The organism is Streptomyces sp. NPDC002779 (assembly GCF_042888685.1).
Lineage (GTDB): Bacteria > Actinomycetota > Actinomycetes > Streptomycetales > Streptomycetaceae > Streptomyces.
Genome location: NZ_JBIAQC010000007.1, coordinates 224726 through 280476 on the forward strand (window position 1 = coordinate 224726; position 55751 = coordinate 280476).

Annotated in this window: 54 protein-coding genes and 1 tRNA gene (2 of these 55 running past the window's edge); 28 read left to right on the plus strand and 27 right to left on the minus strand. The window is 71.5% G+C overall.

Translation table 11 applies throughout. The annotated features are described in order from the left end of the window. On the plus strand, positions 1 to 378 hold the 3' end of the coding sequence (locus tag ACFYW5_RS21460) for a pyridoxal phosphate-dependent decarboxylase family protein (RefSeq protein WP_389418630.1). It extends 993 nt beyond the left edge of the window; 378 of the gene's 1371 nt are visible here — the last part of the coding sequence; the start codon falls outside the window, past its left edge; its stop codon occupies positions 376 to 378. Beyond that, positions 375 to 1784, plus strand: a complete 1410-nt coding sequence (locus ACFYW5_RS21465) for a lysine N(6)-hydroxylase/L-ornithine N(5)-oxygenase family protein (RefSeq protein WP_389418631.1) — start codon at positions 375 to 377, stop codon at positions 1782 to 1784. The genes ACFYW5_RS21460 and ACFYW5_RS21465 overlap by 4 nt, the downstream gene beginning before the upstream one ends. Before the next feature lie 18 nt (positions 1785 to 1802). On the opposite strand, the gene ACFYW5_RS21470 is transcribed toward ACFYW5_RS21465, so the two are convergent. Beyond that, on the minus strand, positions 1803 to 3605 hold the full coding sequence (locus ACFYW5_RS21470; protein WP_389418632.1) for a bifunctional metallophosphatase/5'-nucleotidase: 1803 nt from the start codon (positions 3603 to 3605) through the stop codon (positions 1803 to 1805). Positions 3606 to 3786: 181 nt separating this feature from the next. Here ACFYW5_RS21470 and ACFYW5_RS21475 point away from each other — a divergent pair, with 181 nt between their 5' ends. Both ACFYW5_RS21475 and pyk read left to right on the plus strand, forming a co-directional pair. Beyond that, positions 3787 to 4485, plus strand: coding sequence for an SIMPL domain-containing protein (locus tag ACFYW5_RS21475; protein WP_389418633.1), 699 nt, complete (start codon positions 3787 to 3789; stop codon positions 4483 to 4485). A 135-nt stretch (positions 4486 to 4620) separates the two neighbouring features. Further along, positions 4621 to 6057, plus strand: coding sequence for a pyruvate kinase (gene pyk / locus ACFYW5_RS21480; RefSeq protein WP_389418634.1), 1437 nt, complete (start codon positions 4621 to 4623; stop codon positions 6055 to 6057). Between the two features lie 9 nt (positions 6058 to 6066). Here pyk and ACFYW5_RS21485 read toward each other — a convergent pair whose 3' ends face one another. Further along, positions 6067 to 6810, minus strand: a complete 744-nt coding sequence (locus tag ACFYW5_RS21485) for a helix-turn-helix domain-containing protein (protein ID WP_389418635.1) — start codon at positions 6808 to 6810, stop codon at positions 6067 to 6069. Between the two features lie 106 nt (positions 6811 to 6916). Beyond that, a tRNA-Leu gene (locus ACFYW5_RS21490) sits at positions 6917 to 6989 on the minus strand. A 101-nt stretch (positions 6990 to 7090) separates the two neighbouring features. Here ACFYW5_RS21490 and ACFYW5_RS21495 point away from each other — a divergent pair. After that, positions 7091 to 7747, plus strand: a complete 657-nt coding sequence (locus ACFYW5_RS21495; RefSeq protein ID WP_389418636.1) for an ANTAR domain-containing response regulator — start codon at positions 7091 to 7093, stop codon at positions 7745 to 7747. Positions 7748 to 7813: 66 nt separating this feature from the next. Here ACFYW5_RS21495 and ACFYW5_RS21500 read toward each other — a convergent pair whose 3' ends face one another. From ACFYW5_RS21500 to ACFYW5_RS21535, 8 genes are all read right to left on the minus strand, one after another. Beyond that, positions 7814 to 8530 (minus strand): ABC transporter ATP-binding protein, encoded by a 717-nt coding sequence (locus ACFYW5_RS21500; protein WP_389418637.1) that lies wholly within the window; start codon positions 8528 to 8530, stop codon positions 7814 to 7816. Further along, the gene (locus ACFYW5_RS21505; protein WP_389418638.1) at positions 8527 to 9435 is read right to left on the minus strand and encodes an ABC transporter ATP-binding protein; all 909 of its coding nucleotides are present in this window, start codon (positions 9433 to 9435) and stop codon (positions 8527 to 8529) included. The genes ACFYW5_RS21500 and ACFYW5_RS21505 overlap by 4 nt, the downstream gene beginning before the upstream one ends. A 5-nt stretch (positions 9436 to 9440) precedes the next feature. Beyond that, positions 9441 to 11270, minus strand: a complete 1830-nt coding sequence (locus tag ACFYW5_RS21510) for a branched-chain amino acid ABC transporter permease (RefSeq protein ID WP_389418639.1) — start codon at positions 11268 to 11270, stop codon at positions 9441 to 9443. Positions 11271 to 11275: 5 nt separating this feature from the next. After that, positions 11276 to 12208, minus strand: coding sequence for a branched-chain amino acid ABC transporter permease (locus tag ACFYW5_RS21515; RefSeq protein ID WP_389418640.1), 933 nt, complete (start codon positions 12206 to 12208; stop codon positions 11276 to 11278). 109 nt (positions 12209 to 12317) lie between these two features. Further along, positions 12318 to 13547, minus strand: a complete 1230-nt coding sequence (locus ACFYW5_RS21520; RefSeq protein ID WP_389418642.1) for a branched-chain amino acid ABC transporter substrate-binding protein — start codon at positions 13545 to 13547, stop codon at positions 12318 to 12320. A 900-nt stretch (positions 13548 to 14447) separates the two neighbouring features. Then, complete coding sequence (locus ACFYW5_RS21525; protein WP_389418643.1) at positions 14448 to 14873, minus strand: hypothetical protein; 426 nt, start codon at positions 14871 to 14873, stop codon at positions 14448 to 14450. Positions 14874 to 14946: 73 nt separating this feature from the next. Continuing rightward, positions 14947 to 15441, minus strand: coding sequence for a PaaI family thioesterase (locus ACFYW5_RS21530; RefSeq protein WP_389418644.1), 495 nt, complete (start codon positions 15439 to 15441; stop codon positions 14947 to 14949). Between the two features lie 38 nt (positions 15442 to 15479). Further along, complete coding sequence (locus ACFYW5_RS21535; protein WP_389418645.1) at positions 15480 to 17759, minus strand: FdhF/YdeP family oxidoreductase; 2280 nt, start codon at positions 17757 to 17759, stop codon at positions 15480 to 15482. Between the two features lie 178 nt (positions 17760 to 17937). Here ACFYW5_RS21535 and polA point away from each other — a divergent pair, with 178 nt between their 5' ends. Beyond that, on the plus strand, positions 17938 to 20664 hold the full coding sequence (gene polA, locus ACFYW5_RS21540) for a DNA polymerase I (protein ID WP_389418646.1): 2727 nt from the start codon (positions 17938 to 17940) through the stop codon (positions 20662 to 20664). A gap of 276 nt (positions 20665 to 20940) precedes the next feature. On the opposite strand, the gene ACFYW5_RS21545 is transcribed toward polA, so the two are convergent. Then, positions 20941 to 21783: a DUF4184 family protein gene (locus ACFYW5_RS21545; RefSeq protein ID WP_389418647.1), complete on the minus strand. Its 843-nt coding sequence runs from the start codon at positions 21781 to 21783 to the stop codon at positions 20941 to 20943. Positions 21784 to 22066: 283 nt separating this feature from the next. On the opposite strand from ACFYW5_RS21545, the gene ACFYW5_RS21550 reads away from it, so the two are divergent. The 3 genes from ACFYW5_RS21550 to ACFYW5_RS21560 all read left to right on the plus strand — a co-directional run bounded on the left by ACFYW5_RS21550 (position 22067) and on the right by ACFYW5_RS21560 (position 25114). Next, the gene (locus ACFYW5_RS21550) at positions 22067 to 23827 is read left to right on the plus strand and encodes a lytic transglycosylase domain-containing protein (protein WP_389418648.1); all 1761 of its coding nucleotides are present in this window, start codon (positions 22067 to 22069) and stop codon (positions 23825 to 23827) included. Between the two features lie 132 nt (positions 23828 to 23959). Further along, entirely contained in the window at positions 23960 to 24094 is a 135-nt protein-coding gene (locus tag ACFYW5_RS21555) for an SPW_0924 family protein (protein WP_389418649.1), read from the plus strand. Positions 24095 to 24115: 21 nt separating this feature from the next. Then, entirely contained in the window at positions 24116 to 25114 is a 999-nt protein-coding gene (locus ACFYW5_RS21560; RefSeq protein ID WP_389418650.1) for a DUF3068 domain-containing protein, read from the plus strand. On the opposite strand, the gene hrpB is transcribed toward ACFYW5_RS21560, so the two are convergent. Next, a complete protein-coding gene (gene hrpB, locus ACFYW5_RS21565; RefSeq protein ID WP_389418651.1) occupies positions 25096 to 27588 on the minus strand; it encodes an ATP-dependent helicase HrpB in 2493 nt (830 codons plus the stop codon). The two genes, ACFYW5_RS21560 and hrpB, sit on opposite strands and share 19 nt — an antisense overlap. 4 nt (positions 27589 to 27592) lie before the next feature. Then, on the minus strand, positions 27593 to 28468 hold the full coding sequence (locus ACFYW5_RS21570; RefSeq protein ID WP_389418870.1) for a class I SAM-dependent methyltransferase: 876 nt from the start codon (positions 28466 to 28468) through the stop codon (positions 27593 to 27595). A 368-nt stretch (positions 28469 to 28836) separates the two neighbouring features. On the opposite strand from ACFYW5_RS21570, the gene rpsA reads away from it, so the two are divergent. The 4 genes from rpsA (at position 28837) to ACFYW5_RS21590 (ending at position 32588) form a co-directional block, all read left to right on the plus strand. Then, positions 28837 to 30342, plus strand: a complete 1506-nt coding sequence (gene rpsA, locus ACFYW5_RS21575; protein WP_250070474.1) for a 30S ribosomal protein S1 — start codon at positions 28837 to 28839, stop codon at positions 30340 to 30342. 212 nt (positions 30343 to 30554) lie between these two features. Then, positions 30555 to 31493, plus strand: a complete 939-nt coding sequence (locus ACFYW5_RS21580) for a PAC2 family protein (protein WP_389418652.1) — start codon at positions 30555 to 30557, stop codon at positions 31491 to 31493. Positions 31494 to 31539: 46 nt separating this feature from the next. After that, positions 31540 to 32157, plus strand: coding sequence for a dephospho-CoA kinase (gene coaE, locus ACFYW5_RS21585; RefSeq protein WP_389418653.1), 618 nt, complete (start codon positions 31540 to 31542; stop codon positions 32155 to 32157). Between the two features lie 50 nt (positions 32158 to 32207). Further along, on the plus strand, positions 32208 to 32588 hold the full coding sequence (locus tag ACFYW5_RS21590; protein WP_389418654.1) for a tetratricopeptide repeat protein: 381 nt from the start codon (positions 32208 to 32210) through the stop codon (positions 32586 to 32588). A gap of 3 nt (positions 32589 to 32591) precedes the next feature. Here ACFYW5_RS21590 and ACFYW5_RS21595 read toward each other — a convergent pair whose 3' ends face one another. Next, positions 32592 to 32849 (minus strand): DUF6343 family protein, encoded by a 258-nt coding sequence (locus ACFYW5_RS21595; RefSeq protein ID WP_389418655.1) that lies wholly within the window; start codon positions 32847 to 32849, stop codon positions 32592 to 32594. Positions 32850 to 32916: 67 nt separating this feature from the next. Between ACFYW5_RS21595 and ACFYW5_RS21600 the strand changes: the two genes are divergently transcribed. After that, positions 32917 to 33825: an acyltransferase domain-containing protein gene (locus ACFYW5_RS21600; RefSeq protein WP_389418656.1), complete on the plus strand. Its 909-nt coding sequence runs from the start codon at positions 32917 to 32919 to the stop codon at positions 33823 to 33825. 65 nt (positions 33826 to 33890) lie between these two features. Next, positions 33891 to 34331, plus strand: coding sequence for a DoxX family protein (locus ACFYW5_RS21605; protein WP_389418657.1), 441 nt, complete (start codon positions 33891 to 33893; stop codon positions 34329 to 34331). A gap of 27 nt (positions 34332 to 34358) precedes the next feature. Here ACFYW5_RS21605 and ACFYW5_RS21610 read toward each other — a convergent pair whose 3' ends face one another. Further along, the gene (locus ACFYW5_RS21610; RefSeq protein ID WP_389418658.1) at positions 34359 to 34853 is read right to left on the minus strand and encodes an RNA-binding S4 domain-containing protein; all 495 of its coding nucleotides are present in this window, start codon (positions 34851 to 34853) and stop codon (positions 34359 to 34361) included. 66 nt (positions 34854 to 34919) lie between these two features. Between ACFYW5_RS21610 and ACFYW5_RS21615 the strand changes: the two genes are divergently transcribed. Next, complete coding sequence (locus ACFYW5_RS21615; protein WP_389418659.1) at positions 34920 to 35603, plus strand: uracil-DNA glycosylase; 684 nt, start codon at positions 34920 to 34922, stop codon at positions 35601 to 35603. Here the strand turns inward: ACFYW5_RS21615 and ACFYW5_RS21620 are convergent. Further along, the gene (locus ACFYW5_RS21620) at positions 35545 to 36063 is read right to left on the minus strand and encodes a GNAT family N-acetyltransferase (RefSeq protein WP_389418660.1); all 519 of its coding nucleotides are present in this window, start codon (positions 36061 to 36063) and stop codon (positions 35545 to 35547) included. The two genes, ACFYW5_RS21615 and ACFYW5_RS21620, sit on opposite strands and share 59 nt — an antisense overlap. Then, entirely contained in the window at positions 36060 to 36470 is a 411-nt protein-coding gene (locus tag ACFYW5_RS21625; protein ID WP_389418661.1) for a RidA family protein, read from the minus strand. The genes ACFYW5_RS21620 and ACFYW5_RS21625 overlap by 4 nt, the downstream gene beginning before the upstream one ends. 174 nt (positions 36471 to 36644) lie before the next feature. Between ACFYW5_RS21625 and ACFYW5_RS21630 the strand changes: the two genes are divergently transcribed. From ACFYW5_RS21630 to ACFYW5_RS21640, 3 genes are all read left to right on the plus strand, one after another. Further along, positions 36645 to 37028, plus strand: coding sequence for a hypothetical protein (locus ACFYW5_RS21630; RefSeq protein WP_389418662.1), 384 nt, complete (start codon positions 36645 to 36647; stop codon positions 37026 to 37028). 6 nt (positions 37029 to 37034) lie between these two features. Continuing rightward, positions 37035 to 37796 carry a nucleotidyltransferase domain-containing protein gene (locus tag ACFYW5_RS21635; RefSeq protein ID WP_389418663.1) on the plus strand — a complete coding sequence of 254 codons (762 nt, stop codon included), beginning with the start codon at positions 37035 to 37037 and terminating at the stop codon, positions 37794 to 37796. Positions 37797 to 37952: 156 nt separating this feature from the next. Beyond that, complete coding sequence (locus ACFYW5_RS21640; protein ID WP_389418664.1) at positions 37953 to 40055, plus strand: FUSC family protein; 2103 nt, start codon at positions 37953 to 37955, stop codon at positions 40053 to 40055. Between the two features lie 33 nt (positions 40056 to 40088). Here the strand turns inward: ACFYW5_RS21640 and ACFYW5_RS21645 are convergent, their stop codons facing one another. Beyond that, positions 40089 to 41027 (minus strand): endonuclease/exonuclease/phosphatase family protein, encoded by a 939-nt coding sequence (locus tag ACFYW5_RS21645; protein WP_389418665.1) that lies wholly within the window; start codon positions 41025 to 41027, stop codon positions 40089 to 40091. 138 nt (positions 41028 to 41165) lie between these two features. Between ACFYW5_RS21645 and ACFYW5_RS21650 the strand changes: the two genes are divergently transcribed. The 3 genes from ACFYW5_RS21650 to ACFYW5_RS21660 all read left to right on the plus strand — a co-directional run bounded on the left by ACFYW5_RS21650 (position 41166) and on the right by ACFYW5_RS21660 (position 43646). After that, positions 41166 to 42509, plus strand: coding sequence for an amidohydrolase (locus ACFYW5_RS21650; RefSeq protein WP_389418666.1), 1344 nt, complete (start codon positions 41166 to 41168; stop codon positions 42507 to 42509). A 109-nt stretch (positions 42510 to 42618) separates the two neighbouring features. Continuing rightward, positions 42619 to 43308 (plus strand): DUF899 domain-containing protein, encoded by a 690-nt coding sequence (locus ACFYW5_RS21655; protein WP_389418667.1) that lies wholly within the window; start codon positions 42619 to 42621, stop codon positions 43306 to 43308. 155 nt (positions 43309 to 43463) lie between these two features. Continuing rightward, a complete protein-coding gene (locus ACFYW5_RS21660) occupies positions 43464 to 43646 on the plus strand; it encodes a hypothetical protein (RefSeq protein ID WP_250070490.1) in 183 nt (60 codons plus the stop codon). 80 nt (positions 43647 to 43726) lie between these two features. Here the strand turns inward: ACFYW5_RS21660 and ACFYW5_RS21665 are convergent, their stop codons facing one another. Continuing rightward, complete coding sequence (locus ACFYW5_RS21665; protein ID WP_389418668.1) at positions 43727 to 44155, minus strand: hypothetical protein; 429 nt, start codon at positions 44153 to 44155, stop codon at positions 43727 to 43729. Further along, complete coding sequence (locus ACFYW5_RS21670; RefSeq protein ID WP_389418669.1) at positions 44152 to 44754, minus strand: ATP-binding protein; 603 nt, start codon at positions 44752 to 44754, stop codon at positions 44152 to 44154. The genes ACFYW5_RS21665 and ACFYW5_RS21670 overlap by 4 nt, the downstream gene beginning before the upstream one ends. Positions 44755 to 44956: 202 nt before the next feature. Here ACFYW5_RS21670 and ACFYW5_RS21675 point away from each other — a divergent pair, with 202 nt between their 5' ends. Together ACFYW5_RS21675 and ACFYW5_RS21680 are read left to right on the plus strand one after the other, a co-directional pair. Next, on the plus strand, positions 44957 to 45817 hold the full coding sequence (locus ACFYW5_RS21675; RefSeq protein WP_389418670.1) for a helix-turn-helix domain-containing protein: 861 nt from the start codon (positions 44957 to 44959) through the stop codon (positions 45815 to 45817). Beyond that, entirely contained in the window at positions 45818 to 46072 is a 255-nt protein-coding gene (locus ACFYW5_RS21680; RefSeq protein ID WP_389418671.1) for a DUF397 domain-containing protein, read from the plus strand. Positions 46073 to 46180: 108 nt separating this feature from the next. On the opposite strand, the gene ACFYW5_RS21685 is transcribed toward ACFYW5_RS21680, so the two are convergent. After that, positions 46181 to 47602 carry a PLP-dependent aminotransferase family protein gene (locus ACFYW5_RS21685; RefSeq protein WP_389418672.1) on the minus strand — a complete coding sequence of 474 codons (1422 nt, stop codon included), beginning with the start codon at positions 47600 to 47602 and terminating at the stop codon, positions 46181 to 46183. Between the two features lie 46 nt (positions 47603 to 47648). Here ACFYW5_RS21685 and ACFYW5_RS21690 point away from each other — a divergent pair, with 46 nt between their 5' ends. Continuing rightward, on the plus strand, positions 47649 to 48125 hold the full coding sequence (locus ACFYW5_RS21690; RefSeq protein ID WP_389418673.1) for a carboxymuconolactone decarboxylase family protein: 477 nt from the start codon (positions 47649 to 47651) through the stop codon (positions 48123 to 48125). Between the two features lie 181 nt (positions 48126 to 48306). On the opposite strand, the gene ACFYW5_RS21695 is transcribed toward ACFYW5_RS21690, so the two are convergent. From ACFYW5_RS21695 to ACFYW5_RS21705, 3 genes are all read right to left on the minus strand, one after another. Then, positions 48307 to 49794 carry a glutamate synthase subunit beta gene (locus ACFYW5_RS21695; RefSeq protein WP_389418674.1) on the minus strand — a complete coding sequence of 496 codons (1488 nt, stop codon included), beginning with the start codon at positions 49792 to 49794 and terminating at the stop codon, positions 48307 to 48309. Between the two features lie 111 nt (positions 49795 to 49905). Beyond that, entirely contained in the window at positions 49906 to 50385 is a 480-nt protein-coding gene (locus ACFYW5_RS21700; protein WP_389418675.1) for a DUF1772 domain-containing protein, read from the minus strand. A 227-nt stretch (positions 50386 to 50612) separates the two neighbouring features. Next, complete coding sequence (locus tag ACFYW5_RS21705; protein ID WP_389418676.1) at positions 50613 to 51308, minus strand: DUF2293 domain-containing protein; 696 nt, start codon at positions 51306 to 51308, stop codon at positions 50613 to 50615. Between the two features lie 60 nt (positions 51309 to 51368). Here ACFYW5_RS21705 and ACFYW5_RS21710 point away from each other — a divergent pair, with 60 nt between their 5' ends. Next, the gene (locus tag ACFYW5_RS21710) at positions 51369 to 52010 is read left to right on the plus strand and encodes a uridine kinase (protein ID WP_389418677.1); all 642 of its coding nucleotides are present in this window, start codon (positions 51369 to 51371) and stop codon (positions 52008 to 52010) included. Positions 52011 to 52258: 248 nt separating this feature from the next. Next, a complete protein-coding gene (locus tag ACFYW5_RS21715; protein ID WP_389418678.1) occupies positions 52259 to 52687 on the plus strand; it encodes a CBS domain-containing protein in 429 nt (142 codons plus the stop codon). A gap of 54 nt (positions 52688 to 52741) precedes the next feature. Here ACFYW5_RS21715 and ACFYW5_RS21720 read toward each other — a convergent pair whose 3' ends face one another. Then, positions 52742 to 53869 (minus strand): magnesium and cobalt transport protein CorA, encoded by a 1128-nt coding sequence (locus ACFYW5_RS21720; protein ID WP_389418679.1) that lies wholly within the window; start codon positions 53867 to 53869, stop codon positions 52742 to 52744. Between the two features lie 221 nt (positions 53870 to 54090). Here ACFYW5_RS21720 and ACFYW5_RS21725 point away from each other — a divergent pair, with 221 nt between their 5' ends. After that, a complete protein-coding gene (locus ACFYW5_RS21725) occupies positions 54091 to 54885 on the plus strand; it encodes a methyltransferase domain-containing protein (protein WP_389418680.1) in 795 nt (264 codons plus the stop codon). Positions 54886 to 54965: 80 nt separating this feature from the next. Here ACFYW5_RS21725 and ACFYW5_RS21730 read toward each other — a convergent pair whose 3' ends face one another. Continuing rightward, positions 54966 to 55751, minus strand: the 3' portion of a protein-coding gene (locus tag ACFYW5_RS21730) for a carbohydrate kinase family protein (protein ID WP_389418681.1). The gene runs 129 nt beyond the window's last position; the window shows 786 of its 915 coding nt (coding positions 130–915); its start codon lies beyond the right edge, outside the window; its stop codon occupies positions 54966 to 54968.

Genomic DNA, 55751 nt, shown 5'->3' on the forward strand with positions numbered 1-55751 from the left:
TCCCCGCGCACCACGCGCCGCCCCGACATCCTGAAGATCGCGGTCACCCTCAAGACCCTCGGCCGCACCGGACTGGGCCGACTGGTCGACCAAGTCTGCGACAGAGCAACCGAGTTCGCGGACCTCGTCGAACGGCACCCCGGCTTCCAGCTCTACGGACGCCCCACCCTCAGCACGGTCGCCTTCCGGCCCCGCACCGCCCCCGACGACACCGTCGCCGCCCTACGCCGCGACCTCCTCACCGACGGCCGCGCGGTCATCGGCCGGGCCCGCCTCGACGGCCGGCTGTGGCTGAAGGTCACCCTCCTCAACCCCCGCACCAGCCAAGGCGACCTGGCCGCCCTGCTGAACCTCGTGGAAGGAATCACCCCCCGATGAGCCCCACCTCCGACACACCCCGCGACCTGGTCGGCATCGGCATCGGCCCGTTCAACCTCTCCCTCGCCGCCCTCGCCCACCCGCTCGCCGAACTCGACGCCGTCTTCTACGAACAGCGCCCCGCCTTCACCTGGCACCCCGGCCTGCTCATCGAGGGCGCCACCATCCAGGTCCCCTTCCTCGCCGACCTGGTGACCCTCGTCGACCCCGCCAGTCCCTGGACCTTCCTCAACTACCTCAAGAGCCGCGACCGGCTCTTCCCCTTCTACTTCGCCGAGCGCTTCCACATCCAGCGCGCCGAGTACGACGCCTACTGCCGCTGGGTGTCGCAGAACCTGCCCGCCCTGCACTTCGGCCACCAGGTCGACGCCGTCCGCTTCAACCCCGAACGGGACGTGTTCGAGGTCGACTTCACCCAGCTCGACGCCGACGGCGAGGCCGAGGCACTGGGCCGCACGTACACCCGGAACATCGTCCTCGGCATCGGCACCGAACCGTACGTCCCCGACCCGCTCAAACCCCTCGTCGACGCCCCCGGCGTGCCCGTCCACCACGCCGCCGACTACCTCGACCACCGCGCCGAACTGCTCGCCGCCGAACACATCACCGTGGTCGGCTCCGGCCAGTCCGGCGCCGAGATCTTCCTCGACCTGCTGCGCGCCCGCCCCGCGGGCCGCGAGCGGCTGCACTGGATCGGCCGCAGCGCGGCCTTCGCCCCCATGGAGTACTCCAAGCTCGGCCTGGAGCACTTCACGCCCGACTACACCCGCTACTTCCACGCGCTCGGCGAACCCGCCCGCGACCGGCTCCTCACCTCGCAATGGCAGCTCCACCGGGGCATCGACGCCGGCACCCTCGCCGCCATCCACGACGAGCTCTACCGCCGCACGCTGGACGGCGGCTGGCCCGACACCGTGCTCACCCCGGGCGTGCGGGTGCGCACCGCGGGCCGGATCGCCACCACCAAGATCGAACTGCACCTGGAACACACCGAGCAGCACACCCGCGACCGCCTCACCACCGACGCCGTCGTCCTCGCCACCGGCTACCGTGAACGCCCCCTCGACCGCATCCTCGCCGGACTCGACCCCTACCTGCGCCGCGACAGTCGCGAACGCCCGCGCGCGGACCAGCAGTTCCGGCTCGTGCTCGACCCCTCCGTCACCGGCTCCGGCTGCAACATCTACGTCCAGAACGCCGAACGCCACACCCACGGCATCGGCACCCCCGACCTCGGCCTCGCCGCCTGGCGCAGCGCGACCGTCCTCAACTCCCTGACCGGCAAAGAGCCCTACCCCCTGCCCGGCCGCACCGCCTTCACCACCTTCGGCCTGGACACACAGCAGCCCCAGATCCCCTCCGCACGCCGACAGCAGGCACTGACGCCGCTGCGGGACGGGATCTGAGGCCGCATCACACCAGGATCAGAACACCGGCGTGCCGTCCCGCGTGAGCCTCCAGTCCACCGACGCGAAGTCCTTCGGGTCCAGCACCCCCTTCGCCGTCACCCACTCGGCGATCCGGGTGCGGATCTCCGTCGACTCCGACCACAGCTCCGGCGCCGAGGCCACATGCGGGAACGCGCCGCCGCCATTGGCCCGGTAGTTGTTCACCGCGAACACGAACCGCTGCGCGTCGTCCAGCGCCGCACCGCCGTAGGTCAGGTTCCTGATCCGCGACCCGGCCGGCTGGGCGATGTCGATGTCGTACGACAGCCCCGACACGTAGTCGTAGTTGTAGTCCGGGCGGTTGTTCGCGTTGGTCAGCTTGTCGACCTCCACGGCCGCACCCGCCGCCGTCCGCACGAAGTACTCCGCCGAGTACTCCAGGTACGCCTTGAGCTGCGCGCCCGTCATCACCTTGGCGACCAGCGTGTTGTCGTACACGTACAGGCTCGACAGGTCCCGGATGGTCACCTGGCCCGCCGGGATCGCCGAGGTGCGGGAGAACGGCGACGCCTGCGCGAGCACCGGCAGCGAGGCGTGCTCGGTGCCCGCCAGCGCGGCCCTGACCACGTCCTCCTGCACCTTGGTGATCAGGTCGATGATCGGGGCGTCCCGGTAGCGGGCGTCCACCGTGGTCAGCGTCTCGGTGGCGGTGCCGACGACCTGATTGACGTATGCCACCACCTTGTCGTGCTCGTCGTCGAGCAGCCGGGTGATCTCCGGGTCGTCGGCGACCGTCCGGGAGTCCCGCACGCTCGCCGCGACCGACTCGACCGTCCAGCGGCCCTTGTCGAGGACCAGCTCGATGTCGAACAGCGACAGCCGCTGCGCGTAGCACAGCGGCTCCGACAGGATCACCGTCCTGCCGGTCTGCTCGTTCGTCACCTTCAACTCGACGATCTCCGTGTGCGCGTGACCCACCAGGATCGCGTCGATGCCCGGCACCTTCTGGGCGACCAGCGCGGCCGAGTTCTCGATGTACGGCAGCTGGTCACCGTAGGACGAGGTGCCCGAGGAGCCGGAGTGCGCCGAGACGACCACCACGTCCGCGCCCATCGAGCGCAGCTTCGGCACCCACTTCGCCGCCTGCTCCTCCAGACCGGGGAAGGTCATCCGGCCCTGCACATAAGCCTTGTCCCAGATCGCGATGCCCGGGTTGGTCAGCCCCAGCACCGCCACCTTGACCGGCGGGGCGCCCTTCACCCGGAACGTCTTCATGAAGTACGGCGGGAAGGCGGGCTTGAGGGTCTTGGCGTCCAGCGCGTTGGCGCCGAGCAGCGGGAAGTCGCACTGCTCCTCGAACTTGCGCAGCGTCTCGATGCCGTAGTTGAACTCGTGGTTGCCCAGCGCCACCGCGTCGTACCCGATCGCGTTCATCGCCTGCGCCATCGGGTGCACCGGACCGCCCTCGGCGGTGATCGGCTCGACCTTGGCGTAGTAGTACGTCAGCGGGGTGCCCTGGATGGTGTCGCCGGCGTCCAGCAGCAGCGTGTTGCGGCGGCCCTTCTCCGCACGCACCTGCTCCACCAGGGTGGCGATCCGGGCCAGGCCCTTCGCGTTGCCCTTGGCGTCGGTGTACTCCGCGTCCTTGAAGTAGTCCCAGTTGAAGATGTTGCCGTGCAGATCGGTCGTGCCCATCACCGTCAGCGCGTACCGCTTGGCGGGCCGGGGCCCCTTCCTCTCCTCGGCGGCCCCGGCCGCGGGCGCCGCCGCACCGGCCAGCGCGACCCCCGCTCCGGTCACGGCCGACTTCTTCAGGAACTTCCGACGGTTCAGGGGCATGTCTCGGTTCTCCTCGGGATGGTCCATGACGCGCGTAGATCCCGGGCGTGAAAGCGGACCGACGCGCGTAGATTCTGTCCCGGACATGGCGACCCACAACAGGTCCGCGAGATTGCGATCTGATGACCCGGGCTGTGAGGCAGCTGTCCGCACCCGGCCAAGCGGTGACACAGTGGGGCGTATGACCACCCCCACCGCCCTGCCCTACGGCACCCCCGACGCCCCCCGCATCGCCGTACGCGGCGAAGCCCACCTCGAAGTCGACCCCGAGATCGGCCGGATCGGCATCACCGTCGCCTCCCGGGGCCGGGACCGCCGCACCGCCCTGGAGGACCTCACCCGCCGCAACGCCACCGCCCTGGACCTGGTCAAGTCCTACGGCGACGCGGTGGAACGGCTGGAGAGCGGCGCCTTCTCCGTCCGGCCCGAGCTGACCAAGCACGGCCGCGGCGAACGCGTCCGCACCTACCACGGCACCGTCCATCTCACCGCCGAACTTACCGACTTCACCGCGCTGGGAGAACTCGCCACCCGCCTCGCCGACCTCGAACTCACCCGCGTCGACGGCCCCTGGTGGGACCTGCGCCCCGACTCACCCGCCCACCGCCGGGCCCGCGAACAGGCCGTCCGCGAGGCGGTCCAACGGGCCCGCGAATACGCCGAGGCGCTCGGCACCTCACTCGCGGCACTGGTGGAACTCGCCGACATCGGCGCCGAGGACGGCGGACCCCGCCCGATGGCCGCCGCCGGACGAATGCGGTCCATGGCCTTCGCGGAGGCCGCCGAGGACACCGTGGCCGCCCTCGACCTGGAACCCCAGCGCCAGCACGTCCACGCCGAGGTCAACGCCCGGTTCACCATGCGACCGCCGGCGCTGTGAGCAATTCCCGGGAATTCGCTCATCAGAGCGCCCCGTCGCACAATTCAACACTTGTCAATAGCCCTTCACGAAAAGGTTGTTGAGTAGTCATGCGGGACCAATTCGCTACCCGTCGGTAAGCAATAGGCTCGAAACATGCGCCGAGCGAAGATCGTTTGTACTCTGGGGCCCGCCACCGACTCGTACGACCAGATCAAGGAACTGGTCGAGGCCGGAATGGACGTCGCCCGCTTCAACCTCAGCCACGGCGGATACGCCGAACACGAGGAGCGCTACCACCGCGTACGCAAGGCCTCCGACGAGACCGGCCGCAGCGTCGGCCTGCTCGCCGACCTTCAAGGCCCGAAGATCCGCCTCGGCCGCTTCACCGAAGGACCCGTACTCCTTGAACGCGGCGACACCTTCACCATCACCGTGGAAGCCGGCGCCCAGGGCGACCGCGAACACTGCGGCACCACCTACACCGGCCTGGCCGCCGACGTCACCCCCGGCGAACGCATCCTCGTCGACGACGGCAAGGTCTGCCTGGAGGTCACCGCCGTCGACGGCCCCCGCGTCCGCACCACGGTGATCGAAGGCGGCATGGTCTCCGACAACAAAGGCCTCAACCTGCCCGGCGTCGCCGTCTCCGTCCCCGCACTCTCCGAGAAGGACGAGGCCGACCTCCGCTGGGCGCTGCGCACCGGCTTCGACGTCATCGCCCTGTCCTTCGTCCGCTCCGGCCGCGACATCGAGGACGTCCACCGCATCATGGACGAGGAGGGCCGCCGCCTCCCCGTCATCGCCAAGGTCGAGAAGCCGCAGGCCGTCGAAGCCATCGACGACATCGTCGCCGCCTTCGACGGCATCATGGTCGCCCGCGGCGACCTCGGCGTCGAAATGCCCCTCGAACAGGTCCCGATCGTCCAGAAGCGCGCCATCAAACTGGCCAAGCGCAACGCCAAGCCGGTCATCGTTGCCACCCAGATGCTCGACTCGATGATCGACAACTCCCGCCCGACCCGCGCGGAAGCCTCCGACGTGGCCAACGCCGTCATCGACGGCACGGACGCCGTGATGCTCTCCGGCGAGACGAGCGTCGGCAAATACCCCATCGGAACCGTCCGCACCATGGCGAAGATCGTCGAAGCGGCCGAGGAAGACCTCCTCGCCAAGGGCCTGCCGCCACTGACGGACCGCAACAAGCCCCGCACCCAGGGCGGAGCGGTCGCCCGCGCGGCAGCCGAGATGGGCGACTTCCTCGGCGCCAAGTACCTCGTCGCCTTCACCCAGTCCGGCGACACCGCCCGCCGCCTCAGCCGCTACCGCTCCCCGATCCCGCTGCTCGCCTTCACCCCGGAACAGGCCACGCGCTCGCAGCTGAACCTGACGTGGGGCGTGGAGACCTTCCTCGGCCCCCACGTCGAATCCACCGACGCGATGGTCGAGCAGGTGGACGAGCTGCTCCTGAAGTACGGCCGCTGCCAGAAGGGCGACACGGTCGTCATCACGGCGGGCTCGCCCCCCGGGGTCTCAGGCTCCACGAACCTGGTCCGCGTCCACCACATCGGCGAGGACGACAGCCCCAAGTAGCGCCGCTGTTCAGTGCTTGGGCCCTACGTGGGTGTCCATGAGGGCTACGGAGGCTTTGCGGGCGACGGAGATGTTGCGGCTGTTCGCATAGCGCCATTCGACGCCGACACGATCCAGGGCCTCGGTGAAGAGGCGGATGATGTCGGTCGACAGGTTGGTGAAGAAGTACCGGGGGTATTCGTAGCGCTTCCGCTCACCTTGGACGAGGCGGGTCGTCCAGTTCGTGATGCGGCAGCCATCGGAGTGGATGAGGCCGCGGATGAACTCCCAGGGGTGGGCCTCCACAATCTCCTGCTGCCAGGGGGCGAGGGCGATGGTGCGCTCGTGCTTCTTTCCGGGGCCGTGCTGCGGGAAGAGGTGGGGCCAGTGCCGGTAGTAGCTGGTCACCATGGCGTAGCCCTGCTGCTGAAGGGTGTAGACGCCGATGCCGGGACGTACGTCGGAGATGGCCTCGCGGCACTGGTGCATGAGTCCTGGCCACGCGTCGGCGCACGCGATGCGGAGGTAGTACCCGCTGCGCGGGTGGGCGCTGATGCAGCCGTCGCCGAGATAGAGGCCCAGCAGGTAGGCGTACGCGCTCTCATCCGCGGGTGGTTCGGGCTCCGGAACCGTCATCCGGGGAAGGGGCTCAAGGCGGTGTTGCCAGGAGCGGATTGCGGCTCGGGAAATACCCGTCTCGTGGCTGACCGAATTCAGGCTGCGCCCCTGGGCGACCAGCGTGAGGGACCGCTTACGTGTGCTGATGTCGTACATACGAACAGCCTGTGAGGGGGAGCGCGGCGGCGTGCAGCAAAAAGCGGATGTTCACGAGAACGTGGACATCCGCTTTCTTTCGGCGACCTTGGAATCCAAGGAAAAGTGCCCCGAGTCGGATTCGAACCGACGCTGTATGGGTTTTGAATCCATGGCCTCTACCGCTGGGCTACCGGGGCCCCTTCAATGTGAAGGTCAGCAGTTACCCGCCGTGCCCCCACCATACCGTAGCTAGGTAGGCTCTTGTGAGCTGTACCCCTGCCCTGAACGAGGAGCCCCCGTGACCGCCCCCGAGTCGCCCCAGCCCGTAGACGCGCCCGACGACGACAAGTCGCACGTGCCTCCGCTGACGACCCGTGTCGTCATTGCCGAGGACGAGGCGCTGATTCGGCTCGATCTCAAAGAGATGCTCGAGGAAGAGGGGTATTCCGTCGTCGGTGAGGCGGGCGACGGGGAGCAGGCCGTCGAGCTGGCCCGGGAGCACAAGCCCGATCTCGTGATCCTCGACGTGAAGATGCCCAAGCTCGACGGGATCTCCGCCGCGGAGAAGATCGCCGAGGAGAGCATCGCCCCGGTGCTGATGCTCACCGCGTTCTCGCAGCGCGACCTCGTCGAGCGGGCGCGGGACGCCGGGGCGATGGCGTATCTGGTGAAGCCGTTCAGCAAGAGTGATGTCGTACCGGCGATCGAGATGGCCGTGTCGCGGTTCACCGAGTTGAAGGAGCTGGAGAAGGAGGTCGCGGACCTCACCCAGCGGCTGGAGACGCGCAAGCTGGTGGACCGGGCGAAGTCGGTGCTGCAGACGGAGTACGGGCTGAGCGAGCCCGCCGCGTTCCGGTGGATCCAGAAGACGTCGATGGACCGGCGGATGTCGATGCAGCAGGTCGCGGAGGCCGTCATCCAGGACGCCGAGGAGAAGAAGGCGGCCAAGGGCTAGTCCGGGAAGCGTGTACGACGAAGGCCCGCACCCTCCGCCGGGGGTGCGGGCCTCAGTCGTGGCGGATCAGTCCTCGCCGAGGTAGGCCTTGCGGACCGACTCGTCGTGGAGGAGGTCCTGGCCGGTGCCGGACAGGACGATGTTGCCGACCTCCATGACGTGACCCTGGTCGGCGAGCGAGAGCGCCGCCTGGGCGTTCTGCTCGACCAGCAGGATCGTGGTGCCCTGGGACTTCAGCTCGGCGATCGTCGCCATGATCTTCTGCATCATGATCGGCGACAGGCCCATGGAGGGCTCGTCGAGCATCAGCAGCTTCGGCTGGGACATCAGGGCGCGGCCCATCGCCAGCATCTGCTGCTCACCGCCGGAGAGGGTGCCCGCGGCCTGCTTGCGACGTTCGCCGAGGATCGGGAAGAGGTCGTAGGCGCGCTGGATGTCCTTCTCGATGCCTGGCTTGTCATTGCGCAGGAAGGCGCCGAGGCGGAGGTTGTCCTCGATGGTCATGCGGGGGAAGATGTGGCGCCCCTCGGGGGAGTGGGCGAGTCCCAGCGAGACGATCTGGTGGGCGGGGTACTTCTTCAGCGACTTGCCGTTGAACTTGATCTGGCCGCCGACCGGCTTGAGAAGGCCGGAGAGGGTGCGCAGGGTGGTGGTCTTGCCGGCGCCGTTGGTGCCGATGAGGGTGACGACCTGGCCTGCGTCGACGGTGAAGGAGATGCCCTTGACGGCTTCGATCTTGCCGTAGGCGACCCGGAGGTCTTCTACTTCGAGGAGTGCGGTCATCGGTCGTTCTCCTTGCCGGGCGCGGCCTCCGTCGTGGTGTCGGCCTGTGTCTCTGCGGCCTCGACTTCGGCGGCCTCGTCGGCGCCGGGGGCGCTTTCGAAGGGTTCGCCGAGGTATGCGGCGACCACGCGTTCGTCGCCCTGGACGGTGGCGCTGTCGCCTTCGACGAGCTTTTCGCCCTGGACGAGGACGGCGACGCGGTCGCAGAGGTTGAAGATGAACCGCATGTCGTGCTCGATGACGAGGACGGCGATGCCCTTGTCGCGGATGGCGAAGACGAGTTCCTCGGTGGCCCGGGTCTCCTGGGGGTTCATGCCGGCGGTGGGCTCGTCGAGGAGGAGCAGGCTCGGTTCGCTGGCGAGCGCTCGGGCGATTTCGAGCTTGCGCTGTTCGCCGTAGGGCAGGTTGCGGGCGAGGTGCTCGGACTTGGCGGCGAGGCCGACGAACTCCAGGAGTTCCATGGCGCGGGCGCGGGAGGCGGCTTCGGCCTTGTGGAAGCCGGGGCCGCGCAGCAGGGCGGACCAGAGGCCTTCCTTGGTGCGGGTGTGGCGGCCGACGAGGACGTTCTCCAGAACGGTCATGTTGGCGAAGAGCCGGATGTTCTGGAAGGTCCGGGCGATGCCGGCGGCGGTGACCTTGAAGGACTTGGGCGGCAGGACGGTGCCCCGGTGGCGGACCTCTCCCTCGGTGGGGATGTAGAGGCCGGTGAGGCAGTTGAAGAAGGTGGTCTTGCCGGCGCCGTTGGGGCCGATGAGCCCGACGATCTCGCCGCTGTTGACGGTGAGGTCGACGTTGCGTACGGCGGTGAGGCCGCCGAAGCGCATCGTGACGCCGCGTGCGTCGAGGACGGGGGTGCCGGGGGTGGCGGCGTCCGGGGTGTTCTGGGTGGTGGTGTCGGTAGTCATGGTGGTCAGGCCCCTGCCTTGCTGAGGACTGTGGGCGGTTCCGCGTCTTCGTGGAATTCGAGCTGGCGGCGCCGGTTGGGGATGAGGCCTTCCGGTCGGAAGCGCATCAGCAGCACGAGTGCGACGCCGAAGGCGAAGAGCTGGTAGTCGCCGAGGAACTGGAGCTTGGCGGGGATGAGGTAGAGCAGGGCGGCGCCGACGAGGGGGCCGCTGATGGTGCCCATGCCGCCGAGGACCACGGCTGCCAGGAGGAAGGCGGAGTTGGGCGGGACCACGTGGGCGAACTGGTACTGCTCGGGGGTCACGGTGTAGGTGACGTGGGCCTGGACGGTGCCGGCGAGTCCGGCGAGGGTCGCGCCGAGGGCGAAGGCGATGAGTTTGACGCGGAAGCCGTTGATGCCCATGGCTTCGGCGGCGGTCTCGTCCTCGCGGATGGCGACCCAGGCGCGGCCGATGCGGGAGTCGGCGCTGCGGCGGAAGACCACGACGACGATGAGGGTGATTAGCAGCATCAGCAGGAAGTAGTTGGAGAACCGGCCGATGGTGACGCCGAGCATGTTGTGTTCGGCGCCGAAGTCGAAGCCGAGGATGTTGAGGTTGGGTACGGAGGAGATGCCGTTGGAGCCGTTGGTGATGTCGGGTCCGGAGGTGCCGTCGGTGTTGAGGACGGTGATGCGGAAGATCTCTCCGAAGCCGAGGGTGACGATGGCGAGGTAGTCGCCGCGCAGCCGCAGGGTGGGGGCGCCGATGATGACGCCGAAGACCATGGCGACGGCGGCGCCGAGGATGGCGGAGAGCCAGAACGGCAGGTGGAGGTCGAACGGCGAGGAGGGGGAGCCGGAGACCATGGCCGCGGTGTAGGCGCCGACGCCGAGGAAGGCGACGTATCCGAGGTCGAGGAGGCCGGCGAGGCCGACGACGATGTTCAGGCCCAGGGCGACGGTGGCGAAGATGAGGATGTAGACGCCGATGGTGGCGTACCGGTCGTCGGACTGGGTGAAGGGGAAGGCGGCTGCTGCGACGAAGGCGCCGATCATCGTCACGTTGCGGTGTTTGGCGGTGATCGCGGTGATCCGGCTCATGAGTCCGGCCTTGGCGCCGGCGGCGAAGCCGAAGCCCGCGGTGATCAGGAAGCCGATGAAGAGTTCGTCGTATTCGGTGCCGATGCCGTAGGTGAAGACGGTCAGGCCGACGGCGAGGGCCGCGACGATGACGAGGATCTCGGCGTAGGCGGGCAGGGCGCGGGCCTGGGCCTTGACGGGGCCGGTGGCGACGGAGGCCCGCAGGATGCCGAGGTTGTGCCGGGTGTTGTGCCGGACGTGTTCCCAGGCGGTGTCGTCGGGGTCGACGGGGTCGGGCGCGGGCCGCTCGAAGGGGAGGGCGAGGGCGCCGAGGAGGGCCGTGAGGGTGGCCGCGGCCGCCACGTAGCCGCCGGGTTCGAGGTTGACGACGCCGCCGAGCTTGGTGCTGATGGCGATGACGGTGTACCAGGCGGTGACGAAGGCGCCGAGCGCGGCGAGCTTGATGGCGCTGTCGGCGCCGGCCGGGATGAGCCAGCGCAGGCCCTTGATGCCGTAGGAGGCGAGGCCGAAGAGGGCGGTGAGGGCGCCGCCGATGAGGACGAGGACCTGGAGGCCGCCCGGGTAGCCGTAGACGGTGAGGTCGCCGGGGAACTCGTTGGTCCAGGTCCAGGCGAGGAAGGTGGAGAGGATGGTGAGGACGCCGCCGCCGGTGGCGAGGGCACGTCCGATGTGCGGCGGGATGCCGACCAGGCCGGTGGGGGTGCCGGTGGTGGGGGTCCCGGCGCTTTCGGGTGCGGTGGTCTGTGTGGTCATCGGTGTCACGCCCTGTCCGCGACGCGCTCGCCGAGCAGGCCCTGTGGCCTGAACAGCAGTACGAGGATGAGGAGTACGAAGGCCCAGACGTCGGCCCAGGACTGGCTGCCGAACTTGTCCATGCCGGGGATGTCGGCGATGTAGGCGGTGGACAAGGATTCGGCGATGCCGAGGACGAGGCCGCCGAGCATGGCTCCGTAGATGTTGCCGATGCCGCCGAGGACGGCCGCGGTGAAGGCCTTGAGGCCGAGGATGAAGCCCATGCGGAAGTCGATCTGGCCGTACTTGAGGCCGTAGGCGACTCCGCCGACCGCGGCGAAGATGGCGCCGAGGGCGAAGGCGACCACGATGATGCGGTCGGTGTTGACGCCCATGAGCTTGGCCGTGTCGGGGTCCTGGGCGGTGGCCTGCATGCCGCGTCCGGTGCGGGTCTTCATGACGAAGTAGCCGAGGATCGCCATGCTGATGGGGGCGGCGAGGAGCAGGAAGATGTCACCGGTCTGGATGGTGACGCTGCCGATCTCGAAGGGTCCGCCCTCGATCTGCGGGAACTTGATCGGGGAGTCGGCCTCGGGGTACCAGGCCCAGACCGCCTGCTGGAGGGCGAGGGAGAGGCCGATGGCGGTGATCAAGGGGGCGAGTCGGGGGGCGCCCCGCAGGGGGCGGTAGGCGAATCGTTCCGCTCCCACGGCGACGGTGGTGGCGACGAGCATGGCGCCGATCAGCATCAGGGGCAGCGCGATGGCCATGGAGGTGCCGTCGGGCAGGATGTAGAGATAGACCGTGATGGCGCCGAACGCCCCGGTCATGAAGATCTCGCCGTGGGCGAAGTTGATGAGCTGGACAATGCCGTAGACCATCGTGTAGCCAATGGCGACCAGCCCGTACATGGATCCCAGTAGCAGGCCGTTGACCAGCTGCTGCGGCAGTTCGTTCACCGCATGTCCTCCGAGACTTCGGATGTCGAGTGGATGGGGCCGTATGTGAGTCCGCGCGGGGCGCCTGTAATGCGGCGCCCCGCGCGGCTCAAGGGGTTGGTGCGGTGGGTCAGCCGGTGTAGGTGCCGGACTTGACGGCCTTCCACTCGCCGTTCTCGACGGCGTAGACCGTGAGCTGCTTGTTGGTCGTGTCGCCGAACTCGTCGAAGGCGACCTTGCCGGTGACGCCGTCGAAGCTGACGTTCTGGACGGCGGCGGTGACCTTGGCGCGCGCGTCGTCCGGCAGCTTGCCGTCGTTGTCCTCGACGACCTTCTTCACGGCCTCGATGATCGACCAGGTGGCGTCGTAGGAGTAGCCGCCGTAGGCCGCGAAGTCCTCCTTGTAGCCCGCCGCCTTGTAGTCGGCGACGAACTTCTTGGCGGAGTCCAGCTCCTCCAGCGGGGCGCCCACGGAGGTGGCGAGGTCGCCGGCGCTGTCGTTGCCGGCCAGCTCGATGAAGGTCGGGTCGAAGATGCCGTCGCCGCCGACCAGCGGGACCTTGACGCCCGCGGCCTTGATCTGCTTGCTGAGCGGGCCGGCCTGCGGGTACTCGCCGCCGTAGTAGACGACATCGGCACCGGACTTCTTCACCTTGGTGGCGACCGCGGAGAAGTCCTTGGTGTCGGGGTTGATGTGCTCGGTGCCGACGATCTTGCCGCCGAGCTTCTTGAACTCGTCGGTGAAGGTGGCGGCGAGACCGGCGCCGTAGGTCTTCTTGTCGTCGATGACGAAGACCTTGGTCTTCTTGCTGTCGTTGTAGACGTACTGCGCGGCGAACGGACCCTGGATGGCGTCCGTGGTCGAGGTGCGGAAGTACGACTTGTAGGTGCGGACCTTGTTGGTCTGCCAGTCGGCGCCCTGGGTGAGGCCGGGGCCGGTGTTGGCCGGGGAGACCTGGACCATCTTGGCGTCTTCGAAGACCTTCTGCATGGACTCCGCGACCGAGGAGTTCAGCGGGCCGACAGCGCCGATGACGTTTTTGTCGGCGACGAACGTGGCGGCGTTCTGCTGGCCGGAGGAGGGCTGCGCCTGGTCGTCGAGGGCCTTTATCTCGAAGGTGACGCCGTCGACGTAGTTGTCCTTGTTGGCCGTCTTGGCGGCGAGGTCGGCGGAGTTCTTGATGCCGAGACCGAGCGCGGAGAGGTCACCGGTCAGCGGGGCGTCCACACCGATGATGACCTTGGTGCCGCCGCCGCCGGAGTCCGAGCCGCCGTCGTCGTCGCGCGAGCCACAGGCGGTGAGGGTCAGTGCTCCTGCCGCCAGCGCGGCGGTGATGGCGATGAGCGAACGTTGACGCACGATCAGTCCTTTCCCTGGCGCGGCCCTTCCCTCTGGAAGCGGCCGAGTCGAGCGCTGGGCCGAAGTGACATTCCGACGGCGCGGTGACTGGGCGTGACTCTAGGCGTGTGAGGGGAACGTGGAGGAGTACCTGGCGAATGCTGTGACGCTCTTGTTATGACACGACGTAATGCAGAGCGGTACTGAGTGGGTAGATCTGCAGGATTCCGTACGGTTCGCCCTGTCCGCATTCTGAGAAGTTGCAGGCCCGGCAGACGTTGTTCAGGCGTCTCAAGGGTTTTGGTAGTGACAACTATTTGATGCCGCAGGCTACCTGTTGGGCGTGCGAGAGATCCCGTGCGTAGCGTGAGCCCAGGATGAAACTGTGCATCTGTATTGCGCGTGTATTACGTAGAGTTACGTCCAGAAAAGGCAGTCCGGCGTTCCCGGGTATTTTTCCGCAATCCGTCGCCCGCAAGGTGATCGTGACCTTGCGGGATGATCCCGCCTCGGTCCGGAAGGGCGGTCGCGGGGAGGCGGTCACGGAGAGCCCGGCATAGGGCTGACTGATCGCGGTCACGGTGACGGGCGGGCCGGACAGCACGCTCAGTGCGACGTCGAAGCGGAAACCGGCGGCCTCGTCGGGGTCGCGGGAGACCGTCCTGCTCAGGTACCGGATGTCGACGACCTGGGAGGGGTACGGCGGGGCGGCGGCAGGGGGCGGCTGCGGGCGGGTGGCGTACAGGTAACCGCCGCCCGCTAGGAGGGCGGCCGCTGTCCCGGCCGCGACAGCGGCGCGGCGGTGCCGGCCGAGCAGGCGTCGCAGTGGCGCCGTCCGTCCGTGTGGTGGTGTGAACTCCGGTGCAGGGAACGGCTCTTGTACGTGGGTGCCCTCGCCCGGCTCGACCGGGCCGACGCCGCTCACTGCCACGGCCCGTTGCTCGGGCCGCCGTTGCGGTACCAGCGCACGCAACCCTCGTGGGCGCGGCGGTCGATGAGCGCGTCGGCCGCCCGCTCACCGCGGCGCGCCTTCTCGGCCCGGGCGGCGTCCACGACGTCCCGCAGGACTTCGTACTGTCCGTTCGACAGCCCCATCGACTGGTAGTCACCGTAGGTGTCGCCGTCCAGGACCTCCCGGGACCAGTGGGCGACGAGCCGGGTGCACAGCTCCTCGGGCGGTGTGGTCCGCGGGGACGGCGAGGTGCCCGCGGGGCCGTCCGCCGGCGTCCGCGAGCCCGTGTCCGCGCATCCGGTGATCGCACCGGCGGCCAGGAGTGCCGTCAGGAGTGGCGTCAGAAGTGCCGGCCGGAGTGCCGATTCCGCCCTGCGGGTCCGTCCCATCGTCATGCCCCGACGCTAGGCGCGCCGGGCCCTGTTGGGACAGAGCGGCGGCCGGAGCGGCGGGGCAGGGGGCCCCGGCTCAGGCGGTGGTGCCACCGCCGAAGCGCTCCGCGTCACTGCGCGTCACATCCCGCAGCAGGCAGGTCAGCCGGGCCGTGCACACGCGCTTGCCTTGCTCGTCGGTGATCACGATCTCGTACGTCGCGGTGGAGCGGCCCCGGTGCACCGGTGTGGCGACACCCGTGACCAGGCCCGAGCGTGCCCCGCGGTGATGCGTGCAGTTCAGGTCCACGCCCACGGCTATCTTCGAGGACCCTCCGTGCAGCATCGATCCCACGGAGCCCAGCGTCTCCGCCAGCACCGCGGACGCACCGCCGTGCAGCAGGCCGTACGGCTGGGTGTTGCCCTCCACCGGCATCGTGCCGACCACCCGGTCCGCCGACGCCTCCAGGATCTGCACGCCCATCCGCGTCCCCAGATGCCCCGCCGAGAACAGCGCCGGCAGATCCACCCCGAGCGCGGCGTACTCGTCGATGACCTCCTGCGGGAACTTCACCTGCTGCTGCTCGCCCATGGGTGGCACTCCGTTCGTCGTCGGTACTGAGCAAACGCTCAGTCGGCCGCCGATTGTTCCAGACGCACCACGACGGACTTGCTCGCCGGGGTGTTGCTGGTGTCCGCCGTGGCATCCAGCGGCACCAGCACATTGGTCTCGGGGTAGTACGCCGCCGCACACCCCCGGGCCGTCGGATAGAGCACCACCCGGAACCCGGGAGCGCGCCGCTCGACCCCGTCCCGCCACTCGCCGACGAGATCGACGTACGCCCCGTCCGCCACGCCGAGCGCGCGGGCGTCCTCGGGGTTCACCAGCACCACCCGCCGCCCGTTTTTGATTCCCCGATAGCGGTCGTCGAGCCCGTAGATCGTGGTGTTGTACTGGTCGTGCGACCGCAGCGTCTGCAGCAGCAGCCGCCCCTCGGGCAGCTCCGGATACTCCACCGGCGCCGCGGTGAAGTTGGCCTTGCCGGTCGCCGTCGGGAACCGCCGCTCGTCGCGCGGCGCGTGCGGCAGGGCGAACCCGCCAGGACGCGCCACGCGCGCGTTGAAGTCCTGGAACCCCGGGATCACCCGCGCGATCCGGTCCCGGATCGTGGCGTAGTCCTTCTCGAACTCCTCCCACGGCACCCGGCTGTCCGGCCCGAGCACCCGCCGCGCCAGCCTGCAGACGATCGCCGGCTCCGACAGCAGCCGCGTGCTCGCCGGTTCCAGCCGCCCGCGCGAGGCGTGCACCATGCCCATGGAGTCCTCGACGGTCACGAACTGCTCGCCGCTGCCCTGCAGATCACGTTCGGTACGCCCCAGCGTCGGCAGGATCAGCGCCCGCGCACCGGTGACCGCGTGCGAGCGGTTCAGCTTGGTCGACACATGCACCGTCAGCCGCGCCCGCCGCATCGCCGCCTCGGTCACCTCCGTGTCGGGCGAGGCGGAGACGAAGTTGCCGCCCATCGCGAAGAAGACCTTCGCCTTGTCGTCCCGCATCGCGCGGATGGCCTGGACGACGTCATAGCCGTGCTCCCGCGGCGGCGCGAACCCGAACTCCCTCTCCAGCGCGTCCAGGAAGGCCGGCGCGGGCCGCTCGAAGATGCCCATGGTGCGGTCGCCCTGCACATTGGAGTGCCCGCGCACCGGGCACACGCCCGCGCCCGGGCGCCCGATGTTGCCGCGCAGCAGAAGGAAGTTGACCACCTCGCGGATGGTCGGCACGGCGTGCTTGTGCTGGGTCAGGCCCATCGCCCAGCACACGATCGTCCGCTCGGAGGCGAGGACCATGGCCAGGGCCCGCTCGATCTCCTCCCGGGACAAACCGGTCGCGGTGAGCGTCTCGTCCCAGTCGGCGTCCCGCGCGGCGGCCGCGAAGTCCTCGTAACCGTGCGTGTGCGCGCGGACGAACTCCTCGTCGACGGCCCCCTCGGTCTGCAGGATCAGCTTGTTCAGCAGCCGGAACAGCGCCTGGTCGCCGCCGATGCGGATCTGCAGGAACAGATCGGTGAGGGCGGCACCCTTGAGCATGCCCTGCGGGGTCTGCGGGTTCTTGAACCGCTCCAGTCCGGCCTCGGGCAGCGGGTTGACGCTGATCACCTTGGCGCCGTTCGCCTTGGCCTTCTCCAGCGCGGAGAGCATCCGGGGGTGGTTCGTGCCGGGGTTCTGCCCGGCCACGATGATCAGGTCGGCGCGGTGGAGGTCCTCCAGCAGGACGCTGCCCTTGCCGATGCCGATGGTCTCGATCAGCGCGGAGCCCGACGACTCGTGGCACATGTTCGAGCAGTCCGGCAGGTTGTTGGTGCCGAACTCGCGGGCGAAGAGCTGATAGAGGAACGCCGCCTCGTTGCTGGTCCGCCCGGAGGTGTAGAAGAGCGCCTCGTCCGGGGAGGCGAGTGCCGTCAGCTCCTCGGCGACGATGTCGAAGGCGCGCTCCCAGGTGACCGGCTCGTAGTGGCTGCCGCCCTCGGGGAGGTACATGGGGTGGGTCAGCCGCCCTTGCTGGCCCAGCCAGTAGCCGCTGCGGGTCGCCAGGTCGGCGACGGAGTGCGCGGCGAAGAACTCCGGGGTCACCCGGCGCAGGGTGGCTTCCTCGGCGACGGCCTTCGCGCCGTTCTCGCAGAACTCCGCGGTGTGCCGGTGCTCCGGCTCCGGCCAGGCGCAGCCGGGGCAGTCGAAGCCGTCCTTCTGGTTGACCCGCAGCAAGGTCAGCGCGGTCCGCTTGACGCCCATCTGCTGCTGGGCCATGCGCAGGGTGTGCCCGATGGCGGGCAGCCCCGCCGCGGCGTGCTGCGGCTCGGCGACCTGCGGCGCGTCCTGCACCGGATCACCCTTGGGCGGCTTCGTCGCCATCGCACGCTCTCCTTATGACTGCGTGTGTGAGGTACGTCTCCGATCCTCGCACGTGTCAGTGACAACGCCCGTGCCCGGGATCGCCGCCGGTCGCGGGCAATGGTTGCGGGAACCGCCCGGCGCCGGCTGATCCGGCCGTGGGCTCCGACTGTCAGTGCGGCGTGGCAGGATCGGGGACGTGGCAGAGACAGCATCGAAGAAGACCGAAACGAACCCCGGCGGCAGCCGTCCGCGGCTGATGCTCATGGACGGGCATTCCCTGGCCTACCGCGCGTTCTTCGCGCTGCCCGCGGAGAACTTCACCACCGCGACGGGCCAGCCGACGAACGCCATCTACGGCTTCGCGTCGATGCTGGCGAACACGCTGCGCGACGAGGCGCCCACGCACTTCGCGGTCGCCTTCGACGTGTCCCGCAAGACATGGCGCTCGGAGGAGTTCACCGAGTACAAGGCGAACCGCTCCAAGACCCCCGACGAGTTCAAGGGCCAGGTCGAGCTGATCGGCGAGCTGCTGGACGCGATGCACGTCTCGCGCTTCGCGGTCGACGGCTTCGAGGCCGACGACGTGATCGCCACCCTCGCCACCCAGGCCGAGGCCGCGGGCTTCGAGGTGCTGATCGTCACCGGCGACCGGGACTCCTTCCAGCTGGTCAGCGAGCACACGACCGTGCTGTACCCGACCAAGGGCGTCTCCGAGCTGACCCGGTTCACCCCGGAGAAGGTCTTCGAGAAGTACGGGTTGACGCCCGCGCAGTACCCCGACTTCGCGGCCCTGCGCGGCGACCCGTCCGACAACCTGCCGGGCATCCCGGGCGTCGGGGAGAAGACCGCCGCGAAGTGGATCAACCAGTTCGGCTCGTTCGCGGAGCTGGTCGAGCGGGTCGACGAGGTGAAGGGCAAGGCGGGCCAGAACCTCCGCGACCACCTGGAGGCGGTCAAGCTCAACCGCCGGCTGACCGAGATGGTGTGCACGGTCGAGCTGCCGAAGACGGTCGCCGACCTGGAGCGGACCGCGTACGACCGCAAGGCCGTCGCGATGATCCTCGACACCCTGGAGATCCGTAACCCCTCCCTGCGGGAGCGGCTGCTGGCGGTCGACCCGGGCGCCGAGGCGGCCGAGGAGACCCCGGTCGTCGCGGACGGCGTGGAGCTGGACGGCAAGGTGCTCGGCACCGGCGAGCTGGCCCCGTGGCTGGCCGAGCACGGCACCGCGCCCCTCGGTGTCGCCACCGTCGACACCTGGGCGCTCGGCACCGGCTCGGTGGCCGAGGTCGCGCTGGCCACGGCCGGCGGTCCGGCGGCCTGGTTCGACCCGTCCGAGCTGGACGAGACCGACGAGAACGCGTTCCTGGCCTGGCTGGCCGACGCCGCCCGCCCCAAGGTCCTGCACAACGCCAAGGGCGTGATGCGTGTCTTCGCCGAGCACGGCTGGACCGTGGACGGCGTCACCATGGACACCGCCCTCGCCGCCTACCTGGTCAAGCCGGGCCGGCGCTCCTTCGACCTGGACGCGCTGTCCCTGGAGTACCTCCACCGCGAGCTGGCCCCCGCCGCCACGGCCGACGGCCAGCTCGCCTTCGGCGCGGACGACGGCGCCGAGGCCGAGGCGCTCATGATCCAGGCCCGCGCGGTCATCGACCTGGGCGGCGCCTTCGAGGGCCGGCTCCAGGAGGTCGGCGCCGCCGATCTGCTGCGCGACATGGAGCTGCCCACCTCGGCGCTGCTGGCCCGGATGGAGCGGCACGGCATCGCCGCGGACCGGGCCCACCTGGAAGCGATGGAACAGATGTTCGCGGGCGCCGTGCAGCAGGCGGTGAAGGAGGCGCACGCGGCCGCCGGGCACGAGTTCAACCTCGGCTCGCCCAAGCAGCTCCAGGAGGTCCTCTTCGGCGAGCTGGGCCTGCCGAAGACGAAGAAGACCAAGACCGGCTACACCACCGACGCCGACGCCCTGGCCTGGCTCGCCACGCAGACGGACAACGAACTCCCGGTGATCATGCTCCGCCACCGTGAGCAGGCGAAGCTGCGGGTCACCGTCGAGGGCCTGATCAAGACGATCGCGGCGGACGGCCGGATCCACACCACCTTCAACCAGACGGTCGCCGCGACCGGCCGGCTCTCCTCGACGGATCCCAACCTCCAGAACATCCCGGTCCGCACCGACGAGGGCCGCGCGATCCGCCGGGGCTTCGTGGTCGGCGAGGGCTTCGAGTCCCTGATGACGGCCGACTACAGCCAGATCGAGCTGCGAGTGATGGCCCACCTGTCCGCCGACGAGGGCCTGATCGAGGCGTTCACCTCGGGGGAGGACCTGCACACCACGGCCGCCTCCCAGGTCTTCGCCGTGGAGCCCGGCGCGGTGGACGCCGAGATGCGCCGCAAGATCAAGGCGATGTCCTACGGCCTGGCGTACGGCCTGTCGGCCTTCGGTCTCTCCCAGCAGCTGAACATCGAGGCGGGCGAGGCCCGTGCCTTGATGGACGCCTACTTCGAGCGCTTCGGCGGCGTACGGGACTATCTGCGCCGAGCCGTCGACGAGGCGAGGGCGACGGGTTACACGGCGACCCTCTTCGGCCGCCGCCGCTACCTCCCCGACCTCAACAGCGACAACCGCCAGCGCCGCGAGGCGGCCGAGCGCATGGCCCTCAACGCCCCCATCCAGGGCACGGCGGCCGACATCGTCAAGATCGCCATGCTCAAGGTCGACGAGGCGCTGCGCGAGGCCGGCCTGAAGTCCCGCATGCTCCTCCAGGTCCACGACGAAATCGTCCTGGAGATCGCCCCCGGCGAGCGGGACCGGGCGGAGGCCCTGGTCCGCGAGCAGATGTCCACCGCGGTCCGCCTGGACGTCCCCCTGGGCGTCTCGGTAGGCGGGGGCCAGGACTGGGAATCAGCAGCACATTAAAACTCCGCAAGGGGAGCGCCCCGGAAGGGGCGCGGGGAACTGCGCGACAAGCCACAGATGACCCGCGCCCCGAACAAACAGCAACCAGGCAGACGCGAGGCGACATCACCCACGTGGCCCCCGCAAAGACGCCACCGCCCAAGCCCGCCCGTCAGGATGCGGGCATGGGCATACGCACACCCCTGCTCCATCGCCGGACGGCACACGCGCCGACGGCCAGCACCCCGCGCATCCCCACCGGCTTCACCGCGACGCTGCTCCTGTGGGCGGAGCTCATCACCCTCCTCCGCCTCCCCCGGTACCGGCCCCGACCGGCACCGGGGCCGGGCGCCACACCCTGACCGCGACGGCGTACACCAGCACCCCCACCACCAGTCCCGCGCCCGCCCCGAAGCATACCGTCGGAATCAGCTCCCAGGGCTTCGCGCGCGACCCCCAGTACGACCACCAGCGCACCGCCCGCTGCACCGCGAACACCACCCCGCAGCCGGCCAGCAGCGCCCCGGCGAGCCACCGGTCCCGCGAGGACAGCACCGGCACCCCGGCCGGCAGCACCCCCGCCGGAATCCGCCGCAGCGCCACGGCGAGGAACCCCACGATGACGGCCGCCGCCACCGCCGAACCGCCGTACTGGAGATACCAGTACAGAGGGGACCCCGCGAACTCCTCGCCGAGGACGGGGAACAGCCGCATCCCCCAGCGGTCGAGGTGCGTGAACGCGTCCCAGACGACATGGGTGAGCGCGCCGAGGACCGCGGAGACGTACCACCACCCCACCAGTTCCGGCCGCACGCGTGCGCGGGGCGCACCGCAGCGCAGCAGGGCGGCCACCCGGCCCTGCCGGGCCGGCGGCAGCAGGGCCACGAGTGGCTCACGGATGACCAGCCACAGCCCCACCAGCGCCCAGGAAATGGCCACATCCACCGTGAACACGCCCGCGAAGGAGTGCGTCACATCGCCGAACTCCATCGCCCCGGGCACCGCGCCGCCCGCGTAGTAGGTCAGATCGGGCCCGAACGACCCCGCCACCAGGACGGCCGGCACCAGCCGCCCCCGGCCCGTTCCGTCGGTGCGCACGGCGGGCAGCACGGCCGCCGCATGGCTGAGGGTGAACGGCACCGACGCTCCTCGCGTGGGACATGATCGACCCGCCCAGTATCACGCATGGCCAACTGGTGAATACGGGACGCGAACGGGTGCCCGTGACGCGGAAGTTGTCGTAGGGTCACTTGGGCCGGTGCGCGGGGAGCGCGGCCGATCTACGGACAAAAACGGACGGATGCTCGGGGGCGGACAACCGAACGGCCCCGCGAGCGCAACCTCCAGGGCGGGTCGTTCGTCACAACAGGGCGACGGGACAGACAGAGACGGGCGCTCGGCGTCCGCAGGAGGGGTTCACTCTATGTCGGCGCAATTCGGCAGGAGGCTGTACAAAGGTGCGGCCACCGCCGCCGTGGCCGCATTGGCGGTCGCGGCGCTGTCCGGCTCCCAGGCTCCGGGTGTGACGGTCGACGAACAGGGGAGACGGACCACGTCCGACACCCAGCCGACCCCCGACGCGGCCGGCGGGAGCGCGACCGGCAACTCGCCGTACTACACGGACCTGCCGCCCCTGGACAGCCCCGAGCCGTCGCCGAGCGCGGGCGGCGGGGGGACGGGCTCCACGGACTCCGAGTCCGGGATACCCGCGACCGTGCTGGCCGCCTACCAGCAGGCCGCCGCCTCGCTGCGGGAGGCCAAGCCGGGCTGCAACCTGCCCTGGGAGCTGCTCGCCGCCATCGGGCACGTCGAGTCGGGCCATGCCCGCGGCGGCCGGGTGAACGCCGACGGGACCACCACCTCCCCGATCCTCGGCCCGCAGCTCAACGGCATCGGCTTCGCGAACATCAGCGACACCGACGACGGCGCCTACGACGGGGACAGCTCCTACGACCGTGCCGTGGGGCCGATGCAGTTCATCCCCTCGACCTGGGAGTGGGCGGGCCGCGACGGCAACGGCGACGGCAAGAAGGACCCCAACAACATCCACGACGCCGCGCTCGCCGCGGGCCACTACCTGTGCCGCTTCGGCTGGGACCTGTCCGACGGGGCCGACCTCAAGAGCGCGATCCTCAGCTACAACAACTCCACGGACTACCTGAACACCGTCCTGGCGTGGCTGGAGCACTACCGCAAGGGCGTCGACGCGATCCCCGACGGCACCGGCACCCTGCCCGAGGACCGCAGCGACGACCACGTTGGGGCCCAGGTGCGGCCGTCGCCCCCGGCCTCGCGGCCGCCGAGCACGCCGCCCACGACGCCCCCGGGGACGACTCCGCCGCCGTCCACGCCGCCGTCGACACCCCCGCCCACGAACCCGCCCACCAACCCGCCCACCACGCCGCCCACCACGCCTCCGGGGACCCCCACCGACACGGTGCACCACCTGGACGATGCCGGTACCGCCAAGTTGACCGCGATGGCGGGCGACGCCTTCGGCGAGAAGATCAGCACCCGGGCCGAGACCTCGGCCGGCAAGGGCGTCGGCAAGGTGCGGATCCGCTTCACCATCGTCGGCGACACCGACGCCGCCTTCACCGGCGGCGAGAAGTACGCCACCGCCCTCACCGACAGCAGCGGTACGGCCACGGCGCCCGCGCTCCAGGCGGGCGAGCAGATCGGCGAGTTCACCGTCCGGACGACGGTCGTGGGCCGCTCGGTCCCCGGGCTCGACTACACGGCCACGGTCACCGAACGCGCCGCCGACAGACTGGCCCGTACCGCCGAGACCGCGCTGACCTGCGCCCCGGGCGGCGAGTTCGCGGGCCAGGTGGAGGTGAAGGCCACCTACAAGGGCGCCGTCGCGGACGGGGTCGCGGCCACCGCCACCCTGATCACGTCGGCGGACGACCCGACGGCGAACGACAAGGGCCCCTACTTCAAGGACGCCGCCGGCAACCCCGTCCGCTCCCTGGCCGGCCTCAAGACGGACACCGACGGCCTGCTGAGGCTGCCGAAGCTGTACGCCGACGACACCGCCGGCACCTTCCTGCTCCGCATCAGCACCGCGGGCGGCGCCACGCTGACGGTCGAACTGACCGTGGCGGCGGCCGAGTCGGCGTCGCCCACCCCGTCGGCGACCCCCAGCTCCAGCCCGAGCTCCAGCCCCAGCCCCAGCGCGTAAGGACGACCCCAGGCGGCGCCCCTCCGGAGCGGAGGGGCGCCGTCGTCGTGTGCGACGTGTTCTCATCTCGCCCGGCGGTTGCTACGGTGCCGGACCTGACGAAGTATCAGCTCCGGCCCGTCGGGAGGCACCGTGCGCGCCCTGATCGCCGCCGCGACCGGCCTCGCCGTCGCACTCGCCCTGGTGTTCACGCTCACCGCGCTGGGCTCACCGACCGGCGAGACCTCCCCGGAGCCGCTGCTGACGACGGTGCCCGCACATCCGTAACCGCCCGGGAGGGAGGCCGAGATGCGCCGCAAGGCCAGTCTGCTGCTGCTCGCCTTCGCCGTGTTCTTCACCGCGCTGTCCCCGATGCTGCGCTGGTACGCCTTCCCGCGCCTGGCCAAGGTCCCCCCGAACCAGTACCAGGACATGGTCCTGGAGGCGAAGGACGCCACCCTCCTCGACTACGGGACCCTGAAGGCGCGGAAGGTCTCCAAGGTCACCATCGTGCAGACCCTCAAGGGCAACGTGGAAGCCGCCGAGCGGATCGAGCGGACGGCGGGCCGGGACGTGGTCGTCTGGGACGGCCTCTCCTACGTCCAGGGCCCCGACGGCGAGATGGTCTCCCGGATCCCCGAGCGCTACATCTTCGACGCCCACACCCAGGAACCCGTCCACGCCCCCGGCGAGATGGTCGACGGCGACCCCGTGCGCCGCGAGGGCATCGAGTTCAAGTGGCCCTTCCTCACGGAGAAGCGGTCCTACGAGTACTTCGACGCCCAGACCCGCACCTCCGCGCCCATCCACTACCGGGGCACCGAGGACTTCCGTGGCGTCGAGGTCTACTACTTCGAGCAGACCGTCCCGTGGACGGAGGTGCCGTACCCCAAGAAGATGCCCGTGGACGGCATCACCCCCGAGACCCTCGCCGGCACCGGCACCACCCGCTGGTACACCACCGTCCGCAAGTTCTGGGTCGAACCCCTCACCGGCGCCCCCGTCTACGGCGAGGAGATCCACAAGGAGGAGCTGCGCGGCGGCACCCTGCTCGGCGACCGCGACAAGGTCACGGCGTTCGCCGGCCATGTGAAGATGCGCGAGGACTACATCGACCACACCGTCGACCTGGTGAAGTCGAACCGCACCCTGATCCTGCTGCTCACCGCCTACCTCCCGTGGGGCTTCCTGGCCTTCGGCGTCCTCCTGCTCTCCCTCGCCCTCTACCTGGAGGTCCGAGGCCGCCGCCCCGGGGACCCGGCCCCCACCGGCGCCTCCCAGCTCGCCCTTCAGCTCCCGCCCGCCTGACGCCGGGCCCGGGCCGCCGTGTGCCGGGTCGGCTCGGCGGTCGCAGGATCCTCCGGCCACGGATGCTTCGGGTACCGCCCCCGCAGCTCCGCCCGCACTCCCTTGTATCCGTCCTTCCAGAAGGACGCGAGATCGGCCGTTACCGCCGCGGGGCGCCCCGCAGGGGACAGCAGGTGCACCAGCACCGGCACCCCCGCCACCGACGGCGACGCGTGCAGGCCGAACATCTCCTGGAGCTTCACGGCGAGAACGGGCTGTTCGGGGTTGGTGTAGTCGATCCGGATCCTGGACCCGCTCGGCACGGTGAGACGCTCGGGCGCCAGCTCCTCCAGGCGCGCCGCCGCACCCGAGGCCCACGGCAGCAGCCGGTTCAGACCCTCCCCGGCACTGATCCGTCCGAGATCGCTCCGCCGCCTCGCACGGCTCAGCTCCGGCTCCAGCCACTCCGCCACACGCGCGTGGAGAGCGTCGTCGGAGACATCGGGCCACGGGTCACCCACGTGCGTCCGCAGGAACGCCAGCCGCTGCCGCAGGACGACCGCCTCCGCCGACCACCGCAACAGGCCCAGCCCCTCCTGCCGCAGCCCCTCCAGCAGGGCATCGCGTACGAGGGCGGCGTCGGCGTTCCTGAGCGGGCGCACCGTCAGCTCGATCGCGCCCAGCCGCTCCACCCGGCGCGCCACGACGTCCCCGTCCGCCCAGCGGACCTCCTCGCCCTCCGCGTACAGGGGAGCGGCCGCCTGCCGGGCCGTCTCCTCGTCCACCACGGCGGCGAGCTGCACGCGCGCGTGCCCCTTGCCCACCGGACGGTCCGCCACGGCGACCGCGAGCCAGGGTGCCCCACGCAGCGGCGAGCCCTCCCGCAGCTCCGCCCGGGTCCCGGAGGCCATGAGGACCGAACCACCCTCGACCCTGCCCACCCGCTCGGGAAACGCCAGCGCGGCCACCGCTCCGGCCAGCGCGTCGTCGCCTTCCCCGGCGACCGCCGCCCCGCCGGCGCTCCGCAGCCGCCGTACCTCCGCCCGCCACCGCCCGGCGTAGGCGTCACCGCCGCGCCGAGCGGCACGCAGAGCCGCCGCCAGGTCGTCGCCGTACTCCCGCGGCGGCTCCTCGGACAGCAGCGCCACCACCTCGGCCCCGGCGCCGGAGGTGTCCAGCAGCGCCCGCCCCAGCCGAGGGTGCAGGCCCAGCTCCGCCAGCCGGGCTCCGCGTTCCGTGGCCCGCCCGTCGGCGTCCACCGCCCCGATCGCCGACAGCACCGAGCGCGCCGCCGCCATGGCCCCCGCCGGGGGCGGGTCCAGCAGGGCGAGGCCGGCCGCCGACGGATCTCCCCAGCACGCCGCCTGGAGCGCGAACGCCGTCAGGTCCGCCACCTTGATCCCGGGGGAGGGGAAGCGCGGCAGCCGCGTGTCCTCCGCCTCCGTCCAGCAGCGGTACACCGCCCCCGGCGCCTCCCGCCCGGCCCGGCCCGCCCGCTGCCGTCCCGCCGCCTGCGAGGCCCGTACCGTCGTCAGCGCGCTCAGCCCGCGCGCGTGGTCGACGCGCGGCTCCCGCGCGAGACCGGAGTCCACCACCACCCGGACTCCCGGAACCGTCAGCGAGGACTCGGCGACGGAGGTCGCCAGCACCACCCGGCGCCGGTCGCCGTCCGACAGCGCCACGTCCTGCACCGCCGCCGGTGCGCGGCCGTGCACCTGGAGCACCTCCACCCCGCCCAGGTCGCCCAGCTGCCCGGCCACCCGCGCGATCTCGCCGACGCCGGGCAGGAAGCAGAGCACGTCCCCCTCCCGCTCGGCCAGCGCCCGCCGCACCACCGCCGCCACATGCGTCAGCAGCGCCGGGTCGACGCGCATGCCGTGCGGCGGCCGTACGGGACGCGCCGGCGGTGCCCACACCACCTCCACCGGGTACGAGACGCCCTCGGCCTCGATCACCGGGGCGCCGCCCAGCAGCCGGGCCCAGCCCTCCGCGTCCGTCGTCGCCGACGCGGCCACCAGCCGCAGCTCCGGCCGCAGCGCCTGCCGTACGTCCCACAGGAAGGCGGCCGTCGTGTCCGCGTCCAGATGCCGCTCGTGGCACTCGTCCAGGACCACGACGTCCACGCCCGCGAGCTCCGGGTCGCGCTGGACGCGCTGCAACAGCACCCCCGTCGTGACGACCTCCACGCGTGCGTGCCGTCCGACGACGCGCTCCCCGCGCACGGTGTACCCGACGCTCTCGCCGGTCTTCTCGCCCAGCAGCCACGCCATCCGCCGGGCGGCGGCGCGGGCGGCGATCCGGCGCGGCTCCGCGACCACGACCCGGCGCGCCGGGCCCTCGCCGAGCAGCCCGGCCAGCGCCAGCGGGACCAGGGTCGTCTTGCCGGTACCGGGCGGGGCCACCAGCACCGCGGTGCCGTGCGCCTCCAGGGCGCCGGTCAGACCGGGCAGGGCACTGCGGACGGGAAGGGCGTCCAGGGCGTCGTAACGGATCACACGCTCAGTCTCTCCCCCAGCCTCCGGCCGGGGGCGCCCCCATCTCGCTTCGCTCGCAGACGAAGATCGCCGTCCCCGGGATCAGGTTGCCGCGCAGCGGGGACCAGCCGCCCCACTCCGCGGTGTTCCAGGCCGGCCACTCCGGCTCGACGAGGTCCACCAGGCGGAGGTCCGCGGCGACCACGTCGCGCACCCGGTCGCCGATCGTCCGGTGGTGCTCCACGTACACCGCCCGGCCGTCGTCGTCCTGCTCGACGTAGGGCGTGCGGTCGAAGTACGAGGCGGCGACCGACAGGCCCTCCGGGCCCGGCTCGTCCGGGAACGCCCAGCGGAAGGGATGGGTGACCGAGAAGACGAACCGGCCGCCCGGCCGCAGCACCCGGCGCACCTCCCGCAGCACCAGCACCGGGTCGGCGACGAAGGGCAGCGCCCCGTACGCCGAGCACGCCAGGTCGAAGGCGCCGTCGGCGAAGGGGAGCGCGCCCGCGTCGGCGCAGACCAGGGGGAAGGAGCCGCCGATCCGCAGCGCGTGCTGGAGCTGGCGGTGGGAGAGGTCCAGGGCGACCGGGCGGGCGCCCTGCGCGGCCAGCCAGCGCGAGCACTGGGCGGCGCCGGCGCCGATCTCCAGGACGTCCTTGCCCTTCAGCTCCTCCGGCGGGCCGAGCAGCTCGGCCTCCACCTCGTCCAGGCCCTCCGGCCCCCAGACGAAGCGGTCGTCGCCGAGGAAGGTGCCGTGCTCGGTCTGGTACTCGTCGGCGTTGCGGTCCCACCAGCCCCGGTTGGCCCGGGAGCTCTCCGTGACCCCGGCGGCACGCCGGGTGGCCTCCGGCTCGGCTTCGGATCCGGGCGCGGCCTCGTTCGATACGGGCTCTTGGATGATCGGCTCCCTCGTCGTACTCTTCCGTCCAACCCGTCGCGGAGGCCGTCACGAATGGGGCGCCATCCGGCGCGCGTGGCCTCCTGAGACAGGTTTTGTGCCGGGTATGCGGCGATCTGCCCCGGGTGTGCGCCTTCGCGCATTGACCCTGCCCGGCTGCCCCCGTATGCTACAAGTTGCGCTGCGGGCCTGCGCTCCTCAGACGTAGCAGGCTGCGCTCGCATCTGTTGTATGTCCCCTCGGTTGTCGAGGCGCCATCACCAGTTGGTTGGTGAGGCGCTTCCTTGGCTGTCCGGCTTCTTCAGAGCGAAACGGGCTCCCGGCGTAAGCAGTACCTACGACTCACCGTCCGTACCGGAGCCCTTTCCCACATGACGAGCAGCACCGAGACCACCTCTACCACTCCGCAGGTAGCGGTCAACGACATCGGTAACGAGGAAGCCTTCCTCGCCGCGATCGACGAGACGATCAAGTACTTCAACGACGGCGACATCGTCGACGGCGTCATCGTGAAGGTCGACCGGGACGAGGTCCTGCTCGACATCGGTTACAAGACCGAAGGTGTCATCCCGAGCCGCGAGCTCTCGATCAAGCACGACGTCGACCCCAATGAGGTCGTCGCCGTCGGTGACGAGATCGAAGCCCTTGTTCTCCAGAAGGAGGACAAGGAAGGCCGCCTGATCCTCTCGAAGAAGCGCGCCCAGTACGAGCGCGCCTGGGGCACCATCGAGAAGATCAAGGAAGAGGACGGCATCGTCACCGGCACCGTCATCGAGGTCGTCAAGGGTGGTCTCATCCTTGACATCGGCCTCCGTGGCTTCCTGCCGGCTTCCCTCGTCGAGATGCGCCGTGTCCGCGACCTCCAGCCCTACGTGGGCAAGGAGCTCGAGGCCAAGATCATCGAGCTGGACAAGAACCGCAACAACGTGGTCCTGTCCCGCCGCGCCTGGCTGGAGCAGACCCAGTCCGAGGTCCGTCAGACGTTCCTCACGACCCTGCAGAAGGGTCAGGTCCGTTCCGGCGTCGTCTCCTCGATCGTCAACTTCGGTGCCTTCGTGGACCTGGGTGGCGTCGACGGCCTGGTGCACGTCTCGGAGCTCTCCTGGAAGCACATCGACCACCCCTCCGAGGTTGTCGAGGTCGGCCAGGAAGTCACCGTCGAGGTCCTCGACGTGGACATGGACCGCGAGCGTGTCTCCCTGTCGCTGAAGGCGACCCAGGAAGACCCGTGGCAGCAGTTCGCCCGCACCCACCAGATCGGCCAGGTCGTGCCCGGCAAGGTCACGAAGCTGGTTCCGTTCGGTGCGTTCGTCCGCGTGGACGAGGGCATCGAGGGTCTGGTCCACATCTCCGAGCTGGCCGAGCGCCACGTGGAGATCCCGGAGCAGGTCGTCCAGGTCAACGACGAGATCTTCGTCAAGGTCATCGACATCGACCTCGAGCGTCGCCGCATCAGCCTCTCGCTGAAGCAGGCCAACGAGGCCTTCGGTGCCGACCCGGCCTCGGTCGAGTTCGACCCGACGCTGTACGGCATGGCCGCGTCGTACGACGACCAGGGCAACTACATCTACCCCGAGGGCTTCGACCCCGAGACCAACGACTGGCTCGAGGGCTACGAGACCCAGCGCGAGGCCTGGGAGCACCAGTACGCCGAGGCGCAGACCCGCTTCGAGCAGCACCAGCAGCAGGTCATCAAGTCCCGCGAGGCCGACGCCGCTGCCGCGGCCGAGGGCGGCGACACGGCGGGTGCGGCTCCGGCCGCGTCCGGCGGTGGCGGTGGCTCGTACTCCTCCGAGGGCCCGGACAACTCCGGTGCGCTGGCCTCGGACGAGGCGCTGGCCGCGCTTCGCGAGAAGCTCGCCGGTGGCCAGAGCTGAGCTGACGCTCACTGAGCAATAGCTCCTGGCTGAGGGACCGTACCTTTCGGGGTGCGGTCCCTCAGTGTTTTTGTCTGCCGTGTTGTGTCTGCGGTGTCGTATCTGCGGTGTTGTGTCTGCGGGCCGGTGGGGGGGGCTTGTCCTCATGATCGGGGGAATGCCGCCGCCGCCCTCCGCGTTGTTCCGTGTGAACACGAGGAGGAGCGGTCACTGTGCTTGATCCGCAGGGTTTGTACGCATGGGAGCCGAAGGGCCTGGCCGTCGTCGACATGGCGCTGGCGCAGGAGTCGGCGGGCCTTGTCATGCTCTACCACTTCGACGGATACATCGACGCGGGCGAGACCGGCGACCAGATCGTCGACCGGCTGCTCGACTCGCTGCCCCACCAACTCGTGGCCCGGTTCGACCACGACCGGCTCGTGGACTACCGCGCCCGCCGCCCGCTGCTGACGTTCAAGCGCGACCGCTGGAGCGACTACGAAGTGCCGGCCATCGAGGTACGGCTCGTCCAGGACGCCACCGGAGCGCCCTTCCTGCTGCTGTCGGGCCCCGAGCCGGACGTGGAGTGGGAGCGCTTCGCCGCCGCCGTCCAGCAGGTCGTGGAGCGGCTCGGTGTCCGGCTGTCCGTCAACTTCCACGGCATCCCCATGGGCGTCCCGCACACCCGCCCGGTCGGCCTCACCCCGCACGGCAACCGCACCGACCTCGTCCCGGGCCACCGCAGCCCCTTCGACGAGGCGCAGGTGCCGGGCAGCGCCGAGTCGCTGCTGGAGTACCGCCTGATGGAGGCGGGCCACGAGGTCCTCGGCGTCGCCGCGCACGTCCCGCACTACATCGCGCGCTCCCCGTACCCGGACGCGGCCCTGACCGTCCTGGAGTCCATCACGGCCGCGACCGGCCTGGTCCTCCCGGGCATCGCGCACGCCCTGCGCACCGAGGCCCACCGCACCCAGACCGAGATCGACCGCCAGATCCAGGAGGGCGACGAGGAACTGGTGGCCCTCGTCCAGGGCCTCGAGCACCAGTACGACGCGGCGGCGGGCGCCGAGACGCGGGGCAACATGCTCGCCGAGCCCGTGGACATCCCCTCGGCGGACGAGATCGGCCTGGAGTTCGAACGCTTCCTGGCGGAGCGCGAAGGCGACGGCTGACTCCTGCGCCTCAAGGCCCTTGCGCCCCAGGGCCTAAGCTCTGGGCATGTTGAAAGTTGGCCTGACCGGCGGCATCGGTGCCGGCAAGAGCGAGGTGTCACGGCTGCTCGTCGCGTGCGGCGCCGTACTGATCGACGCGGACCGCATCGCCCGGGAGGTCGTGGCGCCGGGCACGCCCGGGCTGGCCGCGGTCGTGGCCGCCTTCGGCGAGGAGGTGCTGGCCGAGGACAGCAGCCTGGACCGCCCCAAGCTGGGCTCCATCGTCTTCGCCGACCCCGACCGGCTCGCCGTACTGAACTCGATCGTGCACCCCCTGGTCGGCGCCCGCTCCCGCGAGCTGGAGCAGGCCGCCGCCGAGGACGCGGTCGTCGTCCATGACGTCCCGCTGCTGACGGAGAACGGCCTCGCGCCGCTGTACGACCTCGTGGTCGTCGTCGACGCCGCCCCCGAAACCCAGCTCGACCGGCTCGTCCGGCTGCGCGGGATGACGGAGGAGGACGCCCGCGCCCGGATGGCCGCCCAGGCGACGCGGGAGAAGCGCCGCGAGATCGCGGACATCGTCATCGACAACGACGTACCGCTCGAGGAGCTGCGGCAGCGGGTGCGGGAGGTCTGGGCCGAGCTGGAGCGCCGGGCGCACGCGTCCCGGGGGGCTCAGGAATAGCGGCCTGGCTCCGGGGCGTTGAAGCCCTTGAGTGAGGGAAGGACTCTGCCGTGCCCGAGACCAGCGGTTCGACCGGACGTACTCCGGAGACGCATGTCATCGACTTCCGCGCCGCCGAGCATCTGCTCGCCGCGCGGGACCCGCGGGGCGCGGTGAAGCTGCTCGACGGTGTCATCGCCGCGCACCCCGAGAACACCGCCGCCCGCCTGCTGCGCGCGCGGGCCTTCTTCGCCGCCGCGCAACTTCGGCCCGCCGAGCTGGAGTTCACCATCGTCCTGGAGCGCGAGCCGGACAACGCGTTCGCGCACTTCGCGCTCGCCCGCACCTATGAGCGGCAGGCCCGGCACGATCAGGCCAAGCGCCACTTCCGCCTGGCGGCCGCGCTGGACCCCAACCCGCAGTACCTCCGGGCGGCGCGGTTCGAGTCCTGAGCGTCAGCGGCCGGGCGGGTGGTACGGCGGCACGTCGGGGCCCGGCTGGTAGTGCGGGCCCTGGCGGATGTGCCGGACGACGAGGAACAGGTCCACGGCGACGACCAGGGCCAGGACCCCGCAGGCCACGGCCCAGCCGGTGCGGCCCGCCAGCGCGAAGGCGGCCGTACCGAACACCGCCCAGACCAGCCCCCACACACTCAGCCAGAACCGCGTGCGCAGCGCACTGCGCGCGGTCGTGGGTTCACTGCCCGTACGCATCGGGATCACCACTCCCTCCTTCGGAACGTACTCTTCGAAACGCCGATCACCAAGAGGGGGCCCTGCCATGCTGCCTGATGCCGACGATCTGCCCGAGATCCTGATCGACCTCGCCGTACCCCACGAGGACATCGGGGTCCTCGTCCGCATGCGCCGCAGAGTCACCGACGATCCCGAACTCAGACGGTTCCTGGAGGCGTCGGTCGAGGAGCTGGTCCGGGACCTGGGGACGATCGGGGCCAGGGTCGAGCTGCCCGAGCTGGACTGGCCCGCCGGCCCCCTGCAGCGCTGCTTCCCCGTGTACGTCTTCGTCGCGGCGCTGCCCCACACGCGCGCCTACCACCGCGAACGCGGTGTCCCCGCCGAGGTGACCCGGCGCACCCTCGCCGACCTCGGCCGGAACATGGCCGTGCACCGCCGGCGGCACGGCCGGGCGGGCCTCCAGGCGCCGAGGTGGCTCATCCACCACTTCCGCGGCGAGCTGTACCAGCTCGGGCGGTTGCAGTTCGAGCGGTCGCGCACCGGGCGGGCGCTCGCCGGGGCGGGGCCGGATCCGGACGCCCTGTGTCTCAACCTCCACATCCCCGACTTCCACGGCCCGCTGACCCCGGTGGCCTGCGACCGCTCGCTCGCGCTGGCCCGGGAGTTCTTCGCCCGGCACTTTCCCGAGGAGCGGTACCCGGCCGCGCAGTGCCACTCCTGGCTGCTGGATCGGCAGCTCAAGCGGTATCTGCCGGCCGACTCCAACATCGTGCGCTTCCAGGAGCGGTTCCGGATCGTCCGCGACGACCGGGAGGAGGCTGACACCGAGCCGGTGGGGTTCGTGTTCGGGGACCCGGATCTGCCCGTCGAGGGGCTGCCGCGGCGGACGGCGGTCGAGCGGGCGGTGGGGGACCATCTGCGGGCGGGCGGCCACTGGTACATCGGGCACGGCTGGTTCCCGCTGGAGGCGGCGACGTCCGCCGGACAGCGATGACTTTCGCGGCACACCGCGGTCTGTCCCTGTGACAGCGACAACGACGCCGTACACAGGAGAGCTTGATGTCCGAGACCGCCGCCACCGCCACCGCTCCCGTCATCGCCGAGTCCGCGACCGCCCGTGGCCGCCGGGCCCGGATCGCCCTGCGCGGGCTGCAGATCCTGCTCGCGCTGTTCTTCGCCGGCGCGAGCGCCCTGCCGAAGCTGATCGCGCACTCCACGGCGGTGGAGGCCTTCGCCGAGCTGGGCTGGGGCAACGCGGGCATGTACACCATCGGCGCGCTCGAACTCGCCGGAGCGGTCGCCCTGTTGGTCCCGGTGCTCCAGTCGGTGGCGGGGATCGCGCTGAGCGGGCTGATGGCCGGCGCGTTCGTGGTCCAGATGTCAGCCTTCGAGGGGGAGAACGCCGCCACGCCGCTCATCCTGATCATCCCGCTCGCCCTGATCGCCTGGGCGCGGCGCGGCCACAACGCGGAGCTGCTGCGGCTGGTGCGGCGGGCGTGATGCACGGCGTACGTGCGGCCGTGTTCGTCAGCGGGGGCCGGGGCGGCTGCTGCCCTTCTCCAGGGCGCGCAGCCGTTCCAGCTCGCGGCGGTCCCGCTTGGTGGGGCGGCCGGCGCCGCGGTCGCGGATCCCGGCCGGGGCGACGGCCTCGCGGGGCGGGGGCGGCGGGGACTTGTCGACGTAGCACTGGACCGCGACCGGGGCGCCGACCCGCTTGCGGATCAGGCGCTTGACGACGACGATCCGCTCCCGGCCCTCGTGCCGCAGCCGCACCTCGTCACCGACGCGCACCGCGTGCGCGGGCTTGACCCGGTCGCCGTTCACCCGCACATGGCCGCCCTTGCAGGCGGTGGCGCCCGCCGAACGCGTCTTGATCAGCCGTACCGCCCAGATCCAGCTGTCGATCCGCACGCTCTCGCCGGTCTGCGGTCCGGCCGCCTCGGCAGCCGCCACGGCGGCGGTCGTCGCATCCGCAGCCGGGGAGGTCGCGGCGTCCTTGTCCTCGTCACCCTCGGAAGCCATGGCACCGACCTTAGCCGCTGACCGGCAGGGCCGACCTGGCCTTTTCGGCGGGCTTACGGTGGAGCCATGGACGCCCTCGTGGAACTGGACCGGCGGGTCGCGGGCTGTCGGGCCTGTCCCCGGCTGGTCGCCTGGCGGGAGGAGGTGGCCCGGACCAAGCGGGCGGCCTTCGCCGACCAGACGTACTGGGGCCGCCCGGTGCCCGGATTCGGCCCGCCGGACGCCCGGCTGCTGATCGTCGGCCTCGCCCCCGCCGCGCACGGCGGGAACCGCACCGGCCGCATGTTCACCGGCGACCGCTCCGGGGACGTGCTCTATCAGGCACTGTACGACGTGGGCCTCGCCTCGCAGCCCACCGCGGTCGCCGCCGACGACGGACTGGAGCTGTACGGCGCCCGGGTCACCTCGCCCGTGCACTGCGCCCCGCCCGCCAACAAGCCCACGCCCGGCGAGCGCGACGCCTGCCGGCCCTGGCTGGTGCGGGAACTGGGGCTGCTGCGGCCGACGCTGCGGTCGGTGGTGGTGCTCGGCGCGTTCGGCTGGCAGGCGGCGCTGCCCGCGCTGGCGGCGGCGGGCTGGGCGATCCCGAGGCCCCGGCCCGCTTTCGGGCACGGGATGCGGGTGCCGCTCGACGGTCTCACCCTCTTCGGCTGCTTCCATGTCAGCCAGCGCAACACCTTCACCGGCCGGCTCACCCCGGAGATGCTGCGCCAGGTGCTGCGGAGCGCGGCTCAGGAGGCGGGGCTGTGAGCGCCGGAAGCCTGGCCCGGGGCTTCCAGACGTACCGTACGTCCGGCTCGTGTTCCTCGTTGTCGTGGCCGTCGGTGTGCTCGGTGGCGACGAAGCCGTGGCGTTCGTAGAAGCGGTGGGCGGGCTTGTTGATCTGGAAGGTCCAGAGGTTCAGACCGTGCGGGCTCCGCTCCTTGGCGAGCCGGACGAACCGGTCGCCGAGGCCGCGGCCGCGCCAGTCGGGGGCGAGGTAGAGCTGGGAGAGGAGCTCGCCGTGCAGGACCATGATCCCGACGATCGCGCTCCCGGCCTCGGCGACCCACGTCTCCTGCCGCGGGACGACGAACTCCCGGATCCAGTCGCGCACTTCGTCGTCCGAATGCGGCCGCACGACGGTCGGCAGCGCGGCGTCGAAGGAGCGCAGCCAGACGTCGGCCACGGCACAGGCGTCGGCGGCGGTGGCCCTGCGCAGGGTGATCACCGGGCTTCCTCCGGTACGACGGCGGTGGCCGTGATCTCCACCAACTGCCCGGTGTAGCCGAGGCAGGCGACCCCGATGAGGGTGGACGAGTGCGGTCCGGCGCTGAGCCCCGACGCCTCGACGACCTCCCACACGGAGGAGAGCACGGAGGTCTCACTGCTGACGACGTACACGTCGGTCGACAGCACGTGCGTCAAGTCGCTTCCGACGGCCGCCAGTTGAGCCTCCAGGTTGTCGATCACCTGCTGGGCCTGCCGGACCGGGTCCCCCTCACCGACGATCTTCCCCTCGGCATCCAGCGGCACGGACCCGGCGAGGAAGGCGAGCCTGGTACCGGCCTCGACGACAGAGGCGTGGGAGTAGGTGGGGGGTGGGAAGAGGGCGGGGTTGGTGACGCGCTGGATCATGGCGGCTCCCGGGTGGTGCGGTGCGGAGTCTGGCGTGCGGCATGCGGACAACCCACCGATCCTCGGGCGCGGGGCCCGGCACCGCATCCGATTTTCCGGCGCTCCAGCGCCCCCACGCTCCGACGGATAACCATTCGACACCGGCGCCCGCCCCCGCGACCCTGTAGCCCAGCCATGTCACGCACCGTCCACCACGTCCCGGGCCGCCACCGCACCGGCCCGCCCTACTGGCCCCAGGGCATCGCGGGCCCGTGCACCCATCACTCGCTCGCCGAACTCCGTTACACGCGGCAGGAGTTGGCGAAGGCCGCGCGCGAGGGCCGCCGTGCCAGGCCGAGGCCGCTGCTGCGGAGCTTCGCCGCCTACCGGTACCCGCGGAGCTTGGGCGAGCGAGGAGTGAGCCCGTACGAGTCGCGGGCGCGGGCGGGGCTCAGGTCGTTCCGTGTCACGGCGGTCAAGCAGGTGCGAGCGGCGTCTGCCGGAACCCTCGAAAGGGTGGCCGAGACCCTGGACCACCCGCCCACACGGCACCGCCACCGTGACCTCTGGGAGGCTTGAGCGACCATGCCCGACTTCCTCGAAGCGACGGCGGACCGCCTGGCCGCCCTCCCCGCCGTGCGGGCGGTGGCCCTGGGCGGTTCCCGGGCCCAGCGCACCCACCGCCCCGACAGCGACTGGGACTTGGCGATCTACTACCGGGGTCCCTTCGACCCGGCCGATCTGCGCGCGGTGGGCTGGGAGGGCGAGGTGTCGGAGATCGGCGACTGGGGCGGCGGTGTCTTCAACGGCGGCGCCTGGCTGACGATCGACGACCACCGCGTGGACGTGCACTACCGGGACCTGGACGTCGTGGAACACGAACTCGCGGAAGCGGAACAGGGGCGCTTCCGGGTGGAACCACTGCTGTTCCATCTCGCAGGAATCCCCAGCTACTTGGTGGTGGCGGAGCTGGCGATCAACCGGGTGCTGCGCGGTGAACTGCCGCGCCCGGCGGGCTATCCGGAGAAGCTACGGCGCACGGCGAGCGCGCGCTGGCACGGCACGGCCCGCGCGACCCTGGCCTACGCCGAGGCGAACCACGCGCCGGCGGGCCGCCTCACCGAGGTGGCCGGCGTCCTCGCCACCGCCGCCGTCCAGACGGGACACGGGGTGCTGGCGGCGCGGGGGGAGTGGGTGACCAACGAGAAGCGGCTGCTGGAGCGGGCGGGACTGCGCGCCATGGACGACGTCCTCGCGTCGCTCCCTGCCGCACCGCATCCGGAGGCCCTGATCCAGGCGATCCACCGGGCCCGGGCGCTGTGCGAAGAGGCGAGCCGGGAACGATAGCGTTCATAAAGAACATGGCGTTACCAAGCATGGTCACGCGGAGGTAATACGCCCGTTTCTCAACCTCCGGTTTTCCGGTCTACCGTCGGGGCACACCAGAAAACCCGGCCACCGTCGCCCGAAGGCGCACCCCGCCCTCGTCCGGACAGGAGCCCTGTGTCCCGCCCCGTGTTTGCCCTGCCGCCCTGGCTTGCTCATGCTCTTCGTGCTCAGCGGGGGCCCGTGCCCTGGAGTGCCGTGGGGCGGGGAGGGCTGGCGGCCGGGCCGTTGCTGTGCGGGGCCGTTCTCGCCGGTCAGGCGTCCGTCGGGGTGGTGGCCGCGATCGCCGCCATGCTCGCCGGGATCAACGACCGGCCCGGGAGCCGGCGGGCGGCCGTCAGGCGGATGGGGGTGCCCGCGGTCGCGGGGGCCGTCGGGCTGCTGGTCGGCACGTACGGCGGGGAGCGCCTGGGGGCCGTCGGGCTCACGCTGCTGCTCACCTTCGTCGGGCTGCTCGCCGGCGCCGTCAGTGCCGTCGGGCCGGTGGCCTCCGGTGCCGGGACCCAGTTGCTCGTCGCTTCCGCGATCGGCGCCGGGATGCCGTTGCCGGAGCCGGGATGGCAGCGGGCGCTCGCCTTTCTGTGCGGGGCCGGATGGCTGCTGGTGCTGCGGCTCGTGCTGCCCGGTCCCGGGTCCTTCGCCGGTGACTTCCGGTTCGACGGGGAGCGGGCCGCCGTCGCGTCCGTCTACGACGCCATCGCCGATCTCCTCGACGGCGCCGGTACCGACCGGGCCAACGCTCGGCGTGCCTCGCTCACCGCGGCGCTCGATCACGCGCAGGACGCCCTCGCCGGACCCCGGCTGCGGCGGTACGCCTCCTCCTCCGCCGAGCGACGCCTCCGTGCGCAGTACGCCGCCGCCCTTCCGCTCGCCGAGGCCGCCACGGCGCTCGCCTGGGCCGCGGAGGCGGTACCGGCGCGGGCCGCGGTGGGACCCCGGCGCCTCGCCTCCGCCGTACGCGCCAACACGGCCACCGGGCCACTGCCCGCGCCGTCCCGGAACGGGCCCGCTCTGCGCGCCCTCGACGACGCCCTGCTCCATGCCGCCGTGACCTTCGACCGGGGCGAAGGCGGCGCGGATCTGCACACCCGGCGGCGGTCCCTGTCCTCCCTGGTCCGCAGTGTCCTCGGCGCCGGTGGGCGGGAGTACGGCCTTCGGGTCGCCCTCTGCTTCGGGGCCGGCGTCGCCGCCGCGCAGGGCCTGCACCACTCCCACTGGTACGGGCCGCACACGCACTGGTACTGGCTGCCCGCCACCGCCGTCTTCCTGGTCAAGCCCGATCTCGGGCCGCTGGTGTCCCGGGTGCTGTGCCGGGCGGCCGGGACCGTGCTGGGGGCCCTGCTCTTCGCCGGGTTCGCCGCCGTGCTGCCCCGGCCGGAAGGGCTCGTCGCGCTGGTCGCGGTGTGCGGTGCGCTCATTCCCGTCGCCACCCGGCACTTCGCCGCCCAGACCGCCGTCGTCACGCTGCTCGTCCTCGCCCTGGTGATGGTCGGGGGCGAACCGCAGGCCTCCGCCGGCCGCATCGGGGAGACCCTGCTGGCCTGCGCGATCGTGCTGGTCGTAGGACATCTGCCGATGCCCGGGCAGCGGGGCGGGGGAGTACGGGCGCGACTCGGGGCGGCGGAGAACGCGGCGCGGGCGTATCTCGCGCATGTGCTGCGGGAGGCGGAGGGCAAGGCCGGTGGGATGGACGGTGAGGTCGGTGGAGCGGGCGGCGGGGCCGGTCGGGGGTGTGGCGGGGCTGGCGGGGCGGATGGCGGGGCCGGTCGGGGGTGTGGCGGGGCTGGTGGGGCGGATGGCGGGGCCGGTCGGGGGGCTGGCGGGGCTGGTGGGGCGGATGGCGGGGCCGGTCGGGGGGCTGGCGGGGCTGGTGGAGTGGGCGGCGGGGGCGGTCGAGAGGGCCGTGGCATGGGCGGCGCGGTCGTCGGCGGCAGCCGGGTCGGTGGCGATCCCCGGGGCACCCGTTGGACCCTCCGCCGCGAGGCTTACCGCACGCTCGCCGAGGCCCGGGCCGCCATCTCCCGCGCCGCCGCCGAGCTTCCGCCGCTCGCCCGGCACGCGGAGGGGACCGAGGAGGTGGCCGGTGCTCTGGAGCGGCTTGTGGACACCACCACCGCCTGCGCGGTCCACCTCGACGACTCCGGCCGCCTCACCTCCCGGTACGAGCGGCAGCTCACCGGAGCGGTGGACGAATTGGCCGCACTCCGCCGCGCCGGCTGAACCGCGTACGAAGGCCGAACCCCGACCGCCGCCCTAGCCGAACCGCGCCCACACCGGCGCATGGTCCGAGCCGGGCTTTCCCCGGCGGTCCGTCGGGTCCGGGCCGATCGACGGCAGGTGCGGGGCGTTCGCGCCGGGGAGGCCCGTGCCGGACTCCGTCACGCGGTGGACCAGGCGGTGGCTCAGCAGGACGTGGTCGATCAGCTCGCGGCGGCCGGAATTGACGCGGGAGAAGCGCTGGGCGGCGGGGATCAGAGGCGCGGTGTTCCACAGCCGTACCGCGTCGCCCCGGTCCGGGGTGCCGAAGCCCGCCGTGCCGATCTCCGAGCCGGGCGGGCCCAGCAGGATCTGGGTCGTGGCCGCCTGGACCTCGTCGTTCAGGTCGCCGACGACCGCCACGTCCCGCTCCTGGCCCGCGCCCGCCAGCAACGTGTCCGCCAGCGCCCGCACCGCCGCCGCCTCAGCCGCCCGTCGGTAGAGCGCGTAAGCTCCAAAACGCGCCCGCTCGCCCTCGTCCCGCGGCTGGAAACGGTCCCCGGGATAGCTCAGCAGCTTCGACTTCAGGTGGCAGACGGCGGCGCGCAACGGCCCCGCCTCCACCGCGAGGAAGCCCCGCCCCGCCACCGCGGTCTCCCCGCCCGTGTCGTCCACCTGCACGGGCCGCAGCTTCCGCGGGAACGCGCTCGTGTCGGCCAGCACCCGCAGCGGCACCCTGCTGAGGAAGCCGACCCGGATCCCCCGCCCGTCGGGATGCTCCGAGAGCGCGGTGTGCCAGTCGCCGCCCACCCTGTCGGCCAGGTCGCCGAGCGCCGCCGGATCGCCGACCTCCTGCACGCCGAGCAGCGTCGGGTCGAGTTCCGTGATCACGGCGGCCAGGGCGGCCAGTTTCGCCTCGTAGGCGGCCTTGTCCTTCGGGCCGGACGGGCCGCCGGGCAGGAAGAGGTTCTCCAGGTTCCAGGTGCCGAGGAGCATGCCGGGGCCCTTTCCGTAAGCCGTTGCGGCGGGCGGTGATGAGGCCAGGGTGCTCGCCCGGTGGGGTTCGCGACAGAGCTGCGGCGACATGCGCGGTCCGGGTCACACCGGGCGGGTACGCCGTCGTACGTTGGCGGCATGACGTCGACCGTCGCCGAGCTCATCATCACCGGATGCACCGTCCTGCTGCACGACGATCAAGAGCGGATCCGCTTCGAGGAGGACGCCGCGATCGTCGTACGGGACGGGGTGATCGAGGCCGTCACGGGTGCCGCGGAGGTGGGGGACCGGCCTGCCGTGGAGCGGCTCGACGGCCGTGGTCAGGTCGCCCTGCCGGGGCTCGTCAACTGCCACACCCACGCCCCGATGGTCGCGCTGCGCGGGGTCGCCGAGGATCTGCCCACCGAGCAGTGGTTCAACGACGTCGTCTGGCCCGTCGAGTCCAACCTCACCGGACGGGATGTGGAGTTGGGGGCGCGGCTCGCCTGCGCCGAGATGATCCGCGCGGGGGTGACCTGCTTCGCCGACCACTACTTCGCCATGGACGCCGTCGCCCGGGTCGTCGACGAGTGCGGCCTGCGGGCCCATCTCGGCGAGGCCTTCTTCTCCTCCCAGGGCCCGCAGGGCCGGGAGCGCTCACTGGAGTTCGCCCTCCGGCACCGGGGCGGCCGTATCACCACCGCCCTCGCTCCGCACGCCCCCTACACCGTCACCGGCGCCGATCTCGCCGCCACCGCCGCACTCGCCCGCGAGCACCACCTCCCCGTCCATCTGCACGCCTCCGAGAACCGCGACCAGACCGAGGCGAGCCTGGCCCGGCACGGAGTCACACCCATCGAGGTCCTCCGGCGCACCGGGATCCTCGACACCGACGTCCTGATCGCCCACGGCACCGGCATCCTCGACGCCGACCTGCCCCTTCTCGCGGAAGCCGGCGGCCAGGTGGCCGTCGCCACCGCTCCCCGCGGCTACCTCAAGTTCGGCTGGCCCACCACCACCCCGGTGCGCGCCCTGCGCGAGATCGGCGTTCCCGTGGGACTCGCCACGGACGGCGCCGCCTCCAACAACTCCCTCGACGTCTGGGAGTCGATGGCGCTCACCGCGCTCATCCAGAAGTCGACGACCGGTGACCCCCGCTGGCTGACGTCCCGTCAAGCCCTGCACCACGCGACCCTGCAGAGCGCGCGGGCCGTCGGACTCGGCGACCGGATCGGCAGCCTCGCCCCCGGCCGCCGGGCGGACATCGTCCTGGTCGACCTGACCGGCCCGCACACCCAGCCCGTCCACGACCAGGCCGCGACCCTGGTGCACAGCGCCCGCTCCTCCGACGTACGCACCACGATCGTCGACGGCCGTGTCCTGATGCGCGACCGCGAGCTGCTGACCCTCGATGTCGGCGCGGTGGTCGGGGAGTTGACGGAACGCCTGCCGGGGCTGCTCGACCGGGGCCACGGCAGGCGGATCCAGGAGTACGAAACGTAGCCGCGGGGCCTTCGGAAAGGTCGCACCAAAAAATCTTGGGCACGAGCGATGAGTTCCGCTCCTCCCCCCGGTCACCCCTCGGAACGGACCGTTCGCACAGGAGGGGCCCATGTCGCTTCCGGAGATCGTCTCGCGCGCTCAGTGGCGCGCGGCACGCGAGGAGTTACTGCTCAGGGAGAAGGCGGCCACGCGCGCGCGTGACGCGCTCAACGCCGAGCGGCGTCGGCTGCCCATGGTCGAGATCGACACGGAGTACGTCTTCGAGGGCGGCGACGGCAAGGCCACCCTCCTCGACCTCTTCGAGGGGCGGCACCAACTCGTCGTCCACCACTTCATGTTCGCGCCCGAGTGGGAGGCCGGCTGCCGCAGCTGCTCGGCGTTCCTGGACCAGGTCGGCCATCTCGCCCATCTGCGGGCCCGCGGCACCTCGTTCGTGGTGGTCTCCAGAGCGCCGTACACCAGGATCCTGCCGTTCAAGGCGCGGATGGGGTGGACGCTGCCGTGGTTCTCGTCCCACGGCAACGACTTCAACCGCGACTTCGAGGTGACCCTGGAGGATGACGGGGAACCCGTAGAGCGTCCCGGCGTGAGCTGCTTCCTCAGAGTCCGCGACCGGGTGTTCCACACCTACTCGACGTTCGAGCGCGGGCTGGACGGTCTTGGCTCGACCACCAGCTTCCTGGACCTGACCGCGCTGGGCCGGCAGGAGGAGTGGGAGGAACCCGAGGGGCGTGCGTCGTCCCTGGGGACGCCCGCGGGCAGTGAGCGCGTGCGCTATCACGATGAGTACGAGGACTGAGGCGGAAAGTAACCGAAAACTACATAAAGCTGGGGCCCCGTTCACCCTCCGTGGTGAATGAGTGTCAACAATGTCTCAGTCCCGTCACTTCGCGAAGCGTTCACCCCGCTGTTGGCGTTTAACTCTTCGAGTACAGCGCTAGATGGAGGTGCAGGGTGAACAGGCGAACGGTGCTTGAGCGCTTTCCCGCCGGCGGTCCGCGAGGCTCCTGGCCGGCGGAGGAGTTCGCGCAGGCGCGGCGTCGGGAAGGCCTGGACGCCGAGGTCGTGATGGACCTGGCGACGGACACCTTCCTGGTGATCGTGCGCAGCGAGATGACCGTCGACGCGGCCGCCTGAGGGCGCCCCGAAGGGGCGCGGGGGACCGCGCGACCAGCCACGGCGTAGCGGCGGACGAAAGCCTGCCTCCCCGCGGGGCGCTACGCGCTGACCTGCCGGGCCCAGGGCGGATTGGTCCCCGTCAGCCGGCACAGCGCCAGGTACAGCGGGATCGGCGGCGTGTAGGGCACCGCCCCCTCCGGCCGGTGGATCAGCCGGACCTCGTCCGGAACCACCGCGCCCGTCGCGTACCGGCAGGGCTCCGGCCACTCCAGCGCGTAGTCGGAGTCGGACGGGACGATCCACCACCAGTACGCGTCATCGGCGTAGACACACCCCACCTGAGGCAGCCGGGGCAGGATGAGCGGCCCGAGGCGAGCGGGTACGGCCACCGCGTCGAAACCCAGCGGCGTGGTCATGCCTTCCGGCACCGCCAGCCTCGACGGCTCCAGCCGCGAAGCGAGCCCGCGGCGAAGCCGGACCAGTGTGTCCAGGTTCAGTACCTGACCGCCGCCGGACGTCACGCTCACGCAGGCCCCCCGTCCTCGTCTTCGCCGTCGGATCCCCCGGCGGGGCCGCCCGGCTTGGGCCGGGCCCCCCAGCCCAGGTCGTTGCGCGGCCCGGTGTCCTCGCGAGGCTCCTCCGCCTTGCGCGGCAGTTCCGCCCAGACCAGCAGGCCGGGCCCGTGCTCATGGGCGCCCCAGGAGTGACAGAGGGCGTCGACGAGGAGCAATCCCCTCCCGTGCTCCTCGTCGCCGCGCTGCGCCGCCGGGTGGGGCTCACCCGGTGCGCACCCCTGGTCGCGCACGGCTATTCGCACCAGGTCGTCGCCGTCGTGCAGCTCGCAGACGATGTGCCTGCTCGCCGTGTGCACGATGGCGTTGGTGACGAGTTCGGAGACCACCAGGGCCGCCGTGTCGCAGGTGTCCTCGCAGACCGACCAGCCGGTCAGCCGGGCCCTCGTCAGGCGTCTGGCCTGCGCGGGGGAGCCCGGATGTGCGGCCAGCTCGAAACGGAACCGGCGCTCGGCGGGGCCCCGCTGAGGGCCTACCGCCGTGGCGGCACCGAGGCCGAGCAGGCCTGCGGCGGCGTCTGTTCCTAAGGGCGCGGACGGAATCACGCTTGCCACTATCGCCCCGCCGTGAACACTTGGCAAGTGTCACTCTGAAAAATGCAGAGTGCTGTGTGACGCGGTGGATGGCCGTGGCACACTGCTCGCAACAGCATGTCGAGCGGCGCCAATTGGGATCGCCGGAGGTCTGTCCAGATCTTCGAATAGGTCTTCGAATGGCGCCGCAGGGCTGTCAGGATTCATTGGTGGAGGTGGGAGCGTGAGCGAGCCGCGGTCCGCGCCGACGGTCGGCCAGGTCGTCCTCGGCCGGCGCCTGCTGGACCTGCGGGAACGCGCCGGGCTCAAGCGTGAGGAGGCCGCCCGCGTCCTGCGTGTCGCCCCCGCCACCGTCCGCCGGATGGAGATGGCCGAGGTCGCCTTCAAGATCCCGTACCTCCAGCTGCTGCTGAAGGCCTACGGGGTCGGTGACGAGGAGGCCGCGGCCTTCGTGCAGCTCGCCGAGGACGCCAACAAACCCGGCTGGTGGCAGCGGTTCCACGACATCCTGCCGGGCTGGTTCTCGATGTACGTCAGCCTGGAGGGGGCCGCGAGCCTCATCCGGTCGTACGAGCCGCACTTCGTGCCCGGCCTGATGCAGACCGAGGACTACGCGCGCGGGGTGCTGCGCTCGGGCGCCATCGGCCAGACCAAGCCCGACGACATCGAACGCCATGTGGCGCTGCGCATGCAACGCCAGGATCTGCTCACCCGGCCCGACGCCCCCCGCATGTGGGCCGTCATGGACGAGACCGTGCTGCGCCGCCAGGTCGGCGGCCCGGAGGTGATGCGTGCCCAGATCGACCGGCTGCTCGAGATGACGAAGCTGCCCAACGTGACGCTGCAGGTCGCCCCGTTCGAGAGCGGGCCGCATCCGGGCACGTACGGGCCGTTCGTGCTGTTCCGATTTGCCATGTCAGAACTGCCGGACATGGTCTACAGCGAGTACCTGACCGGCGCCGTCTACCTGGACGCGCGCCCCGAGGTGGCGACCCACCTGGAGGTCATGGACCGCATGGCGGCGCAGGCCGCTACGGCGCATCGCACGAAGGAGATTCTCCGGGATCTCCGCAAGGAGCTGTGAATGGATCGCATCAAGCCGCGGATACCCGTCTACAACGGCATGCCCGCGCGGGAGTTGGGCAGCGAGGGCTGGCACAAGCCGTGGAGCGGCGGCAACGGCGGCAACTGCCTGGAGGCGATGAAGCTTGCCGACGGACGGATCGCCGTCCGTCAGTCGACCGACCCGGACGGGCCGGCGCTGATCTACACCACCGACGAGATGACGGCATTCATCGAAGGCGCCAAGGCGGGTGCGGCGGACTTCCTGATCTCCTGAGGCAGTTCCCTCATCGGGTGTGCCGGTTGCTTTTCTAAGACACTGAGTTGCTGTGCTGCATTGCTGACTGACGGAAAGAACAGCCTTTTCGGACATGCGGGAGGAGATTCACGGATCCGGAAACGCCGCGCAGAGGGCGTCCAGAGCCGCCGGGTAGGCGTGCTCGGAGGGCGTGGCGTAGCCGACGACCAGCCCGTCATGGGCCGGTACGGCGGCCTCCGCCGCTCCCGGATGCCGGAACGCGGCGAGCCCGTCGAGGGCCACGCCGAGCCGCCCGGCCCGCTCGACGGTGGCCGCCTCGGACCCCGGCGGCAGTCGCAGTACGGCGTGCAGTCCGGCCGCCACCCCGGTGACCTCGATGTGCGGCGCCCGAGCGGCGAGCGCCGCGACGAGCCGGTCCCGGCGGCTCCGGTACCGCTGCCGCATGCGCCGCACATGACGGTCGTAGGACCCCCGGGTGAGGAAGTCGGCGAGGCAGAGCTGGTCGAGCACGCTCGCCCAGGCCTCCCGCTCGCCCTTGGCCGCGAGCACGCCCTCGACGTACTCCCCGGGCAGCACCATCCAGCCCAGGCGGACCGCCGGGGACAGGCTCTTGCTGACCGACCCGATGAAGATCACCCGTTCCGGGTCGAGCCCCTGCACGGCGCCGACGGGCTTGCGGTCGTAGCGGAACTCCCCGTCGTAGTCGTCCTCCACGATTACCGCGCCACGCGCGCGTGCCCAGTCGATCACCGCGGCGCGGCGGTCGGCGTGCAGCGGCCCGCCGGTCGGGAACTGGTGCGCGGGCGTGAGCAGGACCCCGCGCTCGCGGGTGAGCCGATCGACCCGGGCGCCGTCCTCGTCGAGAGGCAGCGGCACGGTCCGCACCCCGGCACCGGTCAGCAGTTCCCGGTGGAAGGGCAGCCCGTACGCCTCCACGGCCAGCGGAGCCCGCAGCACGCGCCCTTCGACGAGGAGCCGCAGCGCGTGGGCGAAGCCGGAGCAGATCACGATCCGGTCCGGATCGCAGCGGACGCCACGCGCGCGTGCGAGGTACTCCGCCAGCGCTTCCCGCAGCTCGACCCGGCCGGCGGGATCGCCGGGCCCGAATACCTCGTTGGGCGCCTGCTGCACGGCCCGCCGGTAGGAGGCGAGCCAGTCCGCGCGCGGGAAGCCCGAAGCGTCCGGGGTGCCCTGGCGCAGGTCGTGGCGCGGGCCACGCGCGCGTAGAGGGGTCCTCGGCGGGGTTTTCACGGCATGTCGCGGCGGTTCGGCCCGTTCGGCGACCCGTGTGCCCGAGCCCTGACGGGCGGTGAGCCAGCCCTCGGCGACGAGCTCGGCGTACGCGTCGGCCACGGTGTTCCGGGCGACACCCAGGTCGGCGGCGAGCGAGCGGTACGGCGGGAGCCGGGTGCCGGGGGCGAGCCGGCCACCGCGTACGGCGTCGCGCAGGGCACGGGTGAGGGCGGCCCGTCTGCCGCCGGGGCCGGACAGCTCCAGATGCAGGTCGGCGCCGATCCGCTCGGAGGAATTGACCCATGATTCGGACACAAGAATGCACCCTACCGGGGGTCTTTCGAGGCCGTAGGTTGAAGGCATGACGACGAACACGCCGGTCAGCACCGAGACGCCCCGCATCAACTTCGCCCGGACCGCCCCGAAGGCCTTCCGCGCCCTCGTCGGGTTCGACGCCGCCGCTCGTGAGGGCCTGGACCCGACGCTCGTCGAGCTGGTCCAGATCCGTGCCTCGCTGCTCAACAACTGCGCGTACTGCCTGCACATGCACACCAACGACGCCCGCAAGGCCGGCGAGAGCGAGGACCGGCTGCACATGGTGGCGGTCTGGCGGGAGGCCCGGCACTTCTTCTCCGAGCGCGAGCAGGCGGCGCTGGCCCTGACGGAGGCGGTGACGCTGGTCGCCGAGGGCGGTGTCCCGGACGCCGTCTACGCCGAGGCCGCGGCCCACTTCGACGAGGAGGAGCTGGCCCGGGTGCTGGCCCTCATCTTCACGATCAACACCTGGAACCGCGTGGCGCTGGCCACGGCAAAGGTGGCGGGGACGGACGAGCGGTAGGCGCCTGCTCCCGATGCGGGGCCTGCGCGGCCTGGGGGCGGTCGTGCGGCGTCCGATGTGGGGCCTGTGCGGTCATCGGGCGGTTGTACGACGTCCGATGTGGGGCCTGCGCGGTCATCGGGCGGTCGTCGGATGTGGGGCCTGTGCGGCCATTGAGCGGTCGTACGGGGCCGGATGGGGTCTACACGGCCATCGGGCGGTCGTACGGGGAGATCGGCGCCGGCAGCCGCGAACTCCCGGTCAGATACCGGTCCACCGCCGCGGCCACCGCCCGCCCCTCCGCGATCGCCCACACGATCAGCGACTGGCCCCGGGCGGCGTCCCCGGCGGCGAACACCCCGGGGACGGCGGTGGCGAAGCCGACGTCCCGCGCGATCGTGCCGCGGGGCTCCAGCTCAAGACCCAGCTGCCCGATCAGCCCGTCCTCCCGGTCGGGCCCCGAGAAGCCGAGCGCGAGCAGGACCAGATCGGCCGGAATGGCCCGCCCGGTGCCCGGCACCGGCCGACGTCCCGAGTCGACCTCGACCAGGTGCAGGGACCGTACCCGCCCCTCCCCGTCCCCCGTGAAGCGGAGCGTTGACGCCGCGAACAGTCGCGCGTCCGCGTCCGCCGCCGGGGCGGTCCGCAGCTCCCCGGCCTCCTCGTGGGCCGCCGAGAGCCGGTAGATCCTCGGATACGTCGGCCAGGGCTCGGTGTCGTCGTCGCGCTCGGCGCCGGGCTGGGCGTAGATGTCGAGCTGGGTCACCGAGGCGGCGCCCTCCCGCACCGCCGTGCCCAGACAGTCGGCGCCGGTGTCCCCGCCGCCGACGATGACGACGTGCTTCCCGGCGGCGGACATCGGCGATGCCGGAAGGTCGCCCTCGCACACCCGGTTGGCCAGCGGCAGATACTCCATGGCCTGCTGGACTCCGGCCAACTCCCGTCCGGGCGCGTCCAGTTCACGCCACGCGGTCGCACCGGTGGCGATCACCACGGCGTCGTGGCGGGTGCGCACTTCGTCCGCCCCGATGTCCCGCCCGACCGCCGTGCAGGTACGGAACCTGGTCCCCTCGGCGCGCATCTGTTCGATACGGCGCTCCAGCCGGGCCTTCTCCATCTTGAACTCGGGGATGCCGTACCGCATCAGCCCGCCGATGCGGTCGTCCTTCTCGTACACGACGACCGTGTGCCCGGCCCGGGTCAGCTGCTGCGCCGCCGCGAGCCCTGTGGGCCCCGACCCGATCACCGCGACCGTCCGTCCCGACAGCCGGTCCGGCGGCCGGGGCGGGGCGAACCCCAGCTCCCAGGCGCGGTCGGCGATCGCGCACTCGACGTTCTTGATGGTGACCGCGGGCTGGTTGATGGCGAGTACGCACCCCGCCTCGCAGGGCGCCGGGCACAACCGGCCGGTGAACTCGGGGAAGTTGTTGGTGGCGTGCAGCCGGTCGGCGGCCGACCGCCAGTCCTCCCTCGACACCAGGTCGTTCCACTCCGGGATCAGATTGCCGAGCGGACAGGCGTCGTGGCAGAACGGGATCCCACAGTCCATGCACCGGTCGGCCTGCTTGCTGACGATGGGCAGCAGCGCGCCGGGGACGTACACCTCGTCCCAGTCCCGGACCCGCTCCTCGACCGGCCGGCGGGGCCAGTCCTGGCGGGGTGTGGTCATGAATCCCTTGGGATCGGCCATGGCCGTCTCCCTCGCGTGCGGAGCGGGGCCGTACGTCATCGGTCGGCACTCTTCCGGCCACGATACGTCTCGTCAGCCTCTTGCGCTTTCGCTGGCCCGTGGCGTTTTCGCTCAGGTGAGGGCCAGGACGTAGCAGACTGTGGCGGCGGCCGAGGCGACCGTGCGGACGTGGTTCCAGGCCGTCCACTCCCGCACGTACGCGGTCCAGTACGCGGCGGCCTCGCGGGTGCCCGCCTCCATCTTCACCAGCTCGTCATTGCGGGGCACGTTGGCGAGGACGGTCACCCCGAACGAGCCGAACAGATACAGGGCGCTGCCCAGCAGCAGCTCCACCGTCCCCTCGTCCGGCCACACCACGAACGTCACCACGGCGAGCACGGCGCACAGGGCCGCCGAGCCGATGAACACGGTCATGAAGGCGGGGGTCACCGCGGCCACGTTGATCGCCTGCATCGCCGCGACGCCCTGCGCGGGCGGCAGCGCGGCGAGCCCCTTCATCACGAAGGCGGAGAACGCGCAGAAGGCCCCGGCCACCAAGCCGGTCCCCAGCACGCCCAGCACGGTCAGTACGAAAAACGGTCCCTCGATCATGTGACGTCAACTCCCCAGTCCTGCCCGGGATCCTCCCCGGCACCGCCCGTCACCACAAGTGAAATCCGCCGCGCCGACGTATCCCATGGCCGAGCGCCGCGCGGGCATACGCGAGCGTCCAGATGGGGGCCGGGGTGGGCTACGGTCAGGTCTCGGGGCGCGACGGGCGGGTTTCCGGGTGGGCTGTCAGGGCTCTGGGCGGGCCGTCAGGGCTGTGGGTGGGCCGGTCAGCCCGCCTCCGCCGCCGGCTCGCGCCACTCCCTCAGTACGGTCTCCACCGCCGCCGCGATCCGCCGCCGGGCCTCGTGCCGCGGCACCCCGCTCATCAGCAACTGGTCGTACGGCGTGTCCGTGTGCCGCACGGACGCCACCACCGCCGAGGTCACCGCACCCTCGGACAGCGCCCGCCCCGCCGCACTCCGGCCCACCCGCCCGCTGCCCCGCACCGAGGCATGCGCGGCGGTCGCGGCCGCCCGCTCCGGCGGGCACCCCGGGAACAGCCGCCGGATCTCCGCCGCGAACGCCTCCGCGAACCGCCCGTCCTCGGCCTCCCTCCGCCGCGCGTCCCGCTGCCGTCGGCGCCGCCTCGCCTCGGCGTCCGCGAGGCACCACTCCTCGGCCCGGGCCAGCCCCGCCTCCTCCACGAGAACGCCCTGCCGCTCATAGCGCCCCTTGCGCCGGTTGAACCGCACCACCACCGCCGACAGGGCGCTCTCCTGCCGGGACCTGCGGGTCAGCGCGGTGTCGCCACGCGGCAGGAAGACCAGATGCCCGAGATCCGCGCAGTCGAGACACCGGGGCGTCCCGTCCTCCAGCACGAGCAGCGACAGCGGCCCGCCCCGGCACTCCGCGCAGTGCCGCCGCCGGAGCGGCTGGATCACGAGAAGTCCGCCGCGGTGCGGGGAAGTTGCCAGGTGCTCCATACGCGGTTCATTCCCCTCGACGTGCACTGACACCACCCTCCTCCCGGCCCCTGACGCATCATGGGCCCTGTGCGACTCGAAGCGATCACCTGGGAACGGCTCGGCGACCTGCTCGCCGACCGGCTGCTCGACCTGAAGCCCGCCGACGGCGCCCCCTGGCCGCGCATCGCCTTCGACGGCGCCCCCGCGGCCCGCCCGGGAGGCCTCGCGGAACGCGTCGCCGAAGCCCTGCGCACCCGCGGCCGCCCCTCGCTGGTCGTCGGCGCCGAGGGCTTTCTGCGCCCCGCCTCCCTCCGGTTGGAACACGGCCGCCGGGACGTGGAGGCCTACTACGACGGCTGGTTGGACACCGGCGCCCTGTGGCGTGAGGTCTTCGGCCCCCTCGAACCCGGTGGCGACGGCCGCGTCCTGCCCGACCTGTGGGACCCGGTCACCGACCGGGCCACCCGCAGCCCTTACGTCCACCTCCCGCCCGGTGGTGTGCTGTTGCTGCACGGCCCCCTGCTGCTGCGGCACTGGTTCCCCTTCGACCTCTCCGTCCACGTCCTCCTCTCCGCGGGCGCCCTGCGCCGCCGTACCCCCGAACCCGACCACTGGACCCTCCCCGCCTTCGCGCGCTACGAGGACGAGACCGCCCCGGCCGCCACCGCCGACGTCCTGGTCCGCGCCGACGACCCCCGGCACCCGGCCTGGAGCGGCTGATCGGCGGGCCCGCCCCCGGGCCGAGCGGCTGATCGCTGGGTGATCGGCGGACCCGGCACCCGGCCCGAGCGGTTGTTCGGCGGGTGATCGGCGGGCCCTGGCATCCGGCCCGAGCGGCTGATCGGCGGGCACCTCCCGGGTTCCGGCGGTGAAGGTGCGGGCGCTGTCCGGCGCGGCGAGAATGTGAGGCGCCGGGACTAGCGGTGCGCCCTGCGCCGCGCCGGCCGTCCGGCACAGGGAGGTACTCCATGACCACTGCCGGAGACATCATGCACCGCGGAGCCCAGTGGATCCCGGCGCACGAGACCCTGGACCGCGCCGCCCAGCTGATGCGCGACCTCGGCGTCGGAGCGCTGCCCATCAGCGACGCGAACGAACGCCTCTGCGGCATCCTCACCGACCGCGACATCGTCGTCGGCTGCGTGGCCATGGGGCACGACCCGGCCAAGGTCACCGCCGGCGAGATGGCCCAGGGCACCCCGCGCTGGATCGAGGCGGACGCCGACGTCGGCGAGGTGCTCCGGGAGATGCAGGAGCACCAGATCCGCAGGCTCCCCGTCATCGAGAACAAGCGCCTGGTGGGCATGATCAGCGAGGCCGACCTCGCCCGGCATCTGCCGGACGACCAGATCGGCGCCTGGGCCGAGAGCGTCTACGCCCGAACCCCCGCCCACTGAGGACCGTCCCTCGCACCCCCGGCCGGGCAACCGCGCCGGGGGTGTCGGCGCGCCCTACAGCCAGCCGTTGCGCCGGAACCCGCGGTGCAGCGTCAGACACGCCACGGCTATCACCCCTATGACCAGCGGGTAGCCGAACTGCCAGTGCAGCTCCGGCATGTGCTCGAAGTTCATGCCGTAGAGCCCGCAGACCATCGTCGGCACGGCGACCAGCGCGGCCCAGGCCGTGATCTTGCGCATGTCCTCGTTCTGCGCGACCGTGACCTGCGCGAGGTGCGCCTGGAGGATCGAGTTGAGCAGCTCGTCGAAGGAGGCGATCTGGTCCTTGACCCGCAGCAGGTGATCGGTGACGTCCCGGAAGTAAGCCTGTATCTCCGGGTCCACCACCCGTATCGGCCGGGTAGCGAGCTCCTCCAGCGGTCGCGCCAGCGGTGCCACCGCCCGCTTCAGTTCCAGCAGTTCACGCTTGAGCTGGTAGATCCGGCCAGGATCCACCCGGGCGCCGGCCTCCGCGAACACATCCGTCTCCACCTGGTCGAGGTCCCCCTGCACCGAGTCGGTGACGCTCAGATACTCGTCGACCACATGGTCCGCGATGGCGTGCAGCACCGCGGCCGGGCCCTTGGCCAGCTGCTCGGGCTCGGACTCCAGCCCTTCGCGCAGCGGGCCCAGTGAGCCGTGCCGCCCGTGCCGCACGGTGATCACGAAGTCATGACCGGTGAAGACCATGATCTCGCCGGTGTCCACCACTTCGCTGGTCGCCGTGAGCTCCTCGTGCTCGACATAGCAGACCGTCTTGAACACCGCGAACAGCGTCTCGTCGTAGCGCTCCAGCTTCGGACGCTGATGGGCCTCGATCGCGTCCTCGACGGCCAGTGGATGCAGCTCGAAGAGCTCGGCGACGTCCGCGAACTCCGATTCCGTCGGCTCGTGCAGACCGAGCCAGACGAAACCGTCGCCGTGCTTGCGCACCTGCTCCACGGTCTCGACCAGATCGCCGCCCCCCGGAACCCTCCGGCCCTCGCGATAGCTCACGCAGTTGACCACGGAGGAGCCCAGCGGGGAGCGAGCCGGGTGGCTCAGGTCGACGCGGCGCCGCCGCCGGGCCAGCCGCGCCACCTTGCGCAGGCCGCCGACCGGGCCGAGGCTCGTGACCTTCCGCAGATTTCCTGCCATGGACATCTGGATCTCCTTGCGTGCCGTGCGTGGATCTCCTCGCGCCGCTCTTCCCGCGCTGGTCGCGCCAGTCTGCCAGGTCGGCGTGAGAGCCGGGCGAGCCTGTGGGAGCATCGCATTCCGCTTGGTTCCCGGCTGTGGACAAAGCCGGTTCGGCCGGGTCGCGAACGGGGTCCGGGTGCGCGTCGCCCCCTCCGGACAAGAGGGGTAACTGGGATGATCCCGGCATGACGCGATCCGACGGGTACCTCCTGGACAACCGGCAGCGTGAAGCGGGCGAGCGCTTCGACGCCTTCGCCGCACTCTTCGATCCCACCACCTTCCGGCACTTCGAGTCCTTCGGCATCGGGTCCGGCTGGCGCTGCTGGGAGATCGGCGCGGGCGGCATCTCCGTGGTGTCGTGGCTGGCCAAGAAGGTCGGACCGACCGGACGGGTGGTGGCGACGGACATCGACACCTCGCGGGTCGCCGCGGCGGCCCGGCCGCCCGTCGAGGTGCGGGTCCACGACGTGGGAACCGAGCGGCCGCCCGGGGAGGGCTTCGATCTGGTGCATGCCCGGCTCGGCCTCGTTCATGTCCCCGACCGGGCAGGGGCGTTGCGGTCCATGGTCAGCGCCCTGCGGCCCGGCGGACGACTGCTGGTCGAGGACGCCGATCCCGCCCTGCAGCCCCTGGTCTGCCCCGACGAGTACGGCCCCGACCAGCAGCTGGCGAACCGTCTGCGGCAGGGCTTCCGCAAACTCCTCGCCGACCGCGGCGCCGACCTCTCCTACGGGCGCGGACTCCCGCGGCTGCTGCGCGAGGCGGGGCTGCAGCGGGTGCACGCCGACGCCTACTTCCCGCTGAGCTCTCCCGCCTGCGCGGCACTGGAGTCGGCCAGGATCCAGCATGTCCGCGAGCAGCTCGTCGCCGCGGGCTTCGCCACGGACGCGGAGGTCGACCGCCATCTGAGCAATGTCGCCTCGGGAGGGATGGACCTGGCCACGGCGCCGATGATCTCGGCGTGGGGGCGCAAGGGGTAAGGGGGAGGGGGAGTCGACGGCGTGGCCGGTGGCCGGGGTGCGGCGTGCCGGGTAAGCGACGCGGCACCCGGTCCGTGCCGTCAGTCCGTCCCCGGCGGTCTGCCGCCCACCCGCTCCACCGCCAGCGCCCCCGCCCGGCACCCCTCCCGCGCCGCCTCCTCCGGCTCGGCGCCCCGGATCAGGGCCGCCAGGAACGCGCCGGTGAAGGCGTCACCCGCCCCCGTGGTGTCGGTCGGCGTCGCAAGCGCCGCCGGTAGCCGGGCGCACACCGAGCCGGCCCGCGCCACCAGCGCCCCGCCCGCGCCCCGCTTGACGACGACGAGCGGGACATGGCGGCTCAACTTGGCCGCCGCGTCGGCCGCGTCGGGCAACCCCGTCAGCAGGCACGCCTCGTCACGGCTGGGCAGCAGCACGTCGACGCCGTCGACGAGCGACAGGAAGCGGTCCACGCCCAGCTCCACCAGGAACCCGGCCGAGGCCGGGTCCAGACTCACCGGCACACCCCGCGCGCGTGCCGACTCCAGGGCCGCCGCCACCAGCGCGCGGCTCGGTCCGGAGAACAGCAGGTAACCCGACAGGTGCAGCCGGGCGACCCCGTCGAGCAGCGCGTCCGACCAGTCGCCGGGCTCCAGCCGCAGCGAGGCGCCGCTGTCGGTCAGGAAGGTCCGCTCGGCCGCCGCGCCGGTGTCCACCAGGCAGATCACGGTTCCGGTCGGCGCGTCCGGGTCGACGACCAGCCGGGGCCGGACACCGCAGGCGGCCAGCTCCCGCTCGTGCCAGGCCGCCGCGTCCGCGCCCACCCGCCCGAGCAGCCGTACCTCCACGCCCGAGCGGTAGGCGGCCCAGCAGGCCACGTTGGCGCCCGC

Coding starts and splice junctions, on each gene's coding strand:
- ACFYW5_RS21500 (WP_389418637.1), bottom strand. CDS start 8,530: ATGACCGCACTCCTCGAAGTAGAAGACCTCCGGGTCGCCTACGGCAAG.
- ACFYW5_RS21655 (WP_389418667.1), top strand. CDS start 42,619: ATGTCGCTTCCGGAGATCGTCTCGCGCGCTCAGTGGCGCGCGGCACGC.
- ACFYW5_RS21615 (WP_389418659.1), top strand. CDS start 34,920: ATGGACGCCCTCGTGGAACTGGACCGGCGGGTCGCGGGCTGTCGGGCC.
- ACFYW5_RS21690 (WP_389418673.1), top strand. CDS start 47,649: ATGACGACGAACACGCCGGTCAGCACCGAGACGCCCCGCATCAACTTC.
- ACFYW5_RS21725 (WP_389418680.1), top strand. CDS start 54,091: ATGACGCGATCCGACGGGTACCTCCTGGACAACCGGCAGCGTGAAGCG.
- ACFYW5_RS21695 (WP_389418674.1), bottom strand. CDS start 49,794: ATGGCCGATCCCAAGGGATTCATGACCACACCCCGCCAGGACTGGCCC.
- ACFYW5_RS21470 (WP_389418632.1), bottom strand. CDS start 3,605: ATGCCCCTGAACCGTCGGAAGTTCCTGAAGAAGTCGGCCGTGACCGGA.
- ACFYW5_RS21710 (WP_389418677.1), top strand. CDS start 51,369: ATGGGCCCTGTGCGACTCGAAGCGATCACCTGGGAACGGCTCGGCGAC.
- ACFYW5_RS21525 (WP_389418643.1), bottom strand. CDS start 14,873: ATGACGATGGGACGGACCCGCAGGGCGGAATCGGCACTCCGGCCGGCA.
- ACFYW5_RS21680 (WP_389418671.1), top strand. CDS start 45,818: ATGGATCGCATCAAGCCGCGGATACCCGTCTACAACGGCATGCCCGCG.
- ACFYW5_RS21535 (WP_389418645.1), bottom strand. CDS start 17,759: ATGGCGACGAAGCCGCCCAAGGGTGATCCGGTGCAGGACGCGCCGCAG.
- ACFYW5_RS21530 (WP_389418644.1), bottom strand. CDS start 15,441: ATGGGCGAGCAGCAGCAGGTGAAGTTCCCGCAGGAGGTCATCGACGAG.
- ACFYW5_RS21610 (WP_389418658.1), bottom strand. CDS start 34,853: ATGGCTTCCGAGGGTGACGAGGACAAGGACGCCGCGACCTCCCCGGCT.
- ACFYW5_RS21510 (WP_389418639.1), bottom strand. CDS start 11,270: ATGACCACACAGACCACCGCACCCGAAAGCGCCGGGACCCCCACCACC.
- ACFYW5_RS21550 (WP_389418648.1), top strand. CDS start 22,067: ATGTCGGCGCAATTCGGCAGGAGGCTGTACAAAGGTGCGGCCACCGCC.
- coaE (WP_389418653.1), top strand. CDS start 31,540: ATGTTGAAAGTTGGCCTGACCGGCGGCATCGGTGCCGGCAAGAGCGAG.
- ACFYW5_RS21595 (WP_389418655.1), bottom strand. CDS start 32,849: ATGCGTACGGGCAGTGAACCCACGACCGCGCGCAGTGCGCTGCGCACG.
- ACFYW5_RS21475 (WP_389418633.1), top strand. CDS start 3,787: ATGACCACCCCCACCGCCCTGCCCTACGGCACCCCCGACGCCCCCCGC.
- ACFYW5_RS21630 (WP_389418662.1), top strand. CDS start 36,645: ATGTCACGCACCGTCCACCACGTCCCGGGCCGCCACCGCACCGGCCCG.
- ACFYW5_RS21645 (WP_389418665.1), bottom strand. CDS start 41,027: ATGCTCCTCGGCACCTGGAACCTGGAGAACCTCTTCCTGCCCGGCGGC.
- ACFYW5_RS21600 (WP_389418656.1), top strand. CDS start 32,917: ATGCTGCCTGATGCCGACGATCTGCCCGAGATCCTGATCGACCTCGCC.
- rpsA (WP_250070474.1), top strand. CDS start 28,837: ATGACGAGCAGCACCGAGACCACCTCTACCACTCCGCAGGTAGCGGTC.
- ACFYW5_RS21605 (WP_389418657.1), top strand. CDS start 33,891: ATGTCCGAGACCGCCGCCACCGCCACCGCTCCCGTCATCGCCGAGTCC.
- ACFYW5_RS21700 (WP_389418675.1), bottom strand. CDS start 50,385: ATGATCGAGGGACCGTTTTTCGTACTGACCGTGCTGGGCGTGCTGGGG.
- ACFYW5_RS21560 (WP_389418650.1), top strand. CDS start 24,116: ATGCGCCGCAAGGCCAGTCTGCTGCTGCTCGCCTTCGCCGTGTTCTTC.
- pyk (WP_389418634.1), top strand. CDS start 4,621: ATGCGCCGAGCGAAGATCGTTTGTACTCTGGGGCCCGCCACCGACTCG.
- ACFYW5_RS21635 (WP_389418663.1), top strand. CDS start 37,035: ATGCCCGACTTCCTCGAAGCGACGGCGGACCGCCTGGCCGCCCTCCCC.
- ACFYW5_RS21705 (WP_389418676.1), bottom strand. CDS start 51,308: ATGGAGCACCTGGCAACTTCCCCGCACCGCGGCGGACTTCTCGTGATC.
- ACFYW5_RS21720 (WP_389418679.1), bottom strand. CDS start 53,869: ATGTCCATGGCAGGAAATCTGCGGAAGGTCACGAGCCTCGGCCCGGTC.
- ACFYW5_RS21625 (WP_389418661.1), bottom strand. CDS start 36,470: ATGATCCAGCGCGTCACCAACCCCGCCCTCTTCCCACCCCCCACCTAC.
- ACFYW5_RS21485 (WP_389418635.1), bottom strand. CDS start 6,810: ATGTACGACATCAGCACACGTAAGCGGTCCCTCACGCTGGTCGCCCAG.
- ACFYW5_RS21650 (WP_389418666.1), top strand. CDS start 41,166: ATGACGTCGACCGTCGCCGAGCTCATCATCACCGGATGCACCGTCCTG.
- ACFYW5_RS21715 (WP_389418678.1), top strand. CDS start 52,259: ATGACCACTGCCGGAGACATCATGCACCGCGGAGCCCAGTGGATCCCG.
- ACFYW5_RS21505 (WP_389418638.1), bottom strand. CDS start 9,435: ATGACTACCGACACCACCACCCAGAACACCCCGGACGCCGCCACCCCC.
- ACFYW5_RS21465 (WP_389418631.1), top strand. CDS start 375: ATGAGCCCCACCTCCGACACACCCCGCGACCTGGTCGGCATCGGCATC.